We start from the raw sequence: 55796 nt of genomic DNA, 5'->3' as shown, positions 1-55796 counted from the left end.
CTGCTGCACCGGCCCGATGCGGCGCGGCGCACGCTGGCGCGGCTGCGCGATGCCTTCGCCGAGGGCGTCTACCAGCCGCTGCCGGTCACCGCCTACCCGGCCGAGGACGTGGCCGAGGCGATCCGCTCGATGCAACGCGCGGCCCATGTCGGCAAGATCGTGCTGCGCGCGCCGCAAGAGCATGACGCGCCCCGTCCGGCGGCCGCGCCGATCCGGGGCGGCTGGCTGGTGGTGGGCGGCACCCGGGGCTTCGGTCTTGAAACCGCCCGCTGGCTGGCAACGCAGGGGGCCGAGCATCTCTGGCTGATGAGCAAGAGCGGCGCGGTCGCGCCCGGCACGCTCGACGGGCTCGGCACAGCGGCCGAGGCGCTGGCCTGCGACGTGGCCGATGCCAATGCGCTCGACGCCGCGCTGACGCGGATCCGGTCGGCAGAGGTTCCCCTGCGCGGCGTGGTCCACGCCGCCGCGATCTTCGACGACGCGCCGCTGGCCGATCTCGACGAGGCGCGGCTTTCGGCGGTGCTGACGCCGAAGCTTGTCGGCGGGCAGGTGCTTGACCGGCTGACACGGACCGATGCGCTCGATCATTTCTGGGTCTTCAGCTCCATCGCGGCGCGCTTCGGCAACCCCGCACAGGCGCCTTATGTGGCGGCCAACCGGGGGCTCGAGGGCCTTGCCCGGGCCCGGCGCGAGGCCGGACTGCCGGGTCTGGCCATCGCCTGGGGGCCGATTGCCGATGCGGGGTATCTGGCGCGCGAGACGGGGCTGCGCGAGGCACTGGCCCGGCGCCTGCCGCCGATGACGACCGCGGCCGCGCTGGAGCGGCTGGGCCGGGCACTGGCGGCCGGGGCCTGCGGCCCGACCCTGACCGTCGCGCCAATGGACTGGTCGCGGATGGCCGGCACGCTGCCGGTGCTGGACACGCCGCTGTTCGATCTGATCGACATCCGCGCCAGCGCCAGCGGCCCCGGCCTCTTCGATCTTGACGAGCTCCTGCGCAGCAAGGGACCGAAAGAGGCCCGCAAGGTGCTGACCCGGCTTCTGGTCGAGGAGGCGGCGCAGCTGATGCGCGCGGCTCCGGGCGATATCGACCCGCGCCAGCCGCTGGAGCTGATGGGCTTCGACAGCCTGATGGCGATCAATCTGCGCATGGCCGTCGAAGAGCGTCTCGGCGCGAATGTGCCGGTGATGTCGATCGACGACGGGCTGACGCTGGCCGGGCTCGTCAACCGGATCATCGAGGCCGGCGGCGCCCCCGGGGCCGAGGCCGGAGACGCGATGGTCGAAGAGATGGCCCGTCGCCACCTGGCCGACGGCACGCTGGGCGAAGACCGTCTGGAGCAGATCCGCACCCTGTCCCAAGGCAGAACGGGAGGCCGCTGAGATGCCCGGCACACGCGACACGCTCGACCGCCTGCGCGCCCTTCATGTCGGCACGCCCCGCAATGTGGCGGCGCCGAAACCGGCCGCCGCCGGATCGGGCCGGGCCGATTTCACCACCCATCCGGCCTATCGCCAGGTCGCCGTGGCCCAAAGTGCTGCGCGCGCGCTCGAGCTCGAGAACCCGTTCTTCCGCGAGACCCATGCCCTCGAGGGCACGCGGGTCCGGATCGGCGAGCGCTGGGTCGAGAATTTCTCGGGCTATGACTATCTTTCGATCAATGGCGATCCCAGGCTCGCCGCGGCGGTCGGTGCGGCGGTGGCTGAATTCGGTGTCTCGGCACGGGCCTCGCGGCTGGTCGGCGGCGATCTCAGCCTGCACCGGCAGCTGGAAACCGGGCTGGCCCGGTTTCTCGGCACCGAGGCGGCGCTGGCGACGGTCTCGGGCCATGCCACCAACCTGGCGGCGATCCGCACCCTGACCGGCCCGGGCGATGTGGTCCTGGTCGACAGCTTTGCCCATAACTCGGTCTTCGAGGGGCTGCGCGCCTCGGGCGCCGATCACGTCTCGCTGCCCCATAACGACAGCGCCTGGCTGGAAGACTGGCTGTCGCGCAACCGCGAGCGCTATGACCGCGTGCTGATCGTGGTCGAGGGGCTCTACTCGATGGATGGCGACATTCCCGACCTGGCCGCGCTGGTCCGGATCAAGGACCGGTTCGAGGCCTGGCTTATGGTCGACGAGGCGCATTCGGTGGGGGTACTGGGGGCCACGGGACGCGGCCTCTGCGAAGAGGCCGGGATCGCGCCCGGGCAGGTCGATCTGCTGATGGGCACGCTGTCAAAGACCTTCTGTTCCTGCGGCGGGTTCCTCGCCGGATCGGAGGCCGTGATCGAGATCCTGCGCCATACCGCGCCGGGCTTCGTCTATTCGGTGGGGCTGTCGGTGCCCAACACCGCCGCGGCGCTGACCGCGCTCGAGATCCTCGAGGCAGAACCCGAACGGGTGGCCCGGCTGAAGGCGCGCTCGGCACGGTTTCTGGCGGCATCCGAAGCGGAGGGGCTCGATTGCGGGCTCGGCCAGGGCTTTGCGGTGGCGCCGCTGATCGTCGGCGACAGCCTGAAGGCGACGCTGGCCTCGAACCGGGTCTTCGAGGACGGGTTCCAGGCCTTTCCGATCATCGCCCCCGCGGTGCCCAACCAGAAGGCGCGGCTGCGCTTCTTCATCAATGCCGACAATTCCGAAGACGCCATCGACGCCGCCGTGGCCTCGGCCGCGGCCCGCATCCGGGAGGTCGGCGGTGCGCGCTTCTGAGCCCGGCCTAACCGCCCGCCGCCTCGTCGGGATCGGGCAGGATCTCGGCCCGGTAGCGGGCCATGATCCGGTCGGCCAGCGGCGCGGGCAGCCGTTCGCCCAGCCAGGCGCCGATAATCAGCGGCAGCGGAAAGGCGATGGTAGCCCGCCCGCGTTCGAGCCCGCGCGCGACGATCCGCGCCGCACGGGCGGGCGGCATCAGCATCGGCGCGGGGCCCTTCTGGCGGTCGGTCATCGGCGTGTCCATGAAGCCCGGAATGACGGTCGTGACCCCGACCCCGCTGCCCGCAAGGCTGCGTCTCAGCGCGGTAGCATAGGCCTGCAGCCCGGCCTTGGTGGCGCTGTAGGACAGAAGATCGCCATGCGGCGCGACCGCGGCCAGCGAACCGACAATGGCGATGCGGCCCCGGCGCCGCGCTTGCATCGCGGGCAGAAGCGCCTGCACCGCATGGATCGTCGCGGTCAGGTTGACGGCAATCACCCGCTCGGCCTGAACTTCTGGCTCGATACCGCCGCGATTGCCGGTCTTCACCCCGGCATTGGCGATCAGCAGATCGACCGGATGGGCGGCATCGAACTCCTGCAGGCAGCGGCTCAGCGCCGCGGTCTCGGTCAGCGGCACGGCTGCGGTCTCGACCTCGGCCCCGCGCGCGCGGGCGGCCCCGGCGGCCTCGGCCAGCCGCTGGGCGTCGCGCCCCATCAGCAGCATCCTGCGCCCCGGCGCGGCCAGTTCGGCAGCCAGCGCCCGGCCAAGACCGCCGCTGGCCCCGGTCAGAACCACGGATCGGATCGGATCGGTCATTGCGGTCTCTCCCCGGCGATGAAGCGGGCCAGCGCCTCGGCGCCCCGCTGCGCGTCGGGCCCGTCGAAGGCGCCCGGCACATGGTAATCATGGCGCAAAAACCGGCGGAACCGCTCGGCCTCGGCCGGATCGGGACGCGCGGGCACGGCCCAGAACGCATCGAGCCCGTCCGGATCTGTCAGCCCCGGCAGGTCATAGATGGCGCGGCCCAGAACCTTGACCGGCACCCCCGCAAGCAGCGCCGACAGCCCGACCGTGCTGTTGATGGTGACGATGCCCGCAAGCTTCGGGTACAGCGCCTCGACCCGACCGCCGGGAAAGACCGCGACCCGGTCGCCGATCCCCGCCGCCCGGGCCAGCCGCTCGGCGCGACGGTCCCAGCGCCGGAGCCCGTTATCGAGCGGGTGCTCCTTGATCGCCAGCAGCGCCCCGGCCGGGGCATGGGCCGCGAAAGAGGCCATGACCGCTGCCAGATCCTGATCCTGCGTCCGTCCGGTGCCGTGGTCGCGGAGCTGGAAATCGGTATCGAGCTGCAGCGGCACCAGGAAGACCGGCCCGGCATGGGCCGTGATCCGCGCCAGCGCCGCCTCGGTCTGACGGGCCCGGGACCGCGCCCGCAGCCCCTTGCCAACCCAACCGCGCCATTCGGCCCAGGGGCTGTCCAGCGCGTAATGCCGGTAGCGCGGATAGAAGACCGGCCCGAACAGCACATTGGCCAGGTGATAGGCCACGTCATAGGCGGCATAGCGCAGGAACGAGCCCGGCGCGGGCGCGGGCACCGGCAGCTCGGGGCGCGTGTCTGTCGTGGCTGCGAAAGCGTCCGGGATCGCCGAGCGACCGCCGGTGCCCCAGGCTTCGACCGAGATCAGTCCGGGGCGCAGATAGCCCTGTTCGACCACCCATGGCGTTATTCCGCCGGCAACCTTTGCCACCGAAACAGCGTTAACATGATATTTACGTCCGTCGCCAAGCATCACGAGATCGGTCGGCCTTTCGCGTGCGACGATATCGGCGAAAGCCTCGGCGAAGCGGTCTGCCGACCCGCGGCAGGCGATGTAACGACCGCATCCGGACGGCCAGTAAAGCCGGTCTCCCGGAGCAAGCCCGACACGCAGGACCTCGGCACCAAGCCCGCGGCAGGCCTGTGCAAGCTTACCGAAAAATGGCGACGAGGGTCCCTGAAGAAAGACGATCCTCCGGCCAGTCAGCGGAAAACGGGACCGAGACATTGACGCAGTTCCCAAGCCAGTTCGTCGCACCCAGAGGCCTGACGCCGCAAAAGCACGCGCGGGTTGTGGCATTCGATCACCGTGCATGCAAGGGCCGCGTGTTCCTGATGCTGCAGGGCCATCCCTCCGGTTTCTGGCGCGATCTCGCCGCCGGGCTCGAGGCCGACGGCCACCGCGTGGTCAAGGTCAATTTCGGGCTCGCCGACCGCATCTTCTGGGGCAGCCGCCCGGCCATCGATTTCCAGGGCGGACTGGAACGCTGGCGCCGCTTCGTGTTCCGCCTGATCGAACGCGAGGGCGTGACCGACATCCTGTATTATGCCGACCGCCTGCCCTATCACGCCATCGCGCTGGAAGAAGGCCGCAGGCTTCGCCGCCGCTGCTGGGCGATCGAATTCGGCTATCTGCGCCCCGACTGGCTGACGCTTGAACCCGAGGGCATGGGGGCGCTTTCGACCTTCCCCCGGACCAGACCCGAGATCGAGGCCATGGCCGAGGGCGTCGAGGCCCCCGACATGCGCAACCTCTATCCCTTCGGCTTCGGGGTCGAGGCCTTCAACGAGGTCAGCTTCGCATTGCTGCAAAGCTTCGGACGGCCATTCTACCCGCTGCATGTCTCGGACCGCCCCAACTGGCCCGCAATCGAATATCTGAGCTGGCTGCCCGAATTGCTGCGCGAGCGCCGCCGCAAGCGTGCGGCCCAGACGCTGATCGAGCGGCTGAAAACCGAGGCGACGCCGTTCAACCTGATCGCGATGCAGCTCGAGGTCGATTACCAGATCCGCGCCTCGTCGGATTACCCCGACCTGCTGACATTCCTCGACGAGACCATGGCCTCCTTTGCCGCCCATGCCCCGGCCGACCGGCATCTGGTGGTCAAGATCCATCCGCTCGACAGCGGGCTGGGGCGCTGGTTCTCGCGGGTGCCGCGGCTGGCCCGGCGCCATGGTCTTGCCAAACGGGTGCATGTGATCCGTGGCGGCGATCTCGGGGCGCTGATAAAGGGCTCGCAGGGGGTGGTGCTGGTCAATTCGACGGTCGGTATCCATGCGCTGCGGATGGGCATTCCGGTCTGCGCCATGGGCCAGGCGGTCTACGACCTGCCGGGCCTCACCCATCACCGCGGCATCGACCGGTTCTGGACCGCGCCCGAGCCGGTCGATAGCGACTATTTCCACAGCTTCGAACGAGCGCTGTCGACGATCCAGGTCAAGGGCTCGTTCTACAATGCCGATGGCCGCGCCGCCGCGATCGAGGAAATCCGCCGCCGCTTCATCCTCTGAGCCGGCCCGCCGGAGGCGTGCGAAAGCCCCGTCGGCGGGTCGGCCCCTGCGGCAGGCTTGCGGCCGCCCGCTCAGGCGCGCTTTTTCAGATCGGCGCGCGTGAAGGCAAGGAAGTCGCCCTCGTCGAGCGGATGGGAAAACAGATACCCCTGCAGCACCTGACAGCCGACGCCGCGCAGGATCTTCGCCTGTTCCTCGGTTTCCACCCCCTCGGCCACGGTGGCGATGCCCAGCGTCTCGGCGATCTCGATGATCGCCCGCACCAGATTGCGTGAGCGCATGTCGCAGGCCACCGGGCGCACGATCCGACGGTCGATCTTCAGCGCCTTGGGCGCGATCTCCATCACCCCGATGATCGAGGCATGGCCCGAGCCGAAATCGTCGATTTCGATGTCGATCCCGGCCTCGCGGATCTGGTCGAGATGGAACCGGAAGGCATCGCTCTCCTCCTCGACGAGGATCGATTCCAGCAATTCGAAGGTAACCCTGGTGCCGCCGCCAGCCATCGAGCGCGCCAGCGAGACCACATCGGGATCATGCATCCGGCCCGAGCTGACATTGAAGCTGATCTTGGGCAGCACCAGCCCCTGATCCTGCCAGCGCGCCAGGGCAGAGCGCGTCTTGCGCATCATGATCCGGTCAATCTCGGGCACGATCCGAAGCTGTTCGGCCACATGCATGAAGTCATCGGGCGACAGCAGGCCCTTTTCGGGGTGACGCCAGCGCAGAAGCGTCTCGGCCCCGACCAGACGCCCGTCCTCGGCCGCGATCTGGGGCTGGAAGAAAGGTTCGAATTCGTCCCGCTCCAGCGCCTCATGCAGTTCCACGGCGATCCGGCGATCGTTGAGGATGTTCCGATGCAGCTCGGCGGTGAAGAACTCCATCCGGTTGCGCCCGCCTTCCTTGGCCCGGTACAGCGCGGCATCGGCAAAAAGCTGCAGTTCGGCCCCAAGCTCGGTGATGTCCCCGGTATGGGCAATGCCGAAACTGGCGCCGAACCGGCAGAGCCGCCCCTCATAGGTCAGCGGCCGGCTCAGCGCGCCCTGCACCCGTTCGACCAGTTCGCGCGCATTGTCCTGGTTCATGTCCGGGCCGAGCAGGATCGAGAATTCATCGCCACCGATGCGGGCCACGAAATCGACCGCGCGCAGCATTTGGCGCAACACCTCGGCCACCCGGATCAGGACCCTGTCACCGGCCTCATGGCCCAGCGTGTCGTTGACATATTTGAAATGATCGAGGTCGATCCGGATCAGCACGCAGTCGCGCGGTCCCTGCCCCGCCCGCGCCGCCTCGATCCGGCTGCTCAGCACCCGGTCGTAAAACCGCCGGTTGGGCAGCCCGGTCAGACCGTCATGCAGCGCCTGCCGCTCGTTCTCGGCCCGCATCGCCTCGGCCAGCCGATGCGCCTGACGAAGCTCTGCCTCGCGCTGGACATCGCCGGTGACGTCATGCAGCGCCCCGGCCCAGAGGATGGTGCCGTCCTCCTGACGACGCGGCGCCGAGGCGCCCGACAGCCAGATCAGCCCCCGCTCCGGATGGCGGATCCGGAACCGCTGGCTCCAGAGCGAAAGATCGCGGGCACTGTCCTCGATGCTGGCGAGCACATGCGGCAGATCCTCGGGATCAATCCGCCGCAGGACATCGCAGCTCCGCATGCCGATCTCTTCGCGGCTGAGGCCCATGATGTCCTCGAATTTGGGCGTGGTATAAGGGAAATCGATGCTGCCATCGGCCTGGCGACGAAATTCGTAAAGCCCGACCGGCGCGATCATCGCCACCGAACTCAGCCGCTCATGGACGCGGCGCCCCTCCTCGGCCGCCTCGGCGGCACGGCGCTCGGCGTCCAGGCGGTCGGTGATGTCGAAGACATTGCCGTACCAGACCACGGTCCCGTCCTCGCGCGCGAAGGGCAGCGACGCGACCAGCACCGAGCGGAAACCACCCTCGGGCCTGCAGACCCGCAACCGCATCTCGAAAGGCGTCAGCCCGCGCTGCGAGGTCGCGATCGCCCGGCGCAGGGCACGGATGTGATCGGGAGCGACCCGGGTCATGAGCGCGCTGGCATCGGCCTCGATCTCGGCCCGGCTCAGCCCCATCAGAGCGGGCAGCTTGGCGCTGAAATAGGGCAGCTCGAACCGGCCGTCGGGCGAAATGAGAAAGATGAAAAGGGCCCCGGGGGCGTTGTCGGCCAGGGTGTTCAGCCGCTCGCCGGCAAGGCGGGCGGCCTCGGCGGCCTCGGCCAGCCGCGCCTCGTTCTCCTTGACATGGTCGATGCTGACCAGCGCACCGGCGATCAGGTCGGGTTGCCCCGAGGCCGCCCGGCGGACCCGCCGCGCAACCGCGCGGTACCAGTGATACGAGCCATCGGCATGCAACAGCCGGTGTTCATGGGCATAGGTTTCCGAGCGCCCCTCCAGCAGGTCGCGCATCAGGGCCACCGCCTCGACGCTGTCCTCCTCATGGATGAGGCCGCGCCAGCAGCCCTTCTGGGGCGGGAAGGCGCCCGGCGCATAGCCCAGCAGACCATAGGTGCCGTCGGGGATCCAGCCTTCGCCGGTGGCCGGACAGACCACCCAATGCGCGATCCCGCTGCACAGCGCCGATGTGCGCAGCATCTCCTCGCGGGTCTGGGAGTCGATCCGGGCGGTTTCGGCGGCGGCCAGCGCCTCGGCCAGCCGCGTCTCGTTGGCCTTGAGCGCGGTGACCTCGGTCAGCGTGCCGCAGATCATGTCGGGCAGTCCCGACGCGGCCCGGTCGAGCCAGCGCGCCTTCGAGGATACCCAGCACCAGCCGCCATCGCCGCGCCGAACCCGGAACTCGACCGCGATCGCCTCGAGCTTGCGCCTGTAAAGCGCATCGACCCGGCCCAGCGCCTCGGAGGCGTCCTCGGAATGGATCAGGTTGCGGAACTCGGCGGCGGTGAAGCGGCGTCCGGGCGGATAGCCCAGCATCGCGGCAAGATGATCGTCGGCCCGAAACAGCCCGAGCGAGGGCACCGCGTGCCAGGGAACGACATTGCTGTATTCGGTCGAGACCCGGAGGATCGTGGCCTGCAACTGCTGCTTGACCCGCGCCGCCTCGGCCTCGTCGCGGGCCTGGCGCGCGAGTTCCAGGGCATGGGCAAGCTCCTGTTCGTAGGTCTTGCGGGGGGTGATGTCGCGGCTGATGCCGCAGACCAGCGGCGGCAGACCGACCTCGCTCAGCGACACCAGCCGGGCGCTGGTCTCGAACCAGCGCCAGGTTCCGTCGGCGGCGCGCAGGCGGCAATCGATATGCATCCGTTCGGACGCGCCCGAAACCAGCGCATCCATCGCGGCGCGGGCCGCCTCGGCATCGTCGGGATGAAGCAGCTCTCGGAACCCGCTGCGGCTGGTGTCGATGGCGCCGGGCCGGTATCCCAGCGTCCGGGAAAAGACCTCGTCCAGCCAGTAGGTCTCGATGACCGGATCGAAGGTCCAGTGCCCGAACCCGGCACCCTCGGCGGCGATCCGTATGATGCCTTCGGTTTTCGCGGCCTCGGTGCGGACACGCCGCGCCTCGAACAGCGCCTGCTGCAGTTGCGCCTCATGCTCCTTGTGATGGGTCACATCCGAGAGGACGCCGCAGAAGACCGGCCGCTGCCCCAGCCCCGGCTCGACCCGGCGGGCGCTCGCCTCCACCCAGAGATAGCGGCCGTCGCGGTGCCGCAAACGGCAGTCGATCCGGATGCTCTCGTCATCGCCCCGGATCAGCCGCGCGGCCACGGCGCGCATGGCCGGACGGTCCTCGGGATGGACCCGCGACCGGAGCCAGGCCGAGTCGATCTCGCCCCTGTCGGGGTCATGCCCCAGCATCGCCAGCATCCCGTCCGCGACCCGGATCCGGCCGCAATCCGGATCGAGGGACCATTCGGCAAAGCCGACGAGTTCGGCCGCGCGCGGCAACACCGCCTGGGAACGCGACAGATGCCCGGTCCCGGCCGCAGAGCAGGCCGTTCCGATGCGCGAGGGCGCGACCGGGTCGGCCTGCACCAGCACAGCGCCGCCCCGGGTCTCTGCAAGCGCGGTGAGACTGCAGTCGAGCAGGCGCGGGTGCCCGCCTCCGGTCAGGAAACAGCCGCGGAAGCGGACCCGGACCGCCCCGTCGCGTCCGACCCCGGCGCGGGCGCGACGGAACCGCGCGACCTGGCGCCCGACCAGCAATGCCGTGTCACCAAGCCCGACCCAGTCCGCAACCGGGCGGTCGAGCAGCGCGGCCGCGGCAGGGTTTGCCGCCAGCACGGTGCCATCGGGACCGGTGGCCCAGGCGGGGGCCGCCATCAGCGCGACCAGATCGGCCACCTCCCCGAAGAGGGGCGCGGCCGCCTCCCCCGGGCTGCCCTGAACGGGTCGGCTCATGCCACCCCCCGCCCGCCTTGCAGGGCACCGCCAGCCAGCCCGGCGATGATCTCGGCCGCCCCCGGACGGCCAAGATAGAAGCCCTGCGCCTCGATACAGCCCGCCGCCGCGACCGACGCCAGCTGTTCAGCCGTCTCGACCCCCTCGGCCGTGACGCCGATATCGAGGCTCGCACAAAGCGAACAGACCGCGCGGACAATGGCCGCCGCGCTGGGATCGTTCTCCAACTCGCGCACGAAGGAGATATCGATCTTCACCTTGTCCAGCCGCAGCGCCCGCAGGTAGCCCAGCGAGGAATAGCCGGTCCCGAAATCGTCGAGTGCGATCTGCACCCCCATTTCGTGCAGCGCGTCGAGGGTGCCGAGCACCTCGGGTCCATGATCGAGCAGCACGCCTTCGGTGATCTCGACCTCGAGCCGGCGCGGGTCGAGCCCGGACGCCGCCAGCGCGGCACGCACATCCTCGACCACCCCGACACGATGGACCTGAACCGGCGAAAGATTGACCGCGACCTTCAGATGGGCGGGCCAGGTCGCGGCATCGGCGCAGGCCATCTCCAGCGCGCGGGCCCCGAGCGGAACGATCAGGCCCAGCTCTTCGGCCATCGGGACGAATTCGGCGGGCGATACCCGGCCACGCACCGGATCGATCCAGCGCATCAGCGCCTCGGCCCCGACCAGATCGCCCGAGGCGATATCGAAGAGCGGCTGGTATTCCATCACGAAAGCATCGCTCAGCACCGCTTGCCGCAGGTCATGTTCAAGCTTTTGCAAGGCGCGCTGTCGCGCGTTCATCTCGGGATCGAAGAACAGGCACTGGCCGCGGCCCGCCGCCTTCGCCGCATAAAGCGCGAGATCGGCATTCCTCAGCACATCGGCGACACAGTCGCCATCGCCCGGAGCCAGCGCCACGCCGACGCTGCCCCCGATGCGCAGGCTGTTCCCCTCGATCTCGAAGGGCGAGGACAGCAGCGCGATGATCCGCTCGCCGAGCCCCCGCGCCCCCTCGGGCTGGACGCAGCCACGCTGGATTACGGCAAATTCGTCGCCGCCGAAACGGGCCACTGTGTCGGCATCGCGCACGGCCCAGCTGAGCCGCGCCGCCACCTGCCGCAGCAGCGCGTCGCCGATGCCGTGGCCCAGCGTGTCGTTGACATTCTTGAACCGGTCGAGATCGACGAACAGAACCGCGGCCGGACATTCCGCCCCGGCCTCGGCGATCGCGCGGTCGATCGCCTCGCTGAAGGCGCGCCGGTTGGGCAGGCCGGTCAGCGGGTCGTGGCGCGCCAGGTGCCGAATATTGGCCTCGTGGCTGACCCGTTCGGTGATATCCTCCGCGATCATCATCCAGCCATCGGGCGTGGGCTGGATGATGACCGAGACGCTGCCGCCTGCCATCAGTTGCCAGGTGCCGGTCATCTGATCGCCCCGGGCCACGGTGGCGGCGATGCCGGTGCTGAATTCACCGGCACTCTTCCGTCCCCGGTCGACCCTCGCGGCCAGCCGGTCGAGCAGATCGCGCTGGGCGACACCCGGGGCGCAGTCGGCGGGGGACAGATCGAAGATTTCGACCAGGGCCCGGTTCGAAACCGCGACCCGACCCAGCTCGTCGAGCATGCAAAGGCCGAGCGGCATGTTGCGAACCGACGCCGCGAGGATTTCGCGCTGCAGTTCGAGATCGGCGGCGAGGGCGCGGGCCTCCAGCACACTGTCGCGAAACGCTGCCGCGGCCTCGGCCAGAATGCCGATTTCATCGGTCCGGCCCGGCAGAACGGGCAGGATGGCGGCGTCTTCGCCCCGGTTCAGCCGCCGCATCGCCGCGCTGATCGCCAGCAATGGTCGGCTGACCCGGCGCACCACCCAACGCATCGTCAGCAGCGTCGCCGCGAGCCCGGCCAGAAGCGCGCCGAGGGTCAGCACACGGGCGCGCTGCCACTCGCGCTCGGCCGCGGCCGAAATCCCGGCCGCCTCCGCCTGGACGACGTCGACCAGATCGCTGACGCTGCGCCGGACATCGGCCTCGGCCACGCGGACACTGTCCTGCATCGCGGCCTCTGCATCGGCCAGAGCGCCGCGTTCGTAAAGCCGTCCGACCCGGTCGAGGGCGGCCAGATACTTCAGCCAGGCGGCCTCGAGCGACTGTTCGACCTCCAGCGCGCGCGCCCCGAGCGTTAGCTGATCGAGGCGCTCGATACCGGTCAGAAACCGCGCGGCGGCGCGGCGCATTTCGCGGTCGATATCCGCGGCCTGCCTGAAATCCGTGACCTGTACACGACGACGCGCGAGGAGCGCATGGGCATCGAGCGCGATCTCTATCTCGTTCACCGCCAGCAACTTGGGAAGCGCCACATCGCGCATCTCGAGAGAGACCGCGGTGACCGACCCGATCTGGCCGAGGCTGAGCGCCCCGAGCCCGAGGATCAGCGTCAGGAAGGTGGCCGCGGCAAGCCCCAACCCGTTCAGGATGCTGCTTTCACCCCCGCGCAGAACCGAAGCCATTCGGCCCCGTCGCGCGCCGCTGTCGCGCAACCGCTGCGCCATGGGCTGTCGCAGGTCGTTTTCCATCTATTGCAGGAATCTGAAATGGCGCCACTGCTGGCGATCGGCCCGAAACTTCGCAAGCGACGCGTAGACCCGCGCAAAATTCGGATTGAGCCGGGATTCCTCGGCCACGACCGCCTGCCAGGCGGTTTCGAAGGCGACCAGCATCTCGGCCGGCCAGCGATGCAGCTCGACCCCTTCGGCCGCGATGGCCCGCAACGCCTGCGCCTGCACCGCCTCGCCCTCGGCGAGGGTTTGCCGGATCATGTCGCCGCAACCGGCCTCGAGCACGGCCTTGTGGCGGTCCGGAAGCCCGACCCAGACCGGCCGCGGGAGATAGAGGTTGATCAGGGTCGCAGGCTGATGCCATCCAGGAAAATAGTAATATTTCAAAATCTTATGCAATCCGAGCGGGACATCCATCGACGGAAGCGAGAATTCCGTCGCATCTATCCTGCCGCTCTCGACCGCTTCGAACATCTGCTCGGGGCCGAGCAGGACAACCTCGACCCCGAAGCGCTGCATCACCTGGGCCCCGAAACCGAAAAACCGCATCCGCAACCCCGCGAGATCGTCCGCCGACGTCATCTCGCGCGGGAACCATCCCGACGCTTCGGACGGAATGATGCCGCAGAGGATGTTGTGAACATCGTAAGGCCGGTAGAGGTCCTGCGCGAGTTCGCGCCCGCCGCCGTAGAAATACCAGGCCAGATACTCGTCGGGCGTCGGGCCGAAGGGCATGCCCGTGAGCAGACCGAAGGCACTGTCGCGTTGCGCATACCACCCGGCGGCCGCCCAGACGCCGTCTATGGCACCATGGTTCATCTCGACGATGATATCGAGCGCCGGAGCGGCCGCGCTTGGCGAGGCGATCGACAACCGGAGCGTACCCCCCGACATCCTCTCGACCCGTTCGGCCAGATCCAGCGCCGCACGACCAAGCACCGGCATGTCGACGGGAAAAAACGAGGCGATCCGAAGCTGGACCGGCCCGGATATGCCGCCTTGTATATTGGCCGAAGGCGCGCCGGTCGGATGTGCTCGGGCCGGACCGGGCGCCAGCATCGCCCCGAGCAGCAGGATCAGGAGGCAGCAGGCAACCAGCGCCGGACGCAGGGGGATCGGGGCTGGCGGAAGGATGTTCGGCATCGCGCTCTCCTGACATATCGGCCTTTTCCTGACCCAACGGCAACCGCGGTCCGAATTTGGGCCTCAGGACTGAAAGCGTCATTAACCGGAACGGTGTCCTGCCTGTGGCCAAGCCCGGCTAATATTGCGGTTTTCGCTCAAAAGAGAGCTATCCTGCCGAGGTGAACGAATCGAAAACGCACGCCGCCCCCGGACCGGCCGGTCAGGCCTGCTTCATGTCGGCGAACGAAACCGCTGCTGACACGTTGAGACGGCGGGCGCGGCACCGGCCGGGACCCGTGCTTTCCACTGCGGCAGCCGAGAGGACCTCATGGCCCGAACCGAAGATTTTTCGCAAGACAGCATAGGCAGGATGCGCGAGGCGCCGGTTTCGGCGGTTCTCGACGCGGTCGAGCAGGCGGCGCAGGGCGACCGGCTGTCCGTCAGGCGCATGTTCGAAGCGCTGGGATCGGTCTCGTTCCTGCCGCTGATGCTGGCCCCGGCGCTGGCCGTTGTCTCGCCGCTGAGCGGCATTCCGGGCTTCTCAAGCCTCTGCGGCATCGGCATCGCGCTGATCGCCGGACAGATGCTGGTACGGCGGCGCCATCTCTGGGCTCCGGACTGGCTGATGCGGCGCGAGATCCGAGCCGACCGCGCCCGCACCGCGATCGCCTGGCTGCGCCGTCCGGCGGGCTGGCTGGAATGGGCGGCGCGGCCGAGGCTGAAGTTTCTGGTCACCCCGCCGCTGGTGGCTGTGCTTCAGCTGCTCTGCATCCTCGCCGGTCTGGCGATGCCGTTCCTGGAGCTGGTGCCGTTCAGCTCGTCGCTGCTGGGCATGGCCGTGGTCACATTGTCGGTGGCGATGCTGGCCCGCGACGGGCTTCTGGCCCTGATCGGAATGGCGCCTTTCGCGGCCGCCCTCGCCGTGATCGTCGGCGTGCTGGAATTGGGATAAGGGCTCGGCGCCCCCGCCCATGAAGAAACGGCCCGCCGCAGAATTGGCCGCATAAAAAAAGGCGCCCGGACCGGACCGGACGCCTCGGGCGGTAACGAAAGGCGGGCCCGGGCCCGCCTTTCGTCGGTCAGTTCTGAGCCTCGCGCGCCTCTTGCGAAATCGCGCCCCCGGCCGACTGGATATCCTGGCCTGCGCCCTCGACGGTCTCACAGGCAGCAACACCGAGAAGCGCGGCGGCGGACAGGCAGAAAACAACGATACGGGTCATGGAACCTCCTGTGTCAATCATGGCAGACCAACGCCCCGGCCGCGTTCAGGTTCCCTCGGAAACGCCGCCGGATGCCGCTTCTTCATCCGGCTCGGCCTCGTCCTCCTCGAGGGAGGCCCCCAGCGGCGCGAAGGTCACATGGAGCTCGTAGCGATCGGGCTCGGAATGGACCTCGAATTCGGCGTCGAGCTGAGCCGCGAATGACGAGATGAGCTGCCGCCCCATGCCCGAACTGTCGGTCAGGGCACCAGTCTCGGCACCGGGATCGGGCTCGGGATCCTCGCTGCGGGAATTGACCACACTGAGGCAGATCCGACCGTCCTCGAGCGTCTGCAGCGCCATGGTGATCCATGCCTGCCCGCCCTCCGGCGGCGTCCCGCAATACTTGACCGCATTGATCGCGGCCTCGGTCGCAAGCAGCGACAGCGGGACCGACTGATCGGGATTGACCTCGACGGGGCTGAACTGGGTGGCGATCTTGACGCTCTTCTCGGCGCCGCCGATATCGCTGACCACCACCAGCTGGCGGATGATGTCGTCGAGCAGCCTGTCGGCGCGGACCAGGGACAGCTTGCGGGCCATGTAGAGATAACGGTGGATCGCGGCAAGCGCCATCACCCGGTCCTGCACCCGCTTGAGAAGCCGGCGCGCCTCGGCGCTGCGGGCGTTGCGGATCTGCATGTTCATCAGCGAGGTGATGAGCTGAAGGTTGTTCTTGACCCGGTGATGGACCTCCTTCAGCAGGATCGTCTTCTCGGCCAGATCCTCCTCGAGAGCGCGGTCCTGTTCGGCCAGACGCCGGGTCATGCTGCGGAAGGCCTCGGCCACCACTTCAAGCTCGTGCGGGGCGTGATCGAGCCGGGCCTGCCCGAAATCGGTATGTCCGCTGGCATAGAGCCGCATCCAGCTCTGCAGCCGCTTGATGTGACGGATCACCAGCCGGTGCACGGCGAAATAGGCGACGACGATGCCGGCCACCCACATCAGGATCGGGAAATAGAGCGCCAAGGCCCGGCCCGTCGTCGGCACCGTGCCATTGCGGTCGGGCGCCCAGCTGCCCATCACGAAAATGCGGTCGTCGATCACCGGAACCACCGCGAAATCGCGGGTCTCGCCAAGCCGGTTGGTACCGCGGAACGACTGCCGCCCCGCCGCGGCAAGCGCCTCGAGGGTATGGTTGCGCGGCAAGACCTCCTCGAAGGTCTCGGGCGGAGCGCCCTCCTCGCGCGTGGCCGCCTCGGCGGTGAGGAATTCGCCCTCATGGTCGAACACCAGCAGATCGACCTCGGCGCCGCCGTCATCGAGCGTGTAATAGGCCGCGGCATAGGGCATCGAGATGAGAACGAACCCCTGCAGCTCGCCCTCCTCGAAGACCGGCACGCTGACCCGCACCACCCGGGCGCCCTCCAGCGGAACGCTGAACCGGGTGTCGACGCGAGGCTGCGGATCGCGCAGAAGATTGAGGAAATAGGCCTGATCGACGAGGCTGAGATGTTCGCCATTCGAGGAACAGGTGATCCTGCCATCGGGCTCGACGAACCCGGCGAAGAGATAGGTCGGGTTGTCCTTGACCAGCCGCGCCATCACCGCGTCGCAGGAAAGACCGCCGCCCTCGAACACCACATTGGCCGCGGCAACGGAACGGGCCGCACCGAAGGCCTCCTGGATCAGCGCCTGGGTCCGCACCGCGGCGCGCTGGGTCCGGTCCATGAGCGCCACGCCCGAAAGCCGCTCGGTCTCGTGCAGGACCTTCGAGGTCTGCGACACGGAGATCAGCCCCAGCGGCAGCATGGCGACGGTCAGGGCACCGATCAGCCAGAGCGCCAGGCTCTTGGTCAGACGGCGCGTCGAAATGCGCGCCTTGAGAGTATCGGTCATGCAGGTCGCTTGGAGGAAAGACCGGCCAGCGTCACGGGATCGGTCATCGCAATATCGTCGGCATCGTTCAGATGCATCAGCTCGGCCAGCCGCACCCGGGCCCTGTTGACCCGGCTCTTGATGGTACCCACGGCACAGCCGCAGGTCGCGGCGGCCTCCTCGTAGGAGAAGCCTTCGGCGCCGACCAGGATCAGCGCCTCGCGCTGCTCGTCGGGCAGCTTGGCGAAAGCGACCTTGAAGTCCGCCAGCGCAAGCCTGCCGTCATGATGCGGCTTTTCCGAGAGATGCGCGGCAAGCGCGCCATCCGGGTCCTCGACCTCGCGCCGACGCTTGCGATGCATCGAATAATAGGTGTTGCGCAGGATCGTGAACAGCCAGGCCCTCAGGTTGGTGCCGGGTTCGAACTTGTCGAAATTGCTCCAGGCCTTCACGATCGCATCCTGCACCAGGTCATCGGCCGTGGCCGAATTGCGCGTGAGGCTGAGGGCAAAGGCCCGCATCGCCGGGAGATGCGTCACCAGGTCTTCCCGGGGGTCCGACGCCACGCTCACGTATCGCTACCCTTGCCGCTGCTGCCATTGGACGCCTCGGCGCCAGCGCCGCGCAGCTGCTCAAGCAGCTTGAGGAAGCGGTCGGGGACCTGCTCCTCCACGGCCTGCGCATAGACGCGCCGCAAATTGTCGTCGATTTGCTCTTCCATGCGACCCCTACGGTCCTTGTGTTCCATTCCGGTCGGCCCGCCTTAACTTTCAGACTGCGGAACCAAACGCCGGTAATCGCGTTCGGTTCCCATGAGACATTGTTTTTTTGAGGTCGCGCATGACGCATGCACCACATTCTGACGATCTTTCCCGAGTGATCGGGTCGGAACTGCCCTATCTCAGACGCTACGCGCGGGCGCTGACTGGCAGCCAGACCAGCGGCGACGCCTATGCGATCGCGACACTCGAGGCGATCCTTTCAGATCGGGAGGTCTTCGAACAGGGGCTGCCGCCAAAGGTCGCGCTGTTCAAGGCGTTCAACCGGATCTGGGGATCCTCGGGCGCGCCGCTGAGCGAGTCGCAACCCGCCTCGGCCATCGAGGCCCAGACCCGGCTTGCGGGCCTGACCCGCAATACCCGCGAGGCCCTGCTGCTGCAGTCGATCGAGGGCTTCACGACCGAGGAGGTCGGCACGATCATGGGCCTGCCGGGCACCGAGGCCGAACAGCTGATCCGGATCGCCCGCGACGAAATGGCCCGCAGCATCGCCGGGCGCGTGCTGATCATCGAGGACGAGGCGATCATCGCCATCGACATCTCGGCCATCGTCCAGGGGCTGGGCCATGAGGTGACCGGGATCGGCCGCACCCGGCGCGGCGCCGTCGATCTGGCGAAGAAGGACCCGCCGGACCTGATCCTCGCCGATATCCAGCTGGCCGACAAATCCTCCGGGATCGACGCGGTGAACGACATCCTCGGCGACCTCGGCGACCGGCCGGTGGTGTTCATCACCGCCTTCCCCGAACGCCTGCTGACCGGCGAGCGGCCGGAACCCGCCTTCCTGATCTCGAAACCCTATACCGAGGACCAGGTGCGCTCGGCGGTGAGCCAGGCGATGTTCTTCTCGAGCACCGAGACGCTCGGCGCCTGAGCTGCCCCGGGGCTGGCGTCAGTGCCGGCGGCCAGCCCTGAAACAGCCTGAAACAGTCGACCCCGCCGGGTTACACGGCGGGGTCTTTTGTGCCATCCGCGCGAACCTGCGAATGACGTGCAGCCGTCATCCTTCTCATGTTACGGCATACGGCCCCGGAGCGCCCGCGCCACCAGCGCAACGACGAAGAGGACGAGGAAGACGAAGAACAGGATCTGCGCGATGCCGGCCGAGGCCGAGGCGATGCCCCCGAACCCGAAGGCGGCCGCAATCAGCGCGACGACGAGAAAAACCAGTGCCCAGTAAAGCATTTCTTGGCTCCTTTCATGTCCGGTTGTATTGACCCAACGTCGAGCGGGCAGAGTGGTTCCAGCCCAATGCAGAGGGCCTCTCGCAACCGTGATTTCACCGCGAGCAGACGGAACCGCGCAGCACAGGCGGACGTTTCCTGCGCTGAGATGCAGCAGATGCAATAACAGCAAGGAGGCCGTCATGGCACAATCGGCGGAAAAGCGGAACGACAGCAGCGCCAGCGTTCAGGATCTCGAGGTCCAGATCGAGGCGCTGAAGGACGACATCGCCCAGATTGCGCGCACCCTGGGCGACCTGAGCGAGGCCAAGAAGAACGACATGCGCGACACGGTGCAGCGCCGGGCCTCGGAGCTGCGCGAACGCGGGGAGGCGACGGTCGCCGGGGTCCAGGACCGCGGCGCCGAACTTGGCGAACAGGCGGCCGATGCCGTGCGCCGCCAGCCCGCCGCCGCGATGGGCATCGCGGTCGGGCTGGGTTTTCTCGTCGGGCTGATGACGGGCCGCCGCTGATGTTCTCGCTGCCCCTCGACGAGGCCGAACGCCGGGCGCGCGCCTTTTCGCACCGGCTGGCGCTCGGCACCGCAGGCAGCCTTTGCGCGGGGGTGGGCGCCGCTTTCCTCACGGTCGCGGCCTGGCTGGTGCTGAGCGCCGGTCACGGGGCGGTCTTTGCCGCCACCGTGATCGGCTCGGCCTATCTCGGGGCGGGGCTGATCCTCTGGGCCCTGAGCCTGCGCCCGCGCCAGCCGGAACGAACCGCGCCGCCGGCCGATCCCTATACCCCCTTCATCCACATGGCCGAGGGTTTCGCGGCCGGGCTCGAGGCCGGGCGCGCCGCCCGCAAGCCCGGCAGCAGCGACCGGGCGCGCGACTGATCGCCCGCGCCCGGCGCCACGCCTTCACGAGGCGGCCGGGCCGGTCCAGCGGTTGGCATGGCCCATCTTGCGGCCGGCGCGGGTCTCGGCCTTGCCATAGAGATGCAGCGCCACCTTCGGATCGGCGGCCAGATCGGGCACCCGGTCCATGTCCTCGCCGATCAGGTTCTCCATCACGATATCGGAATGGCGCGCCCCGTCCCCCAGAGGCCAGCCCGCCACGGCGCGGATATGCTGCTCGAACTGGTCGATGACACAGCCGTTCTGGGTCCAGTGGCCGGAATTGTGCACCCGGGGCGCGATCTCGTTGACCACGAGCCCGGCCTTCGTCACGAAAAGCTCGACCCCCATCACCCCGACATAATCGAGCGCGTTCAGGATGCGCCCCGCCAGCAGCACAGCATCGGTGCGCTGCGCCACGCTCAGCGGCGCGGGCACGGTGGTCGTGTGCAGGATGCCGTCGCGATGGATATTGGCGCCCGGATCGAAACAGGCGACCTCGCCCGAGACGCCGCGCGCCGCGATCACCGAAATCTCGGACGAGAACTCGACGAATCCCTCAAGGATCGCGGGGGCGCCGGTCATCCCGGCCAGCGCCGCCGGGCCGTCCTCGGGCGCCATGATGCGGGCCTGGCCCTTGCCGTCATAGCCGAAGCGGCGGGTCTTCAGGATCGCGGGCGCGCCGATTTCCTCCAACGCCTCGGCCAGATCGACCTCGTCATCGACCGCGGCGAAGGGCGCGGTCGCGAGCCCTTGCCCGTTCAGGAAGGATTTCTCGACCAGCCGGTCCTGGCTGACGGCCAGCGCCTTCCGGCCCGGACGGATCGGCACCACCGCCTCGATCGCGTCCAGCGCGGCGGTGGGGATGTTCTCGAATTCATAGGTGACGACATCGACAGAGGCGGCAAAGCGGGCCAGCGCCCCGGTATCCTCATAGGGCGCGGTGGTCACACGCTCGGCGACCTGACCGGCGGGCGGCGCGGCGGCGGGCTCGAAGACATGACAGCGGAACCCCAGCCGCGCGGCCGCGACCGACAGCATCCGGCCAAGCTGGCCGCCGCCGAGAATGCCGATGGTGGCGCCGGGGGCGAGACGGGCGGAGACGCGCGGCTCACTCATCTGCGGGCACCTCGGGGATCGAGGCCGAGAGATCGGCCCGCCAGCGGTCGAGCCGCCCGGCCAGCGCGGGATCGTTGAGCGCGAGGATGCCCGCGGCCATCAGCCCGGCATTGGCAGCACCCGCCGCCCCGATCGCCATGGTCGCGACCGGAAAGCCCTTGGGCATCTGCAGGATCGAATACAGGCTGTCGACGCCCGACAGCGCCCGGGTCTGGACCGGCACGCCGATCACCGGCACCCGGGTCTTCGAGGCCATCATGCCCGGCAGATGGGCGGCACCGCCCGCGCCCGCAATGATCACCTGCAACCCGCGCCCGACAGCGGATTTGCCGTAATCCCAGAGCCGGTCCGGGGTTCGGTGGGCCGAGACGATCCGCGTCTCGTAAGGCACCTCCAGCGCGTCCAGGATGTCGGCTGCCTGCCTCATCGTGGACCAGTCCGACTGGCTGCCCATGATGATGCCCACTTTCACGTCGCCCATGCGGTTCGACCCCCTCGTTTTTGCGAGCGGGCACTATAGCCCCGTGCGGCGGCTACGCAATGATGTCGGGGGTCAGCTGGTCCTCGATCTGCGCGATCCGGTCCTTCAGCGACAATTTCTGCTTCTTGAGCCGCTTGAGCGTGAAGCTGTCGCCGGTGCTCTTTTCCTGCAGGGCATGGATCGCGTCGTCGAGATCGCGGTGCTCGCGCCGCAGAACCTCCAGTTTGACGCGCAAGACCTCGTCGGATTTCATCTCGCTGGCGATGTTCATCTGGTTCCCGGGGGCTGAGTCGCTGAGGTTGCTTCAAGTGTTAACATAGCGGGCGAATGGCCTTGCGGGAAGCCGCTCCGGTTCCCATATCCTGGGTCGGACCGCCGCGGATGCGGGGTCCCGGAAATTCCAGGTCGCTTGTTCAAGGACTTGCCCATGACGAAACTCACCCTCGGCTCGCACCCTTTCCTTCTGGGCTTCGAGCAGCTCGAACGCCTTGTCGAGCGAACCGCCAAATCCGGAAACGAAGGCTACCCGCCCTTCAATATCGAACAGACATCCGAAACGGGCTACCGGATCACCCTCGCCGTCGCGGGCTTTCGCGAAGGCGATCTTGCGATCACGGTCGAGGACCGGCAGCTGGTGATCCGCGGCCGTCAGGTCGAGGACGGCGCCGAGCGGATCTTCCTGCATCGCGGCATCGCGGCACGGCAGTTCCAGCGCAGCTTCGTGCTGGCCGACGGCGTGGAAGTCAGCGGGGCAACCATGGAAAACGGCCTGCTGCATGTCGATCTGAGCCGGGCGGTGCCCGAAAGCGTCGTGCAGACGATCCGGATTTCCACAGCGTGAGGTAAACGGTCATGAATGTGAAATACGATCCCCTGCCCGATACGGGCGAACGCATCGTCTATGTCCGGCCGGTCAAGGTGGCAGAGCTGCCCGAAGAGCTGCGCCGCCAGGCCCCCGATCTGGACGAGCTTTACGCCGTGCACGATTCGAACGGCGACCGCCTTGCGCTGGTGCGCGACCGCAAGCTGGCCTTCCTGCTGGCGCGCCAGAACGACATGGCCCCCGTCAACGTTCACTGACACCGATCGGCAGGGAGGGCCGCCGTTGGCGCGCGCCCTCAGCCGCCATGGGCCCGGAAATGCGCCGCGGCGGCATCATAGGCCCTTTCGCGGATCTCCGGCCGGTCCATTAGGATTTCGTGGCGCCCGTCCTCGACGAGATCGAGCGTCCCGCCCGGCCAGTTCGCCATCCGCCGCCGGATCGCGGCGGGGCTGACGATCCGCTCGCGCCCGCCCAGAAAGGTCAGCGCCGGAACCGGCGGCGCGGGCAGCCGCGACAGCCGCGCCGCCTCTGACAGGGCCTCGCGCAACCAGGTCACGGTCGGGCCGGCGATGCCCAGATCGGGATGCACCGTCACCTGGCGGCGCAGATTCTCGTACATCGCGCGGTCTCCGGTCAGGTCATTGGCCTCGAAGTCCGTCGCCAGCACATAGGGCTTGGCACCGGTCCCCGGCACCCGCGCCGCGCCGCGCCCGACACCGCTCAGCGCCCAGACCAGGGGCGCCGCGACGGGACCCAGCCGGATCCCCCACATCGGCGCCGAGAACGCCGCGCTCGCCACGTCGAGCCCCTCGTTCAGCGCGCGCAGCGCGATGGCGCCGCCCATCGAATGCGCAAGCACGTGATAGGGCCGCGGCAGGCCCAGCGCCTCGGCCGCCCGCCTCACCGCCCGCACATCGGCCTGGAAATCGCCAAATCGCGCGACATGGCCGAGCGACGCATCGCCCAAGGCCCGGTCGGCCAGCCCCTGCCCGCGCCAGTCAACGGCCAGCGTCGCAAAGCCCCGCGCGCGGAGCGCGGCCGCGGCACTGCCGTATTTCTCGGCATATTCGGTCCGGCCGCAGAACAGGAGCACAGTGCCCCCGGTCTCTTCCTGCCCCCAGACGCCGATCCTGATCCGCACACCGTCCTCGGTGCGCAGCCACCAGGCGCTGCCATCTGCGGGACCGTCGGCGACATCGGCATAAAGCGGCGCCCGATCCATCCGGGTCAGGTAAAGATCTGGGCCAGTTGCATCGCCTTGCCCATGTCGCCCTCGATCATGAGCTTGCCGGTCATGAACGCCGTGGTCGGGTTCAGATCGCCCTCCATCATCGCCCGGAACGTCTCGAGGCTGGCCGAGAGCGTCACATCGGCCTCGGCATCGCCCGCATGGGCGCCATCTTCATCGACGATGATGTCGCCGGTATCCTTGATGGAGAACTTGGCAATGCCGTTGAAACCGCCCGACAGTTTGTCGTTCAGGGCCTCGACGGCCTTGTCCAGCGTATCGCTCATTCGGGTACCTCCGATTTGTGAATGCGGGGCATGTCGCCTTTTTCCGCCTGTTGCGCTATCTTGCTCCCCGTTATGGCCAATACGCTGCGCTTTCTCAATCTTGCCTTGGCGGTATTTTCCGGCGCGGCGCTGATCGCCGGGCAGGGCATCGCCGATTCCGGGCGCGCCGAGGATCTGCTTGAGGAATTGCAGCGGCCCGACCTGCCGAACTGGCAGCGGGTCGAGGACGCGCTCTGGGGCGAATGGTCGAAATCGGGCTCGGCGGCGATGGACCTGCTGCTCAGGCGCGGGCGCGACGCCATCGAGGCCGAGGATTACGGCGCCGCCATCGGCCATCTGACCGCGCTGGTCGACCATGCCCCCGATTTCGCCGAAGGCTACAATTCGCGGGCCCTGGCCTATTACCGCTCGGGGCTCTACGGCCCGGCGCTGGCCGATCTCGCCCGCACGCTCGACCTGAACCCGCGCCATTTCGGCGCCCTGACCGGGCTTGGCACCCTTCTCGAGGAAACCGGGCAGGATGCAGCGGCGCTCGGCGCCTATCGCGCGGCGCACGCTATACATCCCCACGATCCTGACCTAGAAGACGCCGTGCGCCGGCTCGAGATCGTCACCTCTGGCCGGACCCTCTGAACGACGGGCGAAGGGGCTGAAGGATGACAGCGCAATCGAGGATCACCGCGGTCCTCGGGCCCACCAATACCGGCAAGACCCATTACGCGATCGAGCGGATGCTGGCCCACCGCACCGGCGTGATCGGCCTGCCGCTGCGCCTGCTGGCGCGCGAGGTCTATGACCGGATCGTCGCCCTGCGCGGGCCGTCGGTGGTGGCGCTCGTCACCGGCGAGGAGCGGATCGTGCCCGAGCGCACGCAATACTGGGTGGCGACGGTCGAGGCGATGCCCGAAGGCACCGGCGCCGACTTTCTGGCCATCGACGAGATCCAGCTTTGTGCCGATCCCGAACGCGGCCATGTCTTCACCGACCGCCTGCTGAATGCCCGCGGCCAGCACGAGACGCTGTTTCTGGGCGCCGAGACGATGCGCAATGCCATCGCGGCGCTGGTACCCAAGGCCCAGTTCCTGCGCCGCGAGCGATTCTCCGAGCTGATCCACGCGGGCTCGAAAAAGATCAGCCGGATGCCGCCCCGCTCGGCCATCGTCGGCTTCTCGGTCGAGAACGTCTATGCCATCGCCGAGCTGATCCGGCGCCAGAAGGGCGGCTGCGCGGTGGTGATGGGGGCGCTGTCGCCCCGGACCCGGAACGCCCAGGTCGCGCTCTACCAGAATGGCGATGTCGATTACCTGGTCGCGACCGACGCCATCGGCATGGGGCTCAATCTCGACATCAAGCATGTGGCCTTCTCGGCGCTGTCGAAATTCGACGGCCGCCGGATGCGCCCGCTCTGGCCGAACGAACTGGCCCAGATCGCGGGCCGCGCCGGGCGCCATACCCAGAATGGCAGCTTCGGCGTCACCGGCGAGGCCCGCCCGGTGCCCGAGGAGGTGGCCGAGGCCATCGTCGAAAACCGCTTCGACCCGGTCGCACGGCTGCAGTGGCGCAATTCCAGGCTTGACTTCGGAACGCCGGAGCGGCTGATTGCCGCGCTTGAGACACACGCAGAGGGCGAATTGCTGACCCGCGTGCGCGAATCCGACGACCTCCATGCGCTGAAGTCGCTGTCGGGCCTGCCCGAGCTGCGCGCCCGGATCCGCGACTCGCGCGATGTGAAACTTCTCTGGGATGTCTGCCGAATACCCGATTTCCGGGGGATCTCGGGCGCCGAGCATGCCGGATTACTGGAACGCATCTTCGGCTTCCTGCACCATGGCGGGCGGGTGCCCGACGACTGGCTGGCACGCCAGGTCCGGCGGATCGACCGGACAGACGGCGACATTGACACGCTGTCGAAACGTCTGGCCTATATCCGCACCTGGACGTATGTCGCCCAGCGCACGGGGTGGGTCGCGGACGAACCGCATTGGCGCGCCCAGACCCGTGCTGTAGAGGACCGCCTGTCGGACGCGCTGCACGGCGCATTGACGCAAAGATTCGTAGACCGGCGGACGTCCGTTCTGCTCCGCCGGTTGAAACAGAAGGAGAGCCTTGTGGCCGAGGTGAACGACAAGGGAGAGGTGACGGTCGAAGGACAGTTCGTCGGCCGCCTGGAGGGCTTCCGCTTCCGGCAGGATGCGTCAGCCAGCCCCGATGAAGCCAAGACCCTGCGCCAGGCGGCGCTGGTGGCGCTTGCCCCCGAATTCCATCTCCGCGCCGATCGTTTCTACAACGCGCCCGATACCGAGCTCGATTTCACCGAGCAGGGCGGGCTGATGTGGGGCGAGCACGCGGTTGGCAAGCTGGTGGCGGGCGCAGATCCGCTGAAACCCGGCATCGACGCCTTCGTCGACGAGGAGGCCGGCCCCGACGTGATCGAGAAGGTCCGCCGGCGGCTGCAGCATTTCATCGACCGCCGGGTCGCGACGCTGTTCGAGCCGCTGCTGAACCTGCAGCGCGACGAGACCCTGACCGGGCTGACCCGGGGCTTTGCCTTCCGCATGGTCGAGGCGATGGGCGTCCTGTCGCGCGACGGCGTCGCGCAGGAGGTCAAGGAACTTGACCAGGAGGCCCGCTCGGCCCTGCGCAAGCACGGCATCCGCTTCGGGCAGTTCACGATCTTCATGCCGCTCCTGCTGAAGCCCGCACCGACCCGCCTGCGGCTGGTGCTGTGGTCGCTTTCGAGCAATCTGGACGAATTCCCCGAAAGCCCGCCGCCCGGGCTGGTGACGATCCCGGTGATGCAGGGCGTCTCCGACGAGGTCCACCGGCTGGCCGGATACCGTCCCGCCGGGACCCGCGCGATCCGGATCGACATGCTCGAACGGCTGGCCGACCAGATCCGCTCGGAAGACACCCGGGCGGGCTTCGAGGCCAAGGCCGACATGCTGTCGATCACCGGCACCACGCTCGAGCAATTCGCCGACCTGATGCAGGGGCTCGGCTACCGCGCCGAGAAAGGCGAGCGACCCAAGGTCAAGGCCTCCGCCGCCACTGCGGAGCACCCCACCGAAACCCCAGCCGAGTCGGCGGCGCAGAACGCGGAGGAAAGCGCGCCCGGGACGGCAATCGAAACCGCCGCGCCTGAAACGCCGGCCGATCCCCCCGTGGCGGAGGCCACCCCCGAGGCCCCCGAAGCCCAGCCCGCGGAAACGAAGGCGGATACGGCGGCGGACGCGCCGGCTGAGCCCCAGGCCGACACGCCCGCAGACACCGAGGCGGAGAAGGAGGCACCCGACGCCGCTTCGGCCGAGGTCGAGACCGAGGTCTTCTACACCTTCACCTGGGCGCCCCGGCGGCGGCCCGGCGGCCGCCCGCGCGGCGACCGCCCGCAGCAGGCAGGCGACGGCGCGCGCGGTCGCGGCGGCAAGCCCGGCGGCGGCAGCAAGGGCAAGCATGGCGGCAAGCCCGGCGGCAAGGGCGGGCCGCGCCATGACGGCCCCAAGACCTTCGAGGCCCGTCCGCCCCGCAAGGAAAAGCCCATCGACCCCGACAACCCCTTCGCCGCCGCGCTGATGGGGCTGAAGACCAAGAAGTAGTTCCGGGTGACCGACGAGGCCCCGCGCCGGACCGTCAGGCTGGACAAGTGGCTCTGGCAGGCCCGCTTCTTCAAGACACGCACGCTGGCCGCCAAGGTGGTGGCCGGCGCGCATGTGCGTGTGAACGGCACCAAGACCGACAAGCCCGCCCAGAAGATCGGCCCGGGCGACACCCTGACCTTTCCGCAGGGCCGGGACATCCGCGTGGTCCGCGTGCTCGCCCTGACCGAGCGTCGCGGCCCCGCGACCGAGGCGCGCACCCTCTACGAGGACTTGACCCCGATCAAGGCGCCCGCGCCCGCAAGCCCTAGATACGACGGTGGAGGTCGCCCGACGAAAAAGGAGCGGCGCGACCTTGACCGAAGCCGCAAACCGCCGCTTGAATGATCGGCAGTCGTGGTTTACGTCCTGCCAGATCGGAAAATCGAGAGTTCGCCCATGACTTACGTCGTCACCGACAACTGCATTGCCTGCAAATATACCGACTGTGTCGAGGTCTGCCCCGTGGATTGTTTCTACGAGGGCGAGAACATGCTGGTGATCCATCCCGACGAGTGCATCGACTGCGGAGTCTGCGAGCCCGAATGCCCGGCCGACGCGATCCGGCCCGATACCGAGCCCGACATGGACGAGTGGGTCGAGTTCAACCGGAAATATGCCGAAACCTGGCCCTGCATCATCACCCGCAAGGATCCGCTGCCCGAGGCGGAAGAGCGGGACGGCGAAGAAGGAAAACGCGCCAAGTATTTCTCGGAAACCCCCGGCGCCGGCGGCTGATTTCTCGTTAACGCCTGCCGCGTTTCGCCCTAGGCGGGGAATAGCCCACACATTCATGTGCTTGCCCCTACGGAAAGAGCGTAGCGCTTTCCGTAGGGCGTTTTTTGTGTTATCGTTCCTTTACAAAATGGCAGACCGAATCCTTAAACCACACGCAGAATCTGCCTTCTGCGGGGTGGTTTTTCAGCGCCGAAAGACTGGATGAACCGGACGCCCCCGGCCCGGGCCTTTCTCTTGTCGCTGCCCCAGCGGTCTATGCGAGGAAGTGCTGTATGACAAAGACCAAGAAATCCGAGTTCCGCCCCAACGATTACGTGGTCTATCCCGCTCATGGCGTGGGTCAGATCGTGTCTATCGAGGAGCAGGAAATCGCAGGCATCCCGCTCGAACTCTTCGTCATCTCCTTCGAAAAGGACAAGATGACCCTGCGGGTGCCGACCAACAAGGCGACCGAAGTGGGCATGCGCTCGCTCTCGACCCCCGATGTGGTGTCGAAGGCGATGGCGACGCTGAAAGGCAAGGCCAAGGTCAAGCGCGCGATGTGGTCGCGTCGTGCCCAGGAATACGAACAGAAGATCAATTCGGGCGACCTGATCTCGATCGCCGAGGTGGTGCGCGACCTTCACCGCGCCGACGACCAGCGCGAGCAGAGCTATTCCGAACGTCAGCTCTACGAGGCCGCGCTCGAGCGGCTGACCCGCGAAGTGGCCGCGGTTGCGGGCATGGACGAGGCCGGCGCGCAGAAGCAGGTCGACGAAGTTCTGATCTCGCGCGCGGCTGCCTGAGCCCAGCGCCGGATCACCGCCCGTTCCATCGGGTCTCAGCAGGACACCGGCCGCCCCGCGGCAGGTGTCCTTGCTTTTTCCGGCCTGTCTTTCCCTGCCCTACCCCGCCTGCATCGCATCCGAACCGGGAAAACAGGCCCTGCGATTGCGGTCCAGGCGCGAGCGCGCCCTGACGGAAACCATGCCGCGGCGCAGGAAAAGCTTGTTCCGGAAACAGGTTGGTCAACCCTTGGTCGCATGCAAGAACGCTCGAAAGGATGGAGCGCAAGGCTTCATAGACGTGATCAACCGCATGCGCGGGCTTGAAAAAAGCGGGGCACGCGTTCCTGATGGACACCGAAACCGATCCCCGTTCGTGCCCCTTCGGTTCCCCTCAAAAAGATGCTGCGGCGATTATCGGGATTGGCGCATCGGCAGGCGGATCAGCCGCCCTCGAAACCTTCTTCGAGAATTGTCCGGCCGAGTCCGGGACCGCCTTCGTGGTGATACAGGACATCCCGACCAAGCATGAAAGCCTGACGGCAGATCTTCTGGCACAGCGCACGCGGATGCCGGTCGAGATGATCGAGACCGACACCCGGGTCCGGCCCGACCATGTCTACCTGAACCCGCCCGGCACGATGATGCGGATCGAGAAGGGCGTGCTGCGGCTCACGCCCTGCGACGAGGGGCGGTCATTGCCCATCGACAGCTTCTTCACCTCTCTGGCCGAGGCTTACGGCGATCGGGCCAGCGGCATCCTGTTGTCGGGCACCGGCTCGGACGGCGCCAGCGCCATCAACGCCGCCGGCGGGCTGGTTCTGATCCAGCACCCCGGCGACCCGCATTTCGACGGCACACCGATGAGCCTGCACCGCGCCGGAATTGTCGATGCCGAATTGCCGGTAACCGACCTCGCCCGGCGCGCGCTCGCGCACCGACAGCGGCCGCCACAGATCCCTTTCGGGTCGGCGCCGGTAGCCGACGTAGCGCGGCCCGACGGCAAGAAAGAGGCGCTCTCGGAAGAGATCGCAGCGATCTTCCAGGGGGCTCGAAGATTCTACCTGAAATGGGACGACATGATGCGCCGCCCACCCTCCCGGCCGCAGAAGACGGTAGGACGAGTGACATCGGGCAGGTCGCGCCCCGGCCTTCCGGCCAATCATTCGAGCTGGAGCTCCAGGCCTTCACCCGTCAGCTTGCCGCCTGCGGGCCCGACACATCTGCGACCCGTTCCGACCGGCTCGACCTGATCCAGGTCGAGCTGGACCTGCAGAACCGGGAATTGCTCGAGGCACATGCCGCCTCGGAACGGGAGCGGCGCAAATATCTCACCCTCTTCGAACGCCTGCCGCTACCCGCAGTTGTGCTCGACCGGGGCGGGGTGGTGCGCGAGGCCAACGAGGCCGCGGCCGCCGTGTTCGGCTTTGCCACGACCGACCGGCTCTGCAACCGCTCCGTCTATCGCATGCTCGACGAGACCGCCCGAAGCCGCCTGCATGCCTATCTCGCCGCGCCTCCGTCGGGCACCGAGGAGGGCCCCACCACCGCGATCCCGGTGCATGTCGGCAGGCCCCGCGACGGGGGGTATCTGTCCTATGACGCCCATCTGGCCCGTCTTCCGGCCTGTGCCGAAGAGGACGGCCGGGTGCATATGCTGCTGGTCGACCGTCATTCCGACGACCGGCAGGAGCACGAGAGCCATTGCCACCAGATGCTGAGCGAGTCGACCTCGACCCTGATCCATGCCTTCGACCTGACCGGCAACCTGATCTTCGCCAACCGGGCCGTCAGCGCCTATCTGGACGGCGCCGAGACCCTGAGCGTCGAGCAGCGCCGCGCCTTCGACGGGCTGCTGGGCTCGCGCGCGCTCGATATCGAGGTGCTGATCGCGGGCAAGCCGACCAGCAATCAGGGCCGCCATGCCACCGCCCCGGATGACCGGCGCAGCTTTCTGATCCAGAAATTTCCGCTTCGCGATGACAGCGGCAAGATCGTCGCCGTCGGCGGCACCTCGACCGATGTCAGCACCCTGATGGCAGGCCACTCCGATCTCCATGCCGCCTTCAGCCTCGCCAACGACCTTGCCAATCGCGATCCGCTGACCGGGCTCGCCAACCGGCCGGGTTTCTTGGAACGGCTGCGCGACGCGCTGTCCAGGCTCGACCCGATGGGCAAGGGACTGGCGCTGGGATTTCTCGACATCGACGCCTTCAAGGACATCAATGACGGCATGGGCCACGAGGTCGGCGATGCGATCCTGTCGGCCTTCGCCCGGCGGCTGGAAGACATCATGGGCGAGCGGGCCTGCCTCGGCCGGTTCGGCGGCGACGAATTCCTGTTCTTCATCGCCGACAGCACCCCCGAAGAGGCCGAGCGCCTGCTGCAAAGAACGCTCGGCGACATCCGCTCGCCCTATGAGGTGGCCGGAACCAGGGTGCTGCTGACCTGCAGCGCCGGGCTCAGCCACTATCCGCGTGATGCCGAGCGCGCCGAGGACCTGCTGCGCGCCGCCGACATGGCGCTCTATTCCGCCAAGTCGAATGGCCGCGACCGGATTTCGCATTTCAAGGAGAGCCTGCGCTTTACCAGCGAACGGCGGCTGCGGGTGTTCAGCGCATTGCGAAAGGCGCTTTGCGAGGACAGCTTCCGGCTGGTGTTCCAGCCGAAATTCGACATTTCCGACCGGCACAGTATCATCGGCGCCGAGGCGCTGCTGCGTTGGCGCGATCCGCAATTGGGGGACATCTCTCCGGCCGAATTCGTGCCTCTGGCCGAGGCCAACGGCCTTTACAACGCGCTCGACCTGCGGGTGCTCAAGCTGTTCGCCCGGCAGCAGGGCGACTGGGTGCGGCGCGGGCTGCAGGTGCCGGTCTCGGTGAACATCTCGGCACGCTCGCTGCAAGGCACCGAGCTCGTGCCCTCGGTTCTGGCGCTGCTCGACTATCACGAGATCCCGCCCGAATTGCTGTTGCTAGAGATCACCGAGACCCGGCTGATGAACTGCACCGGCGAGGCGACCCGGAACCTGGCCGATGCCGGGGTGCGGATCTCGATCGACGATTTCGGCACCGGCTATTCGTCGCTCGCCTATCTGCAGAAACTGCGCCCGAGCGAGCTGAAGATCGACCGCAGCTTCATCGCCCATCTCGATACCGGGGACGGCGACGGCGATGGGGCTTCGGAGCGTATCGTGCGGGCGATGCTGGCCCTGGCCGAGAGCCTGCAGCTCTCGACCGTGGCAGAGGGGATCGAGACCGAGGAACAACTGGCCTGGCTGGCCGAAAACGGCTGCGAATTCGGTCAGGGCTTTCTGGTCAGCCCGGGGCTTGAAATCGCGGCCTTCGAAGCCCTCATCGGCGCGTAAGACGGCGCCGGGCGGGGAAGACCGTCCGGCCCGGGCAACCGCGCGCCCCGAACAGAACCGGGCAGAGCCGGAAAAGCCCACGGGGCGATGCATTGCACCGCCCCGTTTCGCAAGATCTGTCACGTCATGGCTGGCTGGGGATCCGCATCGCTGGCTCGACTAGCGGCTGGCGGCGAAGGGACCTGGCTGGCGCAGACCGATCAGGCGTTTTCTTGTTCGAAGTGACCGCACCAGTCGTCGGTCTTCACCACCGGCCACAGGCCGCGGGAATCGGCTTCGGGTTGCGTAACCGGCGGATTGTACCGGCACAGCCCGGCGGCTTCGGCGCTCTTGCCGCTGTTGAGGGCATGATCCTGGAAGAAGGTGCAGCTGCTGCAAGCTTGGGCGGACATCGGATGTCTCCTTGTTGTTTCAGAGGCGCCACCCAGCCGCGGCGCCATGTACTCATCATAACACCTCCACCCGCAGAGCGCAATAAATTTCTGTTAGAAATCAAATGGTTGATAGATATTGTCAGACATCAATCCGTGACTTTTTCAGTCAGAATTGGACCGGCCGCCGCCACCGCCTTTTCCTCCTCCGGCACCCGGGGCCTGCGGCCGACCGCCTGTCGCCGCGCGGAACGGAGGCAAGGCTCTTTCCCTCGCCGCTCTAACCTGATAAAAAGAGTCGGGTTAAAGGGCGCCATTTCGGCCCCGCCACAAATACCGCTACGCGTCACGACAGGACCCAGCTCTTTGCCCGGCCCCTGCCCGCTTTCCGGAGGACATGGATGACTGTGCAAAACGTGACACCGTCCGACGAAAGCCGCTCTGATCCGTTCTTCGCCCGCATCTCGGACGACCCGCTTGCGGGCGCCTTCTCGGGCGGGATACGGGCGCATGCCCATGGTCACGTCAGCGCGGTACCGGCCGAGGATGTGCCCGCGCTTTGGGACCGGCTCTGCGAGACGCCGCGCCAGGGCCCCACGGTGGCCTATGTCCATGTGCCCTTCTGCGAGAACCACTGCCTGTTCTGCGGCTTCTATCAGAACCCGTGGCGCCGTGAGGCGGGCGCGCCCTATGTCGACGCGGTGCTGGCGCAGATGCAGGCCGGCGCGGCAATGGCGGTGCAGCAGGGCCACCCGATCCGTGCCCTCTATCTTGGCGGCGGCACCCCCTCTGCCCTGTCGGCTCGCGATCTCGCCCGGCTGGTCGGCGGCCTGCGCGAGACCCTGCCGCTGAGCCCCGATTGCGAGATCACGCTGGAGGGCCGGATCGTCAGCTTCGGGCTCGAGAAGGCGCGCGCGGCCTTCGACGCCGGGGTCAACCGCGTCTCGCTGGGTGTCCAGAGCTTCGACGACCGCGTGCGCCGCCGCCTCGGCCGCAAATCGACCCGAAGCGAAACGCTGCGCTTTCTGGAAGGTCTCATCGCGGCCGATTGCGGGGCGGTGGTGATCGACCTGATCTACGGCCTTCCGGGCCAGGACCGCGCCACCTTCCGCGAGGACCTGCGGACGGCCGCGGCGCTGGGGCTCGACGGGCTCGATCTCTATGCGCTGAAGACGATCCCCGGCACGCCGCTCCTGCTGGCGCAGGAGAAGGGCAAGCTGCTTCCGGCCGCGCCCCACAGCCTTGGCCATTATTACGCCGATGGCTGCGAGGAGATGGACCGGGCCGGATGGGAACCGATCTCGACCACCCATTGGCGGCGCGGCCTGCGCGAACGCAATCTTTACAATGCCGATGTCAAGTCCGGCGCCGCCTGCCTTGCCTTCGGCGCGGGCGCGGGCGGCAATCTGCACGGCCATGGCTACAGGTTGCAGCCCGATCTCGATGCCTATGCCGAGGCGACCCGGCAGGGCGGCAGCGCGCTGCTGGCGGGGCTGATGCGCCCCTCCGCCCTGGCAGCGGTGCATAACGCGATAAAGGCCGGGATGGAACGCGGACGGCTCGACCCCGGCCCCGTCGACCGGGCGCTCGCGGATTGCGGCCACGCGCGCCGCTTCGAGGATCTGGCCGCGCCGCTTCTGGCGCAGTGGCAGGAGGCGGGGTTGATGACCGTCGAGGCCGGGGCGTTGCCGCTGACGCTGGCCGGGCGGTTCTGGCAGGTGGCGATGACCGCCAGGATCATCGCCTGGACCGATCAAGCGGTCCGCGAGGACACCAGCGCGAAGGAGAATGCAAGATGACCGCAGAGCTCACCGTCATTCCGTCCAGCACCGGGCCGACCCCGACCGCACGCCCGCTTGCGGAGCGTCATCTCTTCGTGTTCGGGGCGGGTTTCTGCGCGGGCCTCGTGGCGCTGCGCGCGCAGGCCGCGGGCGCCCGGGTCTCGGCCACCACCCGCGACCCGCTGCGCGCGGCCGAGCTGGTCGAGCAGGGCATCGGCATGCATCTTTTCGACACGGCCGCCAGCGGACGCCGGGCGGCGCTGGCCGAGATGCTGGAGGGCGTCACCGATCTTCTGATCTCGATCCCGCCCGGCGAGGGGGGCTGCCCGGCGCTTGCCGCGCTGACCGCCGCCGGGGCGCTGCCCTCCGGACTGGGCTGGATCGGCTATCTGTCCTCGACCGGGGTCTATGGCGATTGCGGCGGCGCCTGGATCGACGAGACCCGCAGCCCGGCCCCGCAAACCGCCGATGCCCGCGCCCGGCTGATCGCCGAACGCGACTGGGCCGCACTGGCCGCCGAGCGGGGAGCCGCACTCGACATCCTGCGCCTGTCCGGTCTCTACGGCCCCGGGCGCCGCAACGCGCTGGACCGGATGCGGAGCCCCGGCATCCAAGCCGTCCTGCGCCACGGCCAGGTGTTCAACCGTATCCATGTCGAAGATGCGGCCGGCGCGATCCTGGCTGCCATGTCCGCCCCTGCGGGCCTGCGCCGCCTGAACCTCACCGACGACCTGCCCGCCCCCGCGCATGCGCTTCTGGATCATGCCGCGCGGTTGCTGGGCCGTCCGCCTGCGCCGAGGGTGCCCTTTGACGCGGCCGGGCTGCCGCCCGGCGCGGCCGCGTTCTGGGCCGAGAACCGGCGCATCCGCAACGACCGGCTGAAGGCCCTGCCCGGTTTCGCGCTGCGCTATCCCACCTATCGCGAGGGACTTGCCGCCATCCTTGCCGACGAGCGCGCAAGCGCCACCACCGCCGCGGAATAGCCGCGGCACCTTATCACCCAAGGGCTCCACCCGCCGGAGCGTCCGCAAGAAGGAGACATGACATGATGCCCCCCGCAACGCCGAAGACCCCGCGAGGCCGCCCATGAGCCGCGTCGAGTACAGCTTCCGCACCGGCGCCACTCCGGTTCACGACGCACGCGCCCTGACCGATGGCGAGGTCACGACCCAGATCCTTCTGGACGGCGTCGCCTACACCCTGCGCATCACCCGCGCGGGCAAGCTGATCCTGACGAAATGACCCCGGATCGCGGTTCACGGGGGGCCGCCCCCGTCGCCACGCTCGACGAGCTGCCGCCGCTCGAGCGTGCCGCGATCCGCTGCCTCCGCGGCTGGTCCGACGGCCCGATGACCCGGGCCCGCATGCGTCGCAATTTCGGGCAGATCCTCGGCCCGCGCGCCGAAGCGCAGGAAGAGCTGCTCGATGCGCTGACGGATCTTGTCCGGGGCGGCGGGCGGCGCCCGATGGCCAGCCACCGCCCTGCACATCGCGAGGTCGGCGGCGACGAGAATGCCTTCGCCCAGATGGTGGCCGCGGCCCTTGGCGGCGAGCGCGAGGACGCGTTCCTGTTCGCGCTGGCGCTATTGGGACCGCATGCCGCCTCGCAGGCGGTCGCGATCGCGGAAGAGCTGGGATTTGCGCTGTTGGGGCTGGTGCGGGCGCATCCCGCCAATGCCCACGTCAGCAGCCCCGTACTGCACTGACACGGCCGGGCCCCGACAAGGGCCCGGCCGTCCTGACCGCCGCGGAGGAAATTGCCCCCCTGCCGACCCCGATGCACTGCGGGGCGCGCGCGATGGCCGGCACGCCGCGGCGCGTCGGCAGGGGGGATGCATCAGGAAACCGCCGGTCCCCGATCACATTGCGCCCCGACAGGGTGCACCTGCCCGGGAGACAGGGCACCGGTCAGAGCCGCCAGGTCGGACATCGCCACGAGAAAGGTCTCGGAGGCATTCCCCTCGCAGATCAGCATCGCCGCGGTATGGGCCCGGCTGCGCCGGCCCCGGCGCAATGCCACCAGCACTTCCATGAACTGGCGCTCATGCGGACTGAGGATCCGGGCACAGCCCGGGCAGTCGGGGTTCGAGAAGCGGAAGCCCGAGCCCCGCGCGGCGCGCATCTGCTGCACCGCCGCCAGCACCGCCACCGCGATCTCGGAGGCGCCCGCCCGGGCCATACCCGGCGGGAACAGCGACTCGGCCTTTGCGAAGGCGTTGATCCAGGCCTGGCTGTTCGGAAAGGCGAAACTCTGGAAATAGTAGCGGGCAACGGTCAGCACGCCATGTTCGGAAGGATCGTAGCCCGCCTCGGCCAGCGGCCGGTCCAGCGGCCCGAGGCGGCGCTCGCAGCCGGACCCGCTCATGCCGCGCGCTCCGCCAGACGGCAGAGCTTGCCGGAAGGAACCGGATTGCGCGGCCCCCATGCCCCGGCCACGGCCGGTTGCAGGGCGATGCGAGGGCCGGGGTGGCGACCCGAGCGGCAAACGGCAGCGCCTTCGGATGACATCATGGGCAGATCCTCCAGTTTCGTTTCCGGGGAGGCGGCAGGCGCACCGACCGCGGCGGCCAGCTGCCCGCAGGCCTCCCCGAAAGCCTGATGTTCCGGTCTCGGCTGGGCGCAAACCGCCTCTGGCATGAGCTTGCGCCTAATCTGACAAAATTAGTCGGGTAAGGCAAGCCCCCTTCCTTGCGCCTCTGCAAGCGACCGGCAAGCCCTTGCCGCCTGCTCGGCCCTCTCCTCTAAAATGGGGATGATTTTTCGTTTTCGAAGATCTTGAAGGCGCGGCCGGGCCTCCCTTTATCAGTTTAGGAAACGCCCGTTCGGGGTTTTCGGGAACACGCGACAGGTCCGGCTCGACGAGCGGACCGCCGGGGTTTGTCCGCAGGGAAAACCGCCGGGGTCGTCAGGACATCAACCGCCGCCCCGCGGCGGGACCTGAAGCATGTTCGCCCCCAGGGGCGTCTCCGCCGGTGCGCCAGAGCGCCCCGGTATTGCGACCGACGCAAGCAAGGAGACGTGTCATGCTCTATCCATCCACATTCGCTGCGGATCCCTTCGCGCTGATGCGCCAGATGGGCCGCGATCTCGACAGCGCCCTCGGCCCAAGGCTCGGGGCCGGGACAGCCGCCTTTCCGGCGATCAATGTCTGGCAGAATGACGAGGCCGTGGCGATCACCGCCGAACTGCCGGGCATCGCCCCGTCCGACATCGACATCACGATCAAGGACAATGTCCTGACGCTGTCGGGCGAGCGCCGCGCGCCGGATCTCGGCGACACCGCCATCTGGCACCGGCGCGACCGCGCCTATGGCCGCTTCAGCCGGGCGATCCGCCTGCCCTTCCCTGCCCGCGACGACCAGGTCGAGGCGCGCTTCATCAATGGCGTGCTCCGGGTGGTCGTGGCGCGCCCCGAGGAAGACAAGCCGCGCCGGATCGAGATCAAGGCCGCGTGAGAGGAGGATCGAGAATGACCACCGAGATGACTGCCCCCGACAAACGCCCCGCCGACGCGCCGGAAACCGCCCGTGGCGGCCGCATCTACCGTCCGCTGGCCGATATCGTCGAACGCGACGGCACGGTGACGCTGCTGCTGGAAATGCCGGGCGTCGCCGCGCCCGATGTCGAGATCGCGCTGGAAAACCGGGTGCTGACGATCAGCGGCCACGCCGGAACCGCCCGGCCCGGGCGGCTGCAGCTGGTTCATGCCGAATATGGCGAGGGCGATTACGAACGCGCCTTCACCCTGTCGGAGGATATCGACCCCGACCGGATCGCGGCCGAGATGAAGGACGGGCTGCTGCGCGTGACGCTGCCGCGCGCCGAAGCCGCACAACCGAAGAAGATCGCCGTCAGGTCCGCCTGAGCGGATCGCGCATGGAAAGGAGGACATATCATGCAGATCAGGGATCTCATCCCCTGGGCGCGGAAAGAGCACAGCCCCGAGCCCAAGACCCGAACCGGCGAGGACAACCCGATCGCCACGTTGCAACACGACATGAACCGCGTCTTCGAGGGGTTCTGGAACCGCCTCGGCGCGCTCGACTGGCCGCTGGGGAGCGATGCGAAATCCGATGTCGTCGAAACCGCCAATGCCATCGAGGTGTCGATCGAGCTGCCGGGCATGGAGATGAAGGACATAGAGGTCTCCGTCACCGACGACACCCTCACCATCAAGGGTGAGAAGAGGGTCGAGCGCCAGGAAGAGAAGACCGGCTATTATCTGTCCGAACGCAGCTATGGCGCGATCTACCGCAGCCTGCCGCTGCCGCCCGGCGTCGATGGCAGCAAGGCCGAGGCCTCGTTCCGGAACGGGGTGCTGACGATCCGCCTGCCGCAGACGGCCGAGGCGCAGTCGCGGGTCAGACGGATCGAGGTGCAGGGCGCCTGAGCCCCGCCCGAAGGACGCACCGGCCGCCGCGCAAGGCGGCCGCCCCTCCTCCATCGGCAGAGCCCCGCATGCGCGACCGACCGCTCAGCCATGTCGTCATGCGACGGTTTCGAACCGGTGGAGTCCCGATCCAGACCGGGGTCACCGCCGCCATCATCCTCGTCACCTTCGGGGTCGACCGCGCGATCTTCCAGGGATCTTCGGGGAGGATCTTCACCATCGTGATCTCGGCCGGAATGTCAGCGCTCGTCGGTGCGGGCCGCCAACCGGCGCTTCGGTCTGCCAGCGCGGCGCCTGATCGCGCGTTTCGCGCCCGCCGGGACGGCCGTCACCATCCTCGATCCACATCGCCCGCGATCAGGACAGGAAAAAGGCGGCCGAAGGCACGGCCACCAAAGCCGCCGACGACCTGCCGGGCCCGCGGAAGAGGCTTCTCCCGCTGCTCCCCGACAGGCCGCCGGACGACGGCAGGGACGGCCTAGATCGGCCGCGCCTGTTCGTATCCGCGCGAAGAGACGCCACGCGGAGTGGTCAGGAGGTGCTCGGGCGTCAGACGCAGCGTGTCCATCGCGATCATCCGCTCCTCGTCGGTCGGTACGACCAGGGTCGCGACCGAGGCGTCGGGGGCGCTGATATTCGGATAGCCGTCGCGCGCCACCTCGTTCGACGCCTCGTCGATCCGGACCCCGAGAACCCCCAGCCCGGCGCAGACCCGCGACCGGATCTCGGCACTGTTCTCGCCAATGCCCGCGGTGAAGACCAGGGCATCGAGCCCGTTCATCGCGGCGGCATAGGCGCCGATGGTCTTCTTGATCTGATAGACGAAGATCTCGACCGCCAGCGCGCAGCGTTCGTCGCCATGCTCTGCCCGCATGGTCACTTCGCGCATGTCGTTGCTGACGCCCGAGACGCCCAGCAGACCGCTCTTGTGATAGCAGAGCTTCTCGACATCCTTCAGATCCATGCCGAGCTGGTTGACCAGGTGGAAGATGATCGTGGGGTCGAAATCCCCCGACCGGGTGCCCATGGGAACCCCGCCGACAGTGCCGAACCCGATCGAGGTATCGACCGACTTGCCGCCATCGACTGCGGTCAGCGTGACCCCGTTGCCGAGATGGCAGATCACCATCTTCATGTCCCCGATCGGCCAGTTCAGCAGATCGGCTGCGGCCTGGCTGACATAGCGGCAGGAGGTGCCGTGAAAGCCGTATTTCCGCACACCATGCTTGGAATAGAGCTCATAGGGCAGCGCATAGACATGCGCTTCGGGCGGAACGGTCTGGTGAAACGCGGTATCGAACACCACGACATTCGGCACGCCCGGGAACAGCCGTTTCGCGGCGTCGATGCCGGCGATGTTGCAGGGGTTGTGCAGCGGCGCAAAGCCGATGCAGGCGCGAAGCTGGGCCATGACCTCGTCATCGACGACCACCGAATCGACGAAGACATCTCCGCCATGAACCGCGCGGTGGCCGATCGCCGAGATCGCCGCGGGGCCGTCGATCACGCCGTAATCGGCATGCATGAGGCTGGCCAGCATCAGCTCCAGCGCAGTCTTGTGGTCAGGAACCGGAAGCGCGACCTTCTCGCCGCGGCATCCGGCCTTGTGATCCGAATAGGAACCGGTCTCTCCGATCCTGGCAATCAGACCCTTCGCCACGACTTCGGACAGATCGGTCGTGTAAAGCTGATACTTCAGGCTGGAACTGCCGCAGTTGATGGTCAGGATCATGAGATCGTCCTTTCTTTGAAACAGCAAGGACGGGCGGCACGACAGGGGGGAGTTTGGGAGGAGGGGTGTCGTGCCGCCCGTTCGGGGTGCAGGGTGTCGGTCTGCCCCCGGATCACACCGGCATTGGGAGGAGAGCCCAGAAACCGATGGAGGTCAGGACGTTGAAGACCAGCGTCATGGCCGCGATGGTGCAGGCCGGCGGGTCGATATGGGTGTCGCCGCGATCAAGGAAGATGCGGGCGAAGAACTCGCCGACGAAGGCGCAGACGAGACCCGCGATACCGGCCCAGATGATGCTGCCCGAGGCCACGCCGACGATGGCGGCCGGCAACGCGATGTGGTGGGTGACGGGGGTCAGCACGCCGACGGTCAGGAACAGCAGGCTCGCCGCCGCGATGCCGAAGGCCAGAAGCGCACCGGGCATGCCGTAGGTGATGCCCAGCCAGCCGCCCAGAAGCCCGACGCCGACACCGATCATGGCGATCTGGCCAAAGCTGCTCTGGAAGACCAGCCATTTGGTGGCATCGGTCGGATGGAAGAAGCGCTCGCCTTCAGGCGCCTTGCCGCACAGCCCGCAGGTGCCCCAGATGAAGCGCACGATGAAGGCCGAGATCACGACGCTCATGCCGGGATAGTCGGTCCAGGGCAGGCCCGGGCCCACATCGGGCACCATCGCGACACCCCAGCAGATCACGTAGCCGACGATCCCGAAGATGCCGCCGACCAGCAGCACGTCGGGACTGTTCAGCCCCATCCCCGCGGTCACGATGTTGCGGCCGCTGTCAAGCTTGCCCTTCGAGGCCGCATAGGCCGCGGCGGCAACGCCCGAGGCGAACCCGCCCACATGCGGACCGAAAACGCCGAAGGGGATCCCGAAAAAGTCGGTGGCCGCGGGCGCGACCGCCAGCTGGATCGCGACGCCCGCGATCGTCAGGATGCCCACGAAGGCGAAGGCCGGCAATGCGCCGATCGCCGCCCCGAAAATGCCGCCCCCGAAGGCGACCAGTAAACCGAGTGCAGTCATTTGTTCCTCCTTGCAACGCAACCGACATCGTTTGCCCGAAATCCAGAAACTGGATTTGCGCGCTCACTTCGATTCCGCTTTCAAGACCTCGTGTCGTTTCTTTCGGTTTCCATTCGCTCCGCAACCGCCGCCGGATTTCGAAAATGTAAATCACCCAGACCGGAAAACAGATCGCCTGCCCGGATGGAAAACCTACATCCCCCGATATCGGAATATCGAAACGAAACCCGAATTTGGGCGCGTCGTCGTAAATAATGGTGTGCGAATTTCTGAAAACGGTCAACGCGGGGAACTTGGCCTCTGCAGGTGATTTCTTGCCAGAAACGGGAAAGACCAGGAACGCGCCCTCTCAGGGATGCAGAAAAGGCTTGACCGGCACGCCAAATTCCAAAATTTAATATTTTATTTCAATAGGTTGTGCTCCTACAGCGATTCCCACGCCGAACCGCGGGCACAGCAGGCGACACAGCTTCGCGCGGCCCTTGCAGGGTTATCTTGACCTTCCCATGACAAGATTTTACCCGCCCGGGTATTTTATTGTCATCGACCCGATTTTCGCCGCTCGGCTTCCCCCAACGTCAATCTCCTTGTTTTCAAGGCCATTGCGCCCGTTTTGCCGCCCTCCGGCAAGCAATTACCCGTCATTGTCAAACCCTTCGCGTTGCTCCGAGACCCGGCAAACACCTATTCTCCATTCAACGACGCGGCCCATCGCGAAGGAAATGGAATGTTCGGTTCCTCGAAATACAAAGTCCTCATGATCGTCGGTGACTATTCCGAAGATTATGAAGTGATGGTTCCCCTCCAGGCGCTGGACATGGTCGGCATCGCGGTCGACGCGGTCTGCCCCGGCAAATGCAAGGGCGACACCATCCGGACCGCGATCCACGATTTCGAGGGCGACCAGACCTATAGCGAAAAGCCCGGTCACCTGTTTCGCCTGACCGCCGCCTTCGGACTGATCGAACCCGACAGCTATCACGGGCTCTATCTCGCCGGCGGCCGCGCCTGCGAATATCTGCGGCTCGACGACGAGGTGCTGGGCCTGGTCCGCACCTTCATGAATGACGACCGGCCCGTCGCCGCGATCTGCCACGGGCCGCAGATCCTTGCAGCCGCGGGCGTGCTCGCCGGCCGCAACCTGACGGCCTACCCGGCCGTCGCCCCCGAGATCCGCGCCGTCGGTGGCACCTATGTCGCCGTCGCGCCGGAAGACACCGTAATCGACGGAAATCTCGCGACATCGCCGGCCTGGCCCGGTCACCCGGGGCTCCTGCGCGCCTTCCTGCGCCGCATCGCCCCCGATGCCGTGAACTGAACGAACCTATCGGCGCCGGCGGGCCGCGAGGGCTCGGCGGGGCATAACAGCCTGGAGGATACCATGATTGAGAAGGGCTTTACGAAACCGACGGACCGCGTATTGCGGCTGAAGAAGCAGATCATCGACGCGAAGCCTTATGTCGAGTCCGAGCGCGCTGTTCTTGCGACCGAAGCCTACAAGGCGACCGAAGGGCTGCCGGCGATCCTGCGGCGCGCAAAGGTCGTCGAGAAGATCTTCAACGAGCTTCCGGTCACCATCCGCGAAGACGAGTTGATCGTCGGCGCCGTCACCAAGAACCCGCGCTCGACCGAAATCTGCCCCGAATTCTCGTTCGAATGGGTGGAAGCCGAATTCGACACGATGGCCACCCGGATGGCCGACCCCTTCGAGATCCCGAAGGAAACCGCAGCCGAGCTGCATGAGGCCTTCAAGTACTGGCCGGGCAAGACCACCCAGGCGCTTGCGGCCTCGTACATGTCGAAGAAGACCCATGACTGCATGAACAATGGCGTCTTCACCGTCGGCAACTACTACTTCGGCGGCGTCGGCCACGTCTGCGCGGACTATGGCAAGATCCTCAAGATCGGCTTCCGCGGCGTCATCGAGCAGGCGATCAAGTCGATCGAATGCCTGGACGAGAAAGACCCGGACTTCATCAAGAAGAAACAGTTCTACAACGCGACCGTGATCGCCTACAACGCCGCGATCAACTTCGCCCATCGCTATGCCGCGAAGGCCGAGGAACTGGCGGCGCAGGAATCGAACCCGGCCCGCAAGGCGGAACTGGAACAGATCGCCAAGAACTGCCGCCGCGTGCCTGAAAACCCGGCCTCGACGTTCTGGGAAGCCTGCCAGACGATGTGGTTCATCCAGTGCATGCTGCAGATCGAATCCTCGGGCCACTCGATCTCGCCCGGCCGGTTCGACCAGTACATGAACCCCTACTTCCTGGCCGACAAGTCGATCAGCAAGGAGTTCGCCCAGGAACTGGTCGACTGCGTCTGGATCAAGCTGAACGACGTCAACAAGACCCGCGACGAAATCTCGGCCCAAGCCTTTGCCGGTTACGCCGTGTTCCAGAACCTCTGCGTGGGTGGTCAGACCGAAGACGGTCTCGATGCCACCAACGAGATGTCCTACATGTGCATGGAAGCCACCGCGCATGTGAAGCTGCCGCAGCCGTCCTTCTCGATCCGCGTCTGGCAGGGCACCCCTGACGAGTTCCTGTTCCGTGCGGCCGAAGTCGTGCGTCTCGGGCTTGGGGTTCCGGCCGTCTACAACGACGAGGTGATCATCCCGGCGCTGCAGAACCGCGGTGTCTCGCTGGCCCATGCCCGCGACTACGGTCTTGTCGGCTGCGTCGAACCGCAATCGATCCACCGCACCGAAGGCTGGCACGACGCGGCGTTCTTCAACGTGGCCAAGGTTCTGGAAATCACCATGAACAACGGCCGCGTGGGCGACACGCAGCTGGGTCCGAAAACCGGCGAGATGACCGAGTGGAAATCGCTCGACGACTTCTACGCGGCGTTCAAGGCGCAGATGGCCTTCTTCGTCAAACACCTCGCCGAAGCCGACAACTGCGTCGACATCGCCCATGCCGAACGGGCGCCCCTGCCCTTCCTCTCGGCCATGGTCGATGACTGCCTCGGCCGCGGCAAGTCGGTCCAGGAAGGCGGCGCGATCTACAACTTCACCGGCCCGCAGGCCTTCGGCGTCGCGGATAGCGGCGACTCGGTCTACGCGATGGAGAAATTCGTCTTCGACGAGAAGAAAGTGTCGATGGCCGACCTCAAGGAAGCCATGGACGCGAACTTCGGTGTCGCGCTCGGCTCGTCCGCTCCGGCGGACAACAGCAAGGGGCCGTCCGAGGAAGAAGTCTACGCCGCGGTGCGCAAGGTTCTCTCCACCAACAGCTCGGTCGATGTGGCCACGCTGAAGGACGAGGTCTACCGGACCCTTGCCACCAACAGCGCTCCGACATCGGACTCGTCCAAGTACGAAAACATCCGGCGCCTGATGGACTCGGCCGAATGCTTCGGCAACGACATTGACGATGTCGACCTGATCGCCCGGAAATGCGCCCGGATCTACTGCCTCGAGGTGGAGAAATACACCAACCCGCGTGGCGGCCAGTTCCAGGCCGGGATCTACCCGGTGTCCGCGAACGTGCTCTTCGGCAAGGACGTGGGTGCGCTGCCCGACGGCCGTCTCGCCAAGCAGCCGCTTTCGGACGGTGTGTCGCCGCGGCAAGGCAAGGACGCGAAGGGCCCGACCGCCGCTGCCAACTCGGTGGCCAAGCTGGACCACTTCATCGCTTCGAACGGCACCCTCTACAACCAGAAGTTCCTGCCTTCGGCGCTGGCCGGTGACCAGGGCCTGCAGAACTTCGCCTCGCTGGTGCGGTCGTACTTCGATCACAAGGGCATGCATGTGCAGTTCAACGTGATCGATCGCGAAACCCTGCTGGACGCACAGAAACACCCCGAAGCCCATAACGACCTCGTGGTCCGCGTGGCCGGGTACAGCGCCCAGTTCGTCGTCCTCGCGAAAGAGGTGCAGGACGACATCATCAGCCGGACCGAACAGACGTTCTGATCCGACAAGAAAGGCCGGTCCCCGCAATGCAGCAAGCGGGGGCCGACCGGGCAGAGACACGGGCGGCTCCTCCCCTGACCCCCGTCGCCCGTGTCCGCCGCCCACGAAAGACTGTCCGACCCGACGACCCGCGAAGAACAGGTGACCCGAATGACCCGCTACACGAGTTTCCAAACCAGGACCGAGATCGTCTTCGGCCCCGGCCTGCTGGACCGCCTGCACGCCTATCGCGGCCAGAAGGTGGGGATCGTGACCGACGCCTTCCTGGCCCAGTCAGGCGCCCTCGACCGGGTCCGCAAGGCATTGCCCGACTGCCAGATCCGGGTCTTTGACGAGGTTGTCCCGGACACCCCCATCGACGCCGTTTCCGCCGGCGCCCGCCATCTGGGCGGCTTCGGCCCCGAAGTCATCATCGCGCTTGGCGGCGGCTCGCCGATCGACGGCGCGAAAGCCATCCTCGCCATCGTCCGCGAGATGCATCCCGACCGCTACATCCCCTTCGTCGCGATCCCGACGACCAGCGGCACCGGGTCCGAAGTGACGACCTTCGCCGTGATCTCGGATCCGGCCAACGGACGCAAATTCCCGCTGATCTCGGAAGAGCTGGTGCCCGACGTGGCGCTGCTCGACCCCGAATTCGTGCGCACGGCCCCCCCCAAGGTGACCGCCGATACCGGCATGGACGTCATCACCCACGCGCTCGAGGCCGTGGTGGCAAGGGGCGCGAACCACTTCACCGACGCTTTCGCCGACAAGGCGCTGAGCCTCGCCTTCGCCCACCTGCCCCGCGCCTATGCCGATGGCAATGACATGGAAGCGCGCGACGCGATGCACCAGGCCTCCTGCCTGGCGGGCTTCGCCTTCGCCGCCGCGGGGCTTGGCGTCAATCACAGCCTCGCCCATGCGCTGGGCGGCAAGCTGCACGTGGTCCATGGCCGCACCAACTCGGTGCTGCTGCCGGTGGTGATCCCGTGGAACGCGGTCGAGCCCAGGGCCGCCGCCGCCTATGCCCGGATCGCCCGGCTGATCGGCCTCGACGCCCCCGATACGGGTGCCGCCGTCACCGCGCTGATCGCCAAGATCCGCGAGTTCAACACCCTGTTCGGCATCCCCGCAACGATCCCCGAGATCGGTGCCGACAAGGAGGAATACCGTCGCGTTCGCTCTGTCGTCGCGGCGGCTGCGCTGGCCGATGCCTGCACGACCAGCAACCCACGACAACCGTCCCAGGCAGACCTGGAAGACCTGCTGGCGCAGGTCGGCGGTTAGGAGACGAGGGAGAATGCAGCAGAGCAGAAAGCGCGAAGACCCCAAGTCTAACTTCATCAACGCAACATCGTGAGCAAGGAGAGAGCGATGCAACAGGAAGCACTGGGAATGGTCGAAACCAAAGGTCTGGTCGGCGCCATCGAGGCGGCGGATGCCATGGTCAAATCGGCCAACGTGACGATGATCGGCTACGAGAAAATCGGCTCGGGCCTCGTCACCGTGATGGTGCGTGGCGATGTCGGCGCGGTCAAGGCCGCCACCGATGCGGGCGCCGTGGCGGCCGGCAAGGTCGGCACCGTGACCTCGGTCCACGTCATCCCGCGGCCGCATACCGAGGTGGAACGCATTCTGCCCCATCCCGCCCCGGCCGCCGAGTAACCCCTGACTGAAGACTAGGAGGATCGGTCATGAAAGACGATCTTGTCGAACAACTCATGGGGGAAGTGATCCGGAAAATGGGGGGGAGCGAAAGCTCCTCCTCCTCCGAGCCCCAACCCGAGACCAAGGCCGCGCCCGCAAAGGCGCCCAAGGCCTGCCAGCTGACCGAATTCGTCGGCACCGCGATCGGCGACACGATCGGCATGGTCATCGCCAATGTCGATCCGTCCCTGCACGAAGCAATGAAGATCGACAAGAAATACCGGTCGATCGGCATCGTCGGCGCGCGGACCGGGGCCGGTCCCCATATCTTCGCGGCCGATGAGGCGGTGAAGGCCACCAACAGCGAAGTGCTGGTGATCGAACTGCCGCGCGATACCAAGGGCGGCGGCGGCCACGGCTCGCTGGTCATCTTCGGCGCCGCGGACGTCTCCGACGCCCGTCGGGCGGTCGAGGTGATGCTTGGCGAACTGGACCGGACCTTCGGCGATGTCTACGGCAACGACGCGGGCCACCTGGAATTCCAGTACACCGCCCGTGCCAGCTATGCCCTGAACAAGGCCTTCGGTGCGCCGGTCGGCCAGGCGTTCGGCATCACCGTGGGGGCGCCTGCCGCCATCGGGGTGCTGATGGCCGATACCGCGGCCAAGGCAGCCACGGTCGAGACCATCGGCTACGCCTCGCCCGGCAATGGCGGGACCAGCTACTCGAACGAGGCCATCTACACGTTCAGCGGCGATTCCGGCGCGGTGCGCCAGGCGATCCATGCTGCTCGCGATGTCGGCAAGCAGCTTCTGGGCGCCATGGACCCGGCTCCGCTCGAGTCGACCACCACGCCGTACATCTGAGCCTGAAAGAGGATGACCGTCATGACCGAGCAAAGCCTTGGATTGATCGAAACCATCGGCCTGGCTGCTGCCGTCGAAGCCGCCGACGCTGCGGTGAAATCGGCAAATGTCCAGCTGGTGGGCTACGAGCTGACCAATGGCGACGGCATGACGGTCGTCAAGCTTCGCGGAGAAGTGGGCGCCATCAAGGCCGCGGTCGCGGCCGGCGCCGCAGCGGCCGAGCGGGTCAACCGCGTCGTGTCGACCCAGGTTATCGCGCGCCCGGCGCGGGACGTGTCCTTGCTGGTGGACAGTCCCGCAACCGTGGGCACGCTGCCGCCGACGGATCCGGACCCGGATCCCGATGGCGGCCTGGCTGCAGCTTCCGGGCCCGCGGCCGAAGCCGGACCGTCCCCTGTCGAAGCGGCTAAGCCCGCGTCGGCGGAGGTCGACACGGCCGAGGCTGAAACGCGCGCGGAAACGGATGCGGCGGCCGCGTCGGACGCCACTGGGACACTGGCGTCCGACGACACCCCCAACACCCCGGCGGAGACCCCGACCGAGGCAGCGCCCGCAGCCGGGGCCGAGACGGCTCCGGAGACCGGGCCGGAAACACAGCCCCAGACGGAAACACCGACCGAAACAGAAACACCGGCCGAGACAGGCTCCGAGGCCACGGCCGAAGCCGCACCTTCTGAGACAGCCGCTGACGCCTCCGGCGAGACGACGGCTGCCGGGGCCGGGACGTCGAATGCGGCGCGGCGAAACCGCCGCCGGTCCACCCCGGCCAGGAAACCCGGACGCTCCGGGAAGTGATGTGAACCGCCCCGGCGCAGAGCGCGGGGCAAGAACCGGAAGCGGCCAGGAGCCGGGCGCCCGATGCGCCCGGGACCAGGGCCCCCGAAACCGCCGCAGCGGGACGCGGCGTGGGGGCGGGTCGAGAGGAACAGGACAGGACGATGCTGGAAACTGGAAACATGATTGATCGGATCGTCTCCGAGGTGCTGGCGCAAGGGCGTGCGGCAGCGCGGGACACGGCCGGAACCAATGCGGGATCCGACCCCGCGCTGGTTCCGGTCGGCGTCTCGAACCGGCATATCCACCTGTCGCGCCAGGACATGGATGCGCTGTTCGGCCCCGGCGTCATGCTGACCCGCAAGAAGGCGATGAAGCAGCCCGGCCAGTATGCCGCCGAGGAAACCGTGATCCTGCGCGGCCCCAAGGGCGAGATCGGCAAGGTCCGGGTTCTCGGGCCCTTGCGCAAGGACACCCAGGTCGAGGTCTCGACCGCCGACGGCTTCGCGCTTGGCGTCCGGCCGCCGCTCCGGATGTCGGGCAAGCTGGAAGACACGCCCGGTCTCGAGATCGTCGGCCCGCATGGCTCGGTCCGCAAGAGCTCGGGCGTGATCGTCGCGATGCGCCACATCCACATGCTGCCCGAAACCGCCGCTCTGCTCGGCCTCGCCAATGGCGACGAGGTCAGCGTGCTGGTCGGCGGACCGCGCGGCGGGATCATGCATCACGTTGCGATCCGGGCCGCCGAAGCCTCGGCCACCGAGATGCATATCGATGTCGAGGAAGCGAACGCCTTCGGGCTGAAGAATGACGACATGGTCCGGATCCTCAGGGATTAACCGGGCAGACGCAGGGACGGGACCAGAACGATGAGCACCGACAGGACATTGCGCGACTTCGCCGAGCTGATCCGCTCGGGCGACGTGCTGCCCGCCGACCTCCGCGCGCCGGGCCCGCTGAAGATCGGCGTCGATCTCGGCACCGCCAATCTGGTGCTGGCCGTGCTCGACGCGGCCAACCGCCCGGTCGCCGGCACCACCTATCGCTCGACCGTGGTCCGCGACGGTATCGTCGTCGACTATATCGGCGCGGTCCGCGCCGTGCGCGAGATGAAGGCCGCGCTCGAAGAGCGCCTGGGCGAGCCCCTGATCCGGGCCGCCGCCGCGATCCCTCCCGGCATCCATTCGGGCAGCACCAAGGCCATCGGCAATGTCGTCGAGGCCGCCGATTTCGAGCTGGCCGAGATCGTCGACGAGCCCGCCGCCGCGGCGCGCTTCCTCGGCATCGCCGACGGCGCCGTGGTCGATGTCGGCGGCGGCACCACCGGCATCAGCGTGCTGAAGGGCGGCGAGGTCCTTGCCTCCTTCGACGAGGCGACCGGCGGCACCCATATGACCCTGGTCCTGGCCGGGGCGCGCGGCGTGAGCTTCGAGGAAGCCGAGGCCGAAAAGCTGGACCCCGCGGCCGAACGCGATGTCTTCGCCGTCATCCGCCCGGTGGCCGACAAGATGGCCAGCATCGTCGCCCGCTTCCTCGAGGCCTATCCCGATCTCGACAGCGTCCATATCGTCGGCGGCGCCTGCAGCTTCAGCGACTTCGAACAGGTCTTTGCCAAGCAGACCGGCCGCCGGATCGTGAAACCGGCCGAGCCGCTCCTGGTGACCCCGCTGGGGATCGCGATGTTCCCGCAAGCGACAGGAGAGAAATGATGGACCGCGCCGTGCTCGATACCCTGCTCGACCGGGCCCTGCTGGACCTGCTGTCCGACCGCATCGTGGCCCGCCTGAAGGCCCGCGAGCGCTCGGCGCTGCTGCTGGTCTCGGGCACCGATCTGGGGCTCGACGCGGCGATCCGGTCGCTGTCGCCGCTGAACGCCGCGGGCTGGTCCTTCGAGATCCGCCGCAGCCCCGACGCGGCCGGGCTTCTGACCCCGGAACGGCTGCGCCTGCTGGGCGGCGCCCGGGCGATCCCGCCGATGGCGGCCCCCGGCGAGACCGACATAGACGGCGTTCTGGCACGTCACGGCCTTGTGGTGGTGCCCGCGCTCAGCGCGGCGCTGGCCGCCCGCGCGTCGCTCGGCATGGCCGAGGACGAGGTCTCGGCGCTCCTGACCGGCGCGCTCGAACGCGGCCGCCGCGTGGTGGCGGCCCGCGACGGCCTCTGCCCCGCCAGCCGCGAGCGCAAGGCGCGCGGGCTGACCGGGAACGAAGCCTATCGCGAGATGCTGACCGGACATCTGCTCCGCCTGCAAAGCTATGGAGTCGAGTTGGCCTGGGCCGCGAAGCTGGGCGATGCCATCGCGTCCCCGCGGCCGGGCGACCGGGGGCCGGGCCCGGGCCGGGGGACCGCGACACCTCCCGTGCCCGGGTCGCGGGTCTTCGGCTGGAGCCAGGCCAAGACCTTCGACAGCGCCGAACTGAAGCTCGACGCCGATGTCCTGATCACGCCGCTGGCGGCGGAAGAATTGCGGGCCCGGCACGTCCGGGTCGTGAGAGCGTAAGGAGAAGGCCGATGCATCTGGGACGCGTAATCGGGACCGTCGTCTCGACCAGCAAGGACCCGAGCCTCACCGGCTCCAAGCTGCTGATCGTGGCGCGGCTGACCCCGCAGCTGGAACCCACCGGCTTCACCGAGATCGCCGTCGACACGGTCGGCGCGGGCTGGGGCGAGACGGTGATCGTCGCCAAGGGCAGCGGCGCGCGGATGGCGGGCACGCTGGGCAAATCGGTCTCGGATGCTGCCATCGTCGGCATCGTCGACACCGTCGAGACCCATTGAGGAGGCGGATGCGATGATGAACCGCGACGAAACCCAACTGATCGAACGGCTGGTGACGGCCGCGCTGGAACGGCGCGGGGTGGCCCCTGCCCCGGCGGCCGGGCTGAGCCTGGCCGAGGCCGAGGCCATCGCCGCCCGCGCCCAGGCCGCCTCGGTGGCGATGGGCGTGCCGGTGGTGATCGCGGTGGCCGATGCAACCGGCGACCAGATCCTGTTCCACCGGATGGAGGGCAGCCTTCCCGCCAGCGCCGCGCTGGCCCCCGGCAAGGCATGGACAGCCGCGGCCTTCCGCATGGGCACCGACGAGCTTGGCCGTCTGGCGCAACCGGGCGGCATGCTCTTCGGCGTCGAAAGCACCCATGACGGCCGCGTCGTGGCCTTCGGCGGCGGGCTGCCGGTCCGCCGCGGCGGCACCGTGGTCGGCGCGGTCGGCATCAGCGGCGGCACCGTCGACGAGGACATGGCCATCGCGCGTCAGGCCTTGAACGGAATTTCGAACGAATAGGGGCTCGGCCCCGAAGAAGGAGCGGAAAGATGAACGACAAGGATATCAGCGACGCCGTGGCCCAGGTGCTGAGCGGCTATGGCAGCACGGCGGCCGAGGCCGGCCTTCCGCCGGCCAAGCCGAAAAGCGGCGAGCCCATGTCCGACCTCGTGGCCCGGATCCTGGCCGAGTCGAGCTCGGAAGCCCCGGCGGCCGACACCAAGCCCGCCTACGTGCCCGGCTCGAAACGCTGCTGCTGGACGAAATCCGACCCCAATGGCGACCCGATCGACGACATCGTCAACGATCTGGTCTCGCAGGCGCTCGGCGACAAGAAACCCTGCTCGGTCTGCCCGCATTCGGACAGCTCCGAAGGCGTCGCGATCTCGGATGATGAAGCGACCACCCTCGGCGACGGCGTCTTCGCGACCATGGACGAGGCCATCGCGGCGGCCGAACTGGCCCAGCGCCAGTACCTGTTCTGCACCATGGCGGCCCGCAAGCAGTTCATCGACGGCATCCGCGAGGTGATCCTGTCGAATGGCACGCTCGAGCGGATCTCGCATATGGCGGCCGAGGAAACCGGGATGGGCAACCCCGCCCACAAGATCATCAAGAACCGGCTGGCCTGCGAGAAGACCCCCGGCATCGAGGATCTGACCACCGCTGCGGTCAGCGGCGATGACGGGCTGACGCTGGTCGAATACTCGCCCTTCGGCGTGGTCGGTGCGATCACCCCCACCACCAACCCGACCGAGACGATCATCTGCAACTCGATCGGCATGCTGGCGGCCGGCAACTCGGCGGTGTTCAGCGTCCATCCGCGCGCGACCAAGGTCTCGCTGCTGACGATCAAGCTGATCAACCGCAAGCTCGCGACGCTCGGCGCGCCCGCCAACCTGGTGGTGACGGTGCAGACGCCCTCGATCGACAACACCAACGCGATGATGGCCCATCCCAAGGTCCGGATGCTGGTCGCGACCGGCGGCCCGGGCATCGTCAAAACGGTGATGTCGACCGGCAAGAAGGCGATCGGCGCGGGCGCGGGCAACCCGCCGGTGGTGGTCGACGAGACCGCCGATATCGAGAAGGCCGCCCGCGACATCGTCAACGGCTGCAGCTTCGACAACAACCTGCCCTGCATCGCCGAAAAGGAAGTGATCGCGGTCAACCAGATCGCCGACTTCCTGATCTCGGAAATGCAGAAATGCGGGGCCTATCTCATCAAGGACCCGGCGGTCGTCAAACAGCTTGAGGGCGTTGTCATCAACGAGAAGGGCGGGCCGAAAACCTCCTGCGTCGGCAAGAGCGCGGCCCATCTTCTGGGCCTGATCGGCATCACCGTGGGCGACGATGTCAAGGTCATCCTGACCGAGGCCGACAAGGATCATGTCTTCGTCCGCGAAGAGCTGATGATGCCGGTCCTGCCGGTGGTGCGCGCGCCCAGTGTCGACGATGCCATCGATCTGGCGGTCGAGCTGGAAAACGGCAACCGGCACACGGCGATGATGCATTCGACCAACGTGCGCAAGCTGACCAAGATGGCCAAGCTCATCCAGACCACGATCTTCGTCAAGAACGGCCCCTCCTATGCCGGTCTGGCCGTCGGCGGCGAAGGCTACACGACCTTCACCATCGCGGGCCCGACCGGCGAAGGGCTGACCTCGCCCAAATCGTTCGCGCGCAAACGCAAATGCGTGATGGTCGAGGCGCTGAACGTCCGCTGAGCGCGGGCATCGGCAACAGGTGAAAAGAAGAGATCCGGGGAGACGCGACAATGCACATGATGAGGGTCATCAACGCGCCGCAAGAGAATATCATGGATATGCTCACGAGGCGCATTGCTCCGCATACGCGCAAGTGGATCGAGGCCAATCCGATCTCGGCGATCGGCTTTGTCCAGACCTCCGTCCCGGATCTCTTCTATTACGCCGACCTGGCCGGAAAGACGGCCAATGTCTACACGGTCGAGCTTTTCGGCTCCTGCCCGCAGACCACCACCACCCTGGCGGTGCTGGGCGAGACCTCGGCCGTGCGCATGGCGATGGCGGCAATCGAGGCGGCGGCACAACCCGCTGCCTTCTGACCTGCACCGATGAGCAGGTCCCAGGAAATACGGAAGGAACCACGGGATGACCGACATCGACTATTCCTGCGAAGGCACGGTCTTCGACATTCAACGCTATTCGATCCATGACGGGCCCGGGCTCCGCACCATCGTCTTTCTGAAAGGCTGCCCGCTGCGCTGCCGCTGGTGCTCGAACCCCGAAAGCCAGAATCCCGAACCGGAACTCTTCTTCCGCTCGTCAAGCTGCATCAAATGCGGCCAATGCGTGCCGGTCTGCCCGACCCAGGCGCTGGCCCCGACCAATCCAGGCTTTGTCGACCGCTCGAAATGCGTCGAATGCGGCACCTGCACGACGGTCTGCCCGACCCAGGCGCTGAGCATGTCCGGCAAGAAGATGAGCGTGACCCAGGTCATGCAGGAATTGCGCAAGGATGCGATCCACTATCGCCGTTCGGGCGGCGGCGTGACGCTGTCGGGCGGCGAGCCGCTGTTCCAGCACGAATTCGCCAAGCAGCTGCTGATGGCCTGCCACGAACAGGGCTGGAACACCGCGATGGAGACGACGGGCTACACCACGCGCGAGATCGTGCGCGACGTGATCCCCCATGTCGACCATGTGCTGCTCGACATGAAGTCGATCGACCCCGACGCGCATGTCGCCAATACCGGTGTCGACAACCGGATCATCCTGGAAAACGCGCTGTGCATCTCGTCGCTGACCCATACCGTGGTGCGGGTCCCGGTGGTGCCGGGCGTCAATGACAGCATCGAGGCCGCCGAGGCGGTTGCCCGTTTCGCCAAGCTGATGCGGGGCGTCGATACCGTCCATCTGCTGCCCTACCATACCTATGGCGAGAACAAGTACTCGCTGCTCGGCCGCTCCTATCCGATGGGCGACACCCCGAACATGAAACCCGAAACGGTCACGCCTCTGGTCGAGGCCATCGAATCCTTCGGACTGACCTGCGTGGTCGGGGGCTGACCCCGACCGCATCCGACCCTGCACTGAAAGGAGGCGTTGGCCATGACAACCTGCATAAGCTCTGAATCGGTCACCGAAGGTCACCCGGACAAGGTCTGCGACCAGATCTCGGACGCCATCCTCGATGCCTATGTCGCCAAGGACCCGATGGCGCGCGTCGCGGCCGAGGTGCTGGCCTCGGGCAACACCCTGCATATCGCGGGCGAGATCACCTCGACCGCCCATGTGGACGTGTCGGCCGTTGCGCGCGGCGTGCTCCGCCGGATCGGCTATAGCGACCCCGCGCTCGGCTTCGATGCCGAGGGCTGCTTCATCCTGACCGACCTGCACGAACAGTCGCCCGACATCGCCCAGGGCGTGTCGCGCGATGCCGAGATCGGCGCGGGCGATCAGGGCATCTTCTACGGCTTCGCCTGCGACGAGACGCCGACGCTGATGCCCGCCACGATCCATTATGCCCACCGGCTGACCGAAACGCTGGCGGCGGTGCGCCATTCCGGCCGGCTGCCCTGGCTGCGCCCCGACGGCAAGGCGCAGGTCACCTTCGAGATCGGCGCCGATGGCCGGCCGGCGGTGCTGCGCAGTC

At 67.5% G+C, this 55796-nt stretch carries 56 protein-coding genes and 1 pseudogene (2 of these 57 cut by a window edge); 38 read left to right on the top strand and 19 right to left on the bottom strand.

Features of this window, described 5'->3' with window-relative positions:
• Both A6W98_RS07060 and A6W98_RS07055 read left to right on the top strand, forming a co-directional pair.
• On the top strand, positions 1–1383 hold the final stretch of the coding sequence (locus A6W98_RS07060) for a type I polyketide synthase (RefSeq protein ID WP_042459622.1). 5556 nt of this gene lie to the left of the window's left edge; 1383 of the gene's 6939 nt are visible here — the last part of the coding sequence; its start codon lies beyond the left edge, outside the window; it ends in the stop codon at positions 1381–1383.
• Between the two features lies 1 nt (position 1384).
• Complete coding sequence (locus tag A6W98_RS07055) at positions 1385–2695, top strand: aminotransferase class I/II-fold pyridoxal phosphate-dependent enzyme (protein ID WP_052677961.1); 1311 nt, start codon at positions 1385–1387, stop codon at positions 2693–2695.
• Between the two features lie 7 nt (positions 2696–2702).
• Here A6W98_RS07055 and A6W98_RS07050 read toward each other — a convergent pair whose 3' ends face one another.
• Both A6W98_RS07050 and A6W98_RS07045 read right to left on the bottom strand, forming a co-directional pair.
• Entirely contained in the window at positions 2703–3497 is a 795-nt protein-coding gene (locus A6W98_RS07050; protein ID WP_042459620.1) for an SDR family NAD(P)-dependent oxidoreductase, read from the bottom strand.
• Positions 3494–4471, bottom strand: coding sequence for a capsular biosynthesis protein (locus tag A6W98_RS07045; protein WP_168161820.1), 978 nt, complete (start codon positions 4469–4471; stop codon positions 3494–3496). Before A6W98_RS07045 ends, A6W98_RS07050 begins: the two co-directional genes overlap by 4 nt.
• Before the next feature lie 362 nt (positions 4472–4833).
• On the opposite strand from A6W98_RS07045, the gene A6W98_RS07040 reads away from it, so the two are divergent.
• On the top strand, positions 4834–6009 hold the full coding sequence (locus A6W98_RS07040) for a capsule biosynthesis protein (RefSeq protein ID WP_231098436.1): 1176 nt from the start codon (positions 4834–4836) through the stop codon (positions 6007–6009).
• A 71-nt stretch (positions 6010–6080) separates the two neighbouring features.
• On the opposite strand, the gene A6W98_RS07035 is transcribed toward A6W98_RS07040, so the two are convergent.
• From A6W98_RS07035 to A6W98_RS07025, 3 genes are all read right to left on the bottom strand, one after another.
• Positions 6081–10388: a PAS domain-containing protein gene (locus A6W98_RS07035; RefSeq protein ID WP_052677959.1), complete on the bottom strand. Its 4308-nt coding sequence runs from the start codon at positions 10386–10388 to the stop codon at positions 6081–6083.
• Positions 10385–12886: an EAL domain-containing protein gene (locus A6W98_RS07030; RefSeq protein ID WP_052677958.1), complete on the bottom strand. Its 2502-nt coding sequence runs from the start codon at positions 12884–12886 to the stop codon at positions 10385–10387. Before A6W98_RS07030 ends, A6W98_RS07035 begins: the two co-directional genes overlap by 4 nt.
• A gap of 66 nt (positions 12887–12952) precedes the next feature.
• The gene (locus tag A6W98_RS07025) at positions 12953–14077 is read right to left on the bottom strand and encodes a TRAP transporter substrate-binding protein (RefSeq protein ID WP_052677957.1); all 1125 of its coding nucleotides are present in this window, start codon (positions 14075–14077) and stop codon (positions 12953–12955) included.
• A gap of 310 nt (positions 14078–14387) precedes the next feature.
• Here A6W98_RS07025 and A6W98_RS07020 point away from each other — a divergent pair, with 310 nt between their 5' ends.
• On the top strand, positions 14388–15011 hold the full coding sequence (locus tag A6W98_RS07020) for an exopolysaccharide biosynthesis protein (RefSeq protein WP_247904420.1): 624 nt from the start codon (positions 14388–14390) through the stop codon (positions 15009–15011).
• Between the two features lie 127 nt (positions 15012–15138).
• Here A6W98_RS07020 and A6W98_RS07015 read toward each other — a convergent pair whose 3' ends face one another.
• Genes A6W98_RS07015 through A6W98_RS07000 form a run of 4 tightly spaced genes read right to left on the bottom strand, consistent with a single transcriptional unit; the run spans position 15139 to position 17857 of the window.
• Positions 15139–15279, bottom strand: a complete 141-nt coding sequence (locus A6W98_RS07015) for an entericidin A/B family lipoprotein (RefSeq protein WP_060833775.1) — start codon at positions 15277–15279, stop codon at positions 15139–15141.
• Between the two features lie 45 nt (positions 15280–15324).
• Positions 15325–17157 carry a sensor histidine kinase gene (locus A6W98_RS07010; protein ID WP_063490889.1) on the bottom strand — a complete coding sequence of 611 codons (1833 nt, stop codon included), beginning with the start codon at positions 17155–17157 and terminating at the stop codon, positions 15325–15327.
• Complete coding sequence (locus A6W98_RS07005) at positions 17154–17702, bottom strand: RNA polymerase sigma factor (protein ID WP_072071738.1); 549 nt, start codon at positions 17700–17702, stop codon at positions 17154–17156. Before A6W98_RS07005 ends, A6W98_RS07010 begins: the two co-directional genes overlap by 4 nt.
• A 2-nt stretch (positions 17703–17704) precedes the next feature.
• Complete coding sequence (locus tag A6W98_RS07000; RefSeq protein ID WP_231098386.1) at positions 17705–17857, bottom strand: NepR family anti-sigma factor; 153 nt, start codon at positions 17855–17857, stop codon at positions 17705–17707.
• A 119-nt stretch (positions 17858–17976) separates the two neighbouring features.
• On the opposite strand from A6W98_RS07000, the gene A6W98_RS06995 reads away from it, so the two are divergent.
• Entirely contained in the window at positions 17977–18789 is an 813-nt protein-coding gene (locus tag A6W98_RS06995; protein WP_042459609.1) for a response regulator, read from the top strand.
• A 140-nt stretch (positions 18790–18929) separates the two neighbouring features.
• Here the strand turns inward: A6W98_RS06995 and A6W98_RS20255 are convergent, their stop codons facing one another.
• Entirely contained in the window at positions 18930–19100 is a 171-nt protein-coding gene (locus A6W98_RS20255) for a DUF1328 domain-containing protein (protein WP_042459606.1), read from the bottom strand.
• 181 nt (positions 19101–19281) lie between these two features.
• On the opposite strand from A6W98_RS20255, the gene A6W98_RS06990 reads away from it, so the two are divergent.
• Together A6W98_RS06990 and A6W98_RS06985 are read left to right on the top strand one after the other, a co-directional pair.
• A complete protein-coding gene (locus A6W98_RS06990; RefSeq protein ID WP_042459604.1) occupies positions 19282–19611 on the top strand; it encodes an ElaB/YgaM/YqjD family protein in 330 nt (109 codons plus the stop codon).
• Positions 19611–19973: a hypothetical protein gene (locus A6W98_RS06985; RefSeq protein WP_042459601.1), complete on the top strand. Its 363-nt coding sequence runs from the start codon at positions 19611–19613 to the stop codon at positions 19971–19973. The genes A6W98_RS06990 and A6W98_RS06985 overlap by 1 nt, the downstream gene beginning before the upstream one ends.
• A gap of 24 nt (positions 19974–19997) precedes the next feature.
• Here A6W98_RS06985 and A6W98_RS06980 read toward each other — a convergent pair whose 3' ends face one another.
• Genes A6W98_RS06980 through A6W98_RS06970 form a run of 3 tightly spaced genes read right to left on the bottom strand, consistent with a single transcriptional unit; the run spans position 19998 to position 21844 of the window.
• The gene (locus A6W98_RS06980; RefSeq protein WP_042459598.1) at positions 19998–21092 is read right to left on the bottom strand and encodes a 5-(carboxyamino)imidazole ribonucleotide synthase; all 1095 of its coding nucleotides are present in this window, start codon (positions 21090–21092) and stop codon (positions 19998–20000) included.
• Entirely contained in the window at positions 21085–21573 is a 489-nt protein-coding gene (purE, locus tag A6W98_RS06975) for a 5-(carboxyamino)imidazole ribonucleotide mutase (RefSeq protein WP_042459595.1), read from the bottom strand. The genes A6W98_RS06980 and purE overlap by 8 nt, the downstream gene beginning before the upstream one ends.
• Before the next feature lie 52 nt (positions 21574–21625).
• Positions 21626–21844, bottom strand: coding sequence for a YdcH family protein (locus A6W98_RS06970; protein WP_042459593.1), 219 nt, complete (start codon positions 21842–21844; stop codon positions 21626–21628).
• A 156-nt stretch (positions 21845–22000) separates the two neighbouring features.
• On the opposite strand from A6W98_RS06970, the gene A6W98_RS06965 reads away from it, so the two are divergent.
• On the top strand, positions 22001–22414 hold the full coding sequence (locus A6W98_RS06965) for an Hsp20 family protein (protein WP_042459590.1): 414 nt from the start codon (positions 22001–22003) through the stop codon (positions 22412–22414).
• A gap of 11 nt (positions 22415–22425) precedes the next feature.
• Positions 22426–22653, top strand: a complete 228-nt coding sequence (locus tag A6W98_RS06960) for a DUF1150 family protein (protein ID WP_042459586.1) — start codon at positions 22426–22428, stop codon at positions 22651–22653.
• Positions 22654–22691: 38 nt separating this feature from the next.
• On the opposite strand, the gene A6W98_RS06955 is transcribed toward A6W98_RS06960, so the two are convergent.
• The gene (locus A6W98_RS06955) at positions 22692–23618 is read right to left on the bottom strand and encodes an alpha/beta hydrolase (RefSeq protein ID WP_042459583.1); all 927 of its coding nucleotides are present in this window, start codon (positions 23616–23618) and stop codon (positions 22692–22694) included.
• Between the two features lie 5 nt (positions 23619–23623).
• Entirely contained in the window at positions 23624–23911 is a 288-nt protein-coding gene (locus tag A6W98_RS06950; RefSeq protein ID WP_042459580.1) for an SCP2 sterol-binding domain-containing protein, read from the bottom strand.
• A 72-nt stretch (positions 23912–23983) separates the two neighbouring features.
• Here A6W98_RS06950 and A6W98_RS06945 point away from each other — a divergent pair, with 72 nt between their 5' ends.
• From A6W98_RS06945 to A6W98_RS06915, 7 genes and pseudogenes are all read left to right on the top strand, one after another.
• Positions 23984–24544, top strand: a complete 561-nt coding sequence (locus A6W98_RS06945; RefSeq protein WP_143540942.1) for a tetratricopeptide repeat protein — start codon at positions 23984–23986, stop codon at positions 24542–24544.
• A 23-nt stretch (positions 24545–24567) separates the two neighbouring features.
• Positions 24568–27504, top strand: a complete 2937-nt coding sequence (locus tag A6W98_RS06940; protein WP_063490886.1) for a helicase-related protein — start codon at positions 24568–24570, stop codon at positions 27502–27504.
• A gap of 6 nt (positions 27505–27510) precedes the next feature.
• Entirely contained in the window at positions 27511–27891 is a 381-nt protein-coding gene (locus A6W98_RS06935; RefSeq protein WP_042459574.1) for an RNA-binding S4 domain-containing protein, read from the top strand.
• Between the two features lie 51 nt (positions 27892–27942).
• Positions 27943–28281 (top strand): ferredoxin FdxA, encoded by a 339-nt coding sequence (fdxA, locus tag A6W98_RS06930; RefSeq protein ID WP_042459571.1) that lies wholly within the window; start codon positions 27943–27945, stop codon positions 28279–28281.
• Between the two features lie 272 nt (positions 28282–28553).
• On the top strand, positions 28554–29066 hold the full coding sequence (locus tag A6W98_RS06925; RefSeq protein WP_042459568.1) for a CarD family transcriptional regulator: 513 nt from the start codon (positions 28554–28556) through the stop codon (positions 29064–29066).
• Positions 29067–29395: 329 nt separating this feature from the next.
• Positions 29396–29956: pseudogene (locus A6W98_RS21875) on the top strand (chemotaxis protein CheB); the annotation flags it as partial.
• 158 nt (positions 29957–30114) lie between these two features.
• A complete protein-coding gene (locus tag A6W98_RS06915) occupies positions 30115–32412 on the top strand; it encodes a putative bifunctional diguanylate cyclase/phosphodiesterase (RefSeq protein WP_081251820.1) in 2298 nt (765 codons plus the stop codon).
• 200 nt (positions 32413–32612) lie between these two features.
• Here A6W98_RS06915 and A6W98_RS06910 read toward each other — a convergent pair whose 3' ends face one another.
• Entirely contained in the window at positions 32613–32804 is a 192-nt protein-coding gene (locus A6W98_RS06910; protein WP_042459562.1) for a hypothetical protein, read from the bottom strand.
• A 380-nt stretch (positions 32805–33184) separates the two neighbouring features.
• On the opposite strand from A6W98_RS06910, the gene hutW reads away from it, so the two are divergent.
• The 4 genes from hutW to A6W98_RS06895 all read left to right on the top strand — a co-directional run bounded on the left by hutW (position 33185) and on the right by A6W98_RS06895 (position 36270).
• Entirely contained in the window at positions 33185–34582 is a 1398-nt protein-coding gene (hutW, locus tag A6W98_RS06905; protein WP_042459559.1) for a heme anaerobic degradation radical SAM methyltransferase ChuW/HutW, read from the top strand.
• The gene (locus tag A6W98_RS06900; RefSeq protein ID WP_155734741.1) at positions 34579–35547 is read left to right on the top strand and encodes an NAD-dependent epimerase/dehydratase family protein; all 969 of its coding nucleotides are present in this window, start codon (positions 34579–34581) and stop codon (positions 35545–35547) included. The genes hutW and A6W98_RS06900 overlap by 4 nt, the downstream gene beginning before the upstream one ends.
• 103 nt (positions 35548–35650) lie before the next feature.
• Positions 35651–35806, top strand: coding sequence for a hemin uptake protein HemP (hemP, locus tag A6W98_RS20250; RefSeq protein ID WP_072071660.1), 156 nt, complete (start codon positions 35651–35653; stop codon positions 35804–35806).
• Positions 35803–36270 (top strand): hypothetical protein, encoded by a 468-nt coding sequence (locus A6W98_RS06895; protein WP_042459556.1) that lies wholly within the window; start codon positions 35803–35805, stop codon positions 36268–36270. The genes hemP and A6W98_RS06895 overlap by 4 nt, the downstream gene beginning before the upstream one ends.
• A gap of 131 nt (positions 36271–36401) precedes the next feature.
• On the opposite strand, the gene A6W98_RS06890 is transcribed toward A6W98_RS06895, so the two are convergent.
• Positions 36402–36929 (bottom strand): hypothetical protein, encoded by a 528-nt coding sequence (locus A6W98_RS06890; protein WP_052677955.1) that lies wholly within the window; start codon positions 36927–36929, stop codon positions 36402–36404.
• 658 nt (positions 36930–37587) lie between these two features.
• Between A6W98_RS06890 and A6W98_RS06885 the strand changes: the two genes are divergently transcribed.
• Genes A6W98_RS06885 through A6W98_RS06875 form a run of 3 tightly spaced genes read left to right on the top strand, consistent with a single transcriptional unit; the run spans position 37588 to position 38954 of the window.
• Positions 37588–38019 carry an Hsp20/alpha crystallin family protein gene (locus A6W98_RS06885; RefSeq protein WP_042459551.1) on the top strand — a complete coding sequence of 144 codons (432 nt, stop codon included), beginning with the start codon at positions 37588–37590 and terminating at the stop codon, positions 38017–38019.
• Positions 38020–38033: 14 nt separating this feature from the next.
• Complete coding sequence (locus A6W98_RS06880) at positions 38034–38429, top strand: Hsp20/alpha crystallin family protein (RefSeq protein ID WP_042459548.1); 396 nt, start codon at positions 38034–38036, stop codon at positions 38427–38429.
• A gap of 30 nt (positions 38430–38459) precedes the next feature.
• The gene (locus A6W98_RS06875) at positions 38460–38954 is read left to right on the top strand and encodes an Hsp20/alpha crystallin family protein (RefSeq protein WP_042459545.1); all 495 of its coding nucleotides are present in this window, start codon (positions 38460–38462) and stop codon (positions 38952–38954) included.
• 478 nt (positions 38955–39432) lie between these two features.
• On the opposite strand, the gene A6W98_RS06870 is transcribed toward A6W98_RS06875, so the two are convergent.
• Both A6W98_RS06870 and A6W98_RS06865 read right to left on the bottom strand, forming a co-directional pair.
• Positions 39433–40686, bottom strand: coding sequence for an acetate/propionate family kinase (locus A6W98_RS06870; RefSeq protein WP_042459543.1), 1254 nt, complete (start codon positions 40684–40686; stop codon positions 39433–39435).
• 112 nt (positions 40687–40798) lie between these two features.
• A complete protein-coding gene (locus A6W98_RS06865; protein WP_042459541.1) occupies positions 40799–41710 on the bottom strand; it encodes a DUF7973 family transport facilitator in 912 nt (303 codons plus the stop codon).
• A 613-nt stretch (positions 41711–42323) separates the two neighbouring features.
• Between A6W98_RS06865 and A6W98_RS06860 the strand changes: the two genes are divergently transcribed.
• From A6W98_RS06860 to metK, 15 genes are all read left to right on the top strand, one after another.
• Positions 42324–43028: a DJ-1/PfpI family protein gene (locus A6W98_RS06860; protein ID WP_269202145.1), complete on the top strand. Its 705-nt coding sequence runs from the start codon at positions 42324–42326 to the stop codon at positions 43026–43028.
• A gap of 63 nt (positions 43029–43091) precedes the next feature.
• Positions 43092–45629: a glycyl radical protein gene (locus tag A6W98_RS06855; protein WP_042459537.1), complete on the top strand. Its 2538-nt coding sequence runs from the start codon at positions 43092–43094 to the stop codon at positions 45627–45629.
• A gap of 150 nt (positions 45630–45779) precedes the next feature.
• A complete protein-coding gene (locus A6W98_RS06850) occupies positions 45780–46898 on the top strand; it encodes an iron-containing alcohol dehydrogenase (RefSeq protein WP_042459533.1) in 1119 nt (372 codons plus the stop codon).
• 87 nt (positions 46899–46985) lie between these two features.
• Positions 46986–47276 carry a propanediol utilization microcompartment protein PduA gene (pduA, locus tag A6W98_RS06845; RefSeq protein ID WP_042459530.1) on the top strand — a complete coding sequence of 97 codons (291 nt, stop codon included), beginning with the start codon at positions 46986–46988 and terminating at the stop codon, positions 47274–47276.
• A gap of 29 nt (positions 47277–47305) precedes the next feature.
• A complete protein-coding gene (pduB, locus tag A6W98_RS06840) occupies positions 47306–48124 on the top strand; it encodes a propanediol utilization microcompartment protein PduB (RefSeq protein ID WP_042459528.1) in 819 nt (272 codons plus the stop codon).
• Between the two features lie 21 nt (positions 48125–48145).
• On the top strand, positions 48146–48919 hold the full coding sequence (locus tag A6W98_RS22310; protein WP_081252033.1) for a BMC domain-containing protein: 774 nt from the start codon (positions 48146–48148) through the stop codon (positions 48917–48919).
• A 143-nt stretch (positions 48920–49062) separates the two neighbouring features.
• Complete coding sequence (locus A6W98_RS06830) at positions 49063–49737, top strand: phosphate propanoyltransferase (protein ID WP_042459526.1); 675 nt, start codon at positions 49063–49065, stop codon at positions 49735–49737.
• Positions 49738–49767: 30 nt separating this feature from the next.
• Positions 49768–50607, top strand: coding sequence for an ethanolamine utilization protein EutJ (gene eutJ, locus A6W98_RS06825; RefSeq protein ID WP_042459523.1), 840 nt, complete (start codon positions 49768–49770; stop codon positions 50605–50607).
• Positions 50604–51398 (top strand): hypothetical protein, encoded by a 795-nt coding sequence (locus A6W98_RS06820; RefSeq protein ID WP_234159589.1) that lies wholly within the window; start codon positions 50604–50606, stop codon positions 51396–51398. Before eutJ ends, A6W98_RS06820 begins: the two co-directional genes overlap by 4 nt.
• Before the next feature lie 11 nt (positions 51399–51409).
• Complete coding sequence (locus A6W98_RS06815) at positions 51410–51676, top strand: EutN/CcmL family microcompartment protein (protein WP_042459519.1); 267 nt, start codon at positions 51410–51412, stop codon at positions 51674–51676.
• 13 nt (positions 51677–51689) lie between these two features.
• Positions 51690–52181 carry a GlcG/HbpS family heme-binding protein gene (locus A6W98_RS06810; protein WP_231098385.1) on the top strand — a complete coding sequence of 164 codons (492 nt, stop codon included), beginning with the start codon at positions 51690–51692 and terminating at the stop codon, positions 52179–52181.
• Positions 52182–52210: 29 nt separating this feature from the next.
• Positions 52211–53887 carry an aldehyde dehydrogenase family protein gene (locus A6W98_RS06805; RefSeq protein ID WP_042459516.1) on the top strand — a complete coding sequence of 559 codons (1677 nt, stop codon included), beginning with the start codon at positions 52211–52213 and terminating at the stop codon, positions 53885–53887.
• 92 nt (positions 53888–53979) lie between these two features.
• Entirely contained in the window at positions 53980–54246 is a 267-nt protein-coding gene (locus A6W98_RS06800) for a BMC domain-containing protein (RefSeq protein WP_231098384.1), read from the top strand.
• A gap of 46 nt (positions 54247–54292) precedes the next feature.
• Positions 54293–55210, top strand: a complete 918-nt coding sequence (locus A6W98_RS06795; RefSeq protein ID WP_042459513.1) for a glycyl-radical enzyme activating protein — start codon at positions 54293–54295, stop codon at positions 55208–55210.
• A gap of 42 nt (positions 55211–55252) precedes the next feature.
• Positions 55253–55796: the 5' portion of a methionine adenosyltransferase gene (metK, locus tag A6W98_RS06790; protein ID WP_042459510.1), read on the top strand. The gene runs 602 nt beyond the window's last position; the window shows 544 of its 1146 coding nt (coding positions 1–544); it begins with the start codon at positions 55253–55255; the stop codon falls past the right edge of the window.

Origin of the sequence: Rhodovulum sulfidophilum DSM 1374, from assembly GCF_001633165.1 — a bacterium.
In the GTDB taxonomy this organism is placed as follows: Bacteria; Pseudomonadota; Alphaproteobacteria; order Rhodobacterales; family Rhodobacteraceae; genus Rhodovulum; species Rhodovulum sulfidophilum.
Note: the sequence above shows the minus strand (reverse complement) of the source record. Positions and strands in the feature narration are given on the sequence as shown.

Excerpts from the sequence above, each read along its gene's own strand:
- A6W98_RS06820 (WP_234159589.1), top strand. The coding sequence starts at position 50,604 with ATGATGGACCGCGCCGTGCTCGATACCCTGCTCGACCGGGCCCTGCTG.
- A6W98_RS06955 (WP_042459583.1), bottom strand. The coding sequence starts at position 23,618 with ATGGATCGGGCGCCGCTTTATGCCGATGTCGCCGACGGTCCCGCAGAT.
- A6W98_RS07035 (WP_052677959.1), bottom strand. The coding sequence starts at position 10,388 with ATGAGCCGACCCGTTCAGGGCAGCCCGGGGGAGGCGGCCGCGCCCCTC.
- A6W98_RS07045 (WP_168161820.1), bottom strand. The coding sequence starts at position 4,471 with ATGCTTGGCGACGGACGTAAATATCATGTTAACGCTGTTTCGGTGGCA.
- A6W98_RS06980 (WP_042459598.1), bottom strand. The coding sequence starts at position 21,092 with ATGAGTGAGCCGCGCGTCTCCGCCCGTCTCGCCCCCGGCGCCACCATC.
- A6W98_RS06810 (WP_231098385.1), top strand. The coding sequence starts at position 51,690 with ATGATGAACCGCGACGAAACCCAACTGATCGAACGGCTGGTGACGGCC.
- A6W98_RS06880 (WP_042459548.1), top strand. The coding sequence starts at position 38,034 with ATGACCACCGAGATGACTGCCCCCGACAAACGCCCCGCCGACGCGCCG.
- A6W98_RS06915 (WP_081251820.1), top strand. The coding sequence starts at position 30,115 with ATGGGACGACATGATGCGCCGCCCACCCTCCCGGCCGCAGAAGACGGT.
- hemP (WP_072071660.1), top strand. The coding sequence starts at position 35,651 with ATGAGCCGCGTCGAGTACAGCTTCCGCACCGGCGCCACTCCGGTTCAC.
- A6W98_RS06995 (WP_042459609.1), top strand. The coding sequence starts at position 17,977 with ATGACGCATGCACCACATTCTGACGATCTTTCCCGAGTGATCGGGTCG.
- A6W98_RS20255 (WP_042459606.1), bottom strand. The coding sequence starts at position 19,100 with ATGCTTTACTGGGCACTGGTTTTTCTCGTCGTCGCGCTGATTGCGGCC.
- A6W98_RS06940 (WP_063490886.1), top strand. The coding sequence starts at position 24,568 with ATGACAGCGCAATCGAGGATCACCGCGGTCCTCGGGCCCACCAATACC.
- purE (WP_042459595.1), bottom strand. The coding sequence starts at position 21,573 with ATGGGCGACGTGAAAGTGGGCATCATCATGGGCAGCCAGTCGGACTGG.
- A6W98_RS06805 (WP_042459516.1), top strand. The coding sequence starts at position 52,211 with ATGAACGACAAGGATATCAGCGACGCCGTGGCCCAGGTGCTGAGCGGC.
- fdxA (WP_042459571.1), top strand. The coding sequence starts at position 27,943 with ATGACTTACGTCGTCACCGACAACTGCATTGCCTGCAAATATACCGAC.
- A6W98_RS06890 (WP_052677955.1), bottom strand. The coding sequence starts at position 36,929 with ATGAGCGGGTCCGGCTGCGAGCGCCGCCTCGGGCCGCTGGACCGGCCG.
- A6W98_RS06945 (WP_143540942.1), top strand. The coding sequence starts at position 23,984 with ATGGCCAATACGCTGCGCTTTCTCAATCTTGCCTTGGCGGTATTTTCC.
- A6W98_RS06885 (WP_042459551.1), top strand. The coding sequence starts at position 37,588 with ATGCTCTATCCATCCACATTCGCTGCGGATCCCTTCGCGCTGATGCGC.
- hutW (WP_042459559.1), top strand. The coding sequence starts at position 33,185 with ATGACTGTGCAAAACGTGACACCGTCCGACGAAAGCCGCTCTGATCCG.
- pduA (WP_042459530.1), top strand. The coding sequence starts at position 46,986 with ATGCAACAGGAAGCACTGGGAATGGTCGAAACCAAAGGTCTGGTCGGC.
- A6W98_RS06850 (WP_042459533.1), top strand. The coding sequence starts at position 45,780 with ATGACCCGCTACACGAGTTTCCAAACCAGGACCGAGATCGTCTTCGGC.
- A6W98_RS06985 (WP_042459601.1), top strand. The coding sequence starts at position 19,611 with ATGTTCTCGCTGCCCCTCGACGAGGCCGAACGCCGGGCGCGCGCCTTT.
- pduB (WP_042459528.1), top strand. The coding sequence starts at position 47,306 with ATGAAAGACGATCTTGTCGAACAACTCATGGGGGAAGTGATCCGGAAA.
- A6W98_RS22310 (WP_081252033.1), top strand. The coding sequence starts at position 48,146 with ATGACCGAGCAAAGCCTTGGATTGATCGAAACCATCGGCCTGGCTGCT.
- A6W98_RS06815 (WP_042459519.1), top strand. The coding sequence starts at position 51,410 with ATGCATCTGGGACGCGTAATCGGGACCGTCGTCTCGACCAGCAAGGAC.
- A6W98_RS06800 (WP_231098384.1), top strand. The coding sequence starts at position 53,980 with ATGGATATGCTCACGAGGCGCATTGCTCCGCATACGCGCAAGTGGATC.
- A6W98_RS06895 (WP_042459556.1), top strand. The coding sequence starts at position 35,803 with ATGACCCCGGATCGCGGTTCACGGGGGGCCGCCCCCGTCGCCACGCTC.
- A6W98_RS06965 (WP_042459590.1), top strand. The coding sequence starts at position 22,001 with ATGACGAAACTCACCCTCGGCTCGCACCCTTTCCTTCTGGGCTTCGAG.
- A6W98_RS06950 (WP_042459580.1), bottom strand. The coding sequence starts at position 23,911 with ATGAGCGATACGCTGGACAAGGCCGTCGAGGCCCTGAACGACAAACTG.
- A6W98_RS06830 (WP_042459526.1), top strand. The coding sequence starts at position 49,063 with ATGCTGGAAACTGGAAACATGATTGATCGGATCGTCTCCGAGGTGCTG.
- A6W98_RS07030 (WP_052677958.1), bottom strand. The coding sequence starts at position 12,886 with ATGGCTTCGGTTCTGCGCGGGGGTGAAAGCAGCATCCTGAACGGGTTG.
- A6W98_RS07040 (WP_231098436.1), top strand. The coding sequence starts at position 4,834 with ATGCTGCAGGGCCATCCCTCCGGTTTCTGGCGCGATCTCGCCGCCGGG.
- A6W98_RS06910 (WP_042459562.1), bottom strand. The coding sequence starts at position 32,804 with ATGTCCGCCCAAGCTTGCAGCAGCTGCACCTTCTTCCAGGATCATGCC.
- A6W98_RS07050 (WP_042459620.1), bottom strand. The coding sequence starts at position 3,497 with ATGACCGATCCGATCCGATCCGTGGTTCTGACCGGGGCCAGCGGCGGT.
- A6W98_RS07010 (WP_063490889.1), bottom strand. The coding sequence starts at position 17,157 with ATGACCGATACTCTCAAGGCGCGCATTTCGACGCGCCGTCTGACCAAG.
- A6W98_RS06855 (WP_042459537.1), top strand. The coding sequence starts at position 43,092 with ATGATTGAGAAGGGCTTTACGAAACCGACGGACCGCGTATTGCGGCTG.
- A6W98_RS07055 (WP_052677961.1), top strand. The coding sequence starts at position 1,385 with ATGCCCGGCACACGCGACACGCTCGACCGCCTGCGCGCCCTTCATGTC.
- A6W98_RS06960 (WP_042459586.1), top strand. The coding sequence starts at position 22,426 with ATGAATGTGAAATACGATCCCCTGCCCGATACGGGCGAACGCATCGTC.
- A6W98_RS07000 (WP_231098386.1), bottom strand. The coding sequence starts at position 17,857 with ATGGAAGAGCAAATCGACGACAATTTGCGGCGCGTCTATGCGCAGGCC.
- A6W98_RS06865 (WP_042459541.1), bottom strand. The coding sequence starts at position 41,710 with ATGACTGCACTCGGTTTACTGGTCGCCTTCGGGGGCGGCATTTTCGGG.
- A6W98_RS06925 (WP_042459568.1), top strand. The coding sequence starts at position 28,554 with ATGACAAAGACCAAGAAATCCGAGTTCCGCCCCAACGATTACGTGGTC.
- A6W98_RS06875 (WP_042459545.1), top strand. The coding sequence starts at position 38,460 with ATGCAGATCAGGGATCTCATCCCCTGGGCGCGGAAAGAGCACAGCCCC.
- A6W98_RS07025 (WP_052677957.1), bottom strand. The coding sequence starts at position 14,077 with ATGCCGAACATCCTTCCGCCAGCCCCGATCCCCCTGCGTCCGGCGCTG.
- A6W98_RS06990 (WP_042459604.1), top strand. The coding sequence starts at position 19,282 with ATGGCACAATCGGCGGAAAAGCGGAACGACAGCAGCGCCAGCGTTCAG.
- A6W98_RS07020 (WP_247904420.1), top strand. The coding sequence starts at position 14,388 with ATGGCCCGAACCGAAGATTTTTCGCAAGACAGCATAGGCAGGATGCGC.
- A6W98_RS06970 (WP_042459593.1), bottom strand. The coding sequence starts at position 21,844 with ATGAACATCGCCAGCGAGATGAAATCCGACGAGGTCTTGCGCGTCAAA.
- A6W98_RS06870 (WP_042459543.1), bottom strand. The coding sequence starts at position 40,686 with ATGATCCTGACCATCAACTGCGGCAGTTCCAGCCTGAAGTATCAGCTT.
- eutJ (WP_042459523.1), top strand. The coding sequence starts at position 49,768 with ATGAGCACCGACAGGACATTGCGCGACTTCGCCGAGCTGATCCGCTCG.
- A6W98_RS06900 (WP_155734741.1), top strand. The coding sequence starts at position 34,579 with ATGACCGCAGAGCTCACCGTCATTCCGTCCAGCACCGGGCCGACCCCG.
- A6W98_RS06795 (WP_042459513.1), top strand. The coding sequence starts at position 54,293 with ATGACCGACATCGACTATTCCTGCGAAGGCACGGTCTTCGACATTCAA.
- A6W98_RS07015 (WP_060833775.1), bottom strand. The coding sequence starts at position 15,279 with ATGACCCGTATCGTTGTTTTCTGCCTGTCCGCCGCCGCGCTTCTCGGT.